This window comes from Butyricimonas sp. BSD2780061689_150309_C8, assembly GCF_015560935.1.
GTDB classification, from domain to species: domain Bacteria; phylum Bacteroidota; class Bacteroidia; order Bacteroidales; family Marinifilaceae; genus Butyricimonas; species Butyricimonas paravirosa.
The window spans coordinates 1-57671 of sequence record NZ_JADMSV010000003.1 but is presented as its reverse complement, the minus strand read 5'-3'; the positions used below and the strand labels follow the sequence as shown (position 1 = coordinate 57671).

Genomic DNA, 57671 nt, shown 5'->3' with positions numbered 1-57671 from the left:
TGAACGGAATCACGGGTAGCATGATAGACGAAATCTTTTGAGGTGACGGGATAGTTCATGCTGCGATTCCATTTCACTCCCGCATAATACAGGTTATACATCACGTTTGCCGGGTATATATCTGTTTTTACCTCGTAGGTGTTATCCCTGTGTTTCTCGAAAGCGACCAGTCCAGAACCAATGATAAAGAAGATGATTCCCCACGTGATCATGTGCTTGCGGAACACGGCAGTACGTCTCACTTTATGGTGTACGGCAATAGAGGCCAGCACGATAACAGGGATATAAAGGACGCAGACAATGATAATGGAGGGCCATATATTTCCCAGCAATTCCCCGGCCTCGGAGGCGTTCGTGGTGGGTAGGTTCAAGAACATATCAACAGCGATGACCGACTCTCCGAAGAGATAGAACAAAACGAGCTGGAAGGCGTGTAAGATCAGTACCGGAATCAGTATCAATTGCATGAGACCCGCCCGTTTGAACAGGGAGAACACGACCATGTAAACACCAAGTGGTAGTAGGATCAAGATCGTTTTGCCCAGTCCGGAGAGAGGTTCCGTGAAAAGCAAACAGAAATTCGGGACTAAATTCAACACGATAAAGAGCCAAAACAGTAATCTTGGCTGTTTCACGAAATTCACGATCCCTTTAGAAAGCTTCGTTAATACCGAAGTAGAATGCGCTGACGCCTTTGCCGAATCCATAATCTAATCTTACGTTTACTCTGTTTTTAAATTCCCAGCGATAACCTATTCCGTAGGTCGGCAGGGTTTGTTTCCACTTGAATTTGTCCATGTCGGGGAACACGTTTCCGGCTCCTGCCCATGCGGTGATTCCGTGGCGGTTGTATATCTTCTGGCGATACTCTACCTGAAATTGTATCAGGTCGTTGTCCCGGTATCTTCCCTCGTAGTACCCTCGCATGGCGTATGATCCTCCCATGAGGGAAACCATGCTCCAGGGAGTGTCTCCGTAATTGAATGTCCCTTGTAACTGGCTGGCGAGTATGGCACCTTTCCACATTTTCTGGTAGTATCGGAAGTCCACGCTTGTGCGTTTGAAACTATCGTCATTTCCCAGCCATCCGGGAAAGAATTGTTGTTCCAGTTGGGCGAAAAAACCTCTTGCCGGGTTCGGGATAAAGTCTCGCGAGTCATAAGATATAACGAGTCCCGGTCCGAAAGTGTTCACGTTTTTCTTGGCCCCGTTGAGGAACGTGATGTCGTCGAAGTTCCTTGCCGTGACGTTGCGGAACATAAGGTTTGCCCCGGCGTACAAATTGGGAGCGAGTTTGTATAGAAGTTCCAGTTTCACCTGTTGTTCCAATCGTTTGTACTCTGTCTTGTGATCCTCGTCTTTCCCCGCATCGTAGCCGATTCCCCAGTATTCACTGGGAAATGAGAAAAAGTACATATTGATGTTTGCCCGGAAACGGTCTTTCGGGAAAATCATGTTGCCCCGGATACCTAGCAGGTAAAAACCCGTGGTCGTGACATCCCCGTAAAGGGAAATGTTTGACGGGGAGATGGTTTTATCTTCACGGTCAATACGGAACAGTCCGGATGCGACCACGCCGAGCCCCAGTTTCGTGTCGCTCGAAAAGTGCGGTCCCCCGATGATGGAGAAGTCGAATTTCTTTTCTTCTTTCACCTTGTTCGATTGCTCGAAATAGCGATAGAAACGGTGAAAGAATCCATTCTTCAACGTGTCAGTTGTATTGTTCAGCGAATCTCTTGTCACGAGTTCCCCCGCCATGATGTCATGGAACGGGATAAACAATAAAAGGCATAACGACAATGCACATGTTATTCGTTGAATCATATAATTAACCTGTAAAAATGTTTATAATCATTCATCTTGGTCTTCTTGTACGCAATATCTATGCCAATTGTTTGCAAGGACGAATAATCATTAACGAGAAATAGGGGAAGTCTTTACGTGTGATGTCGTTGTAAGCAGTCGTGTGTAGCTCGTCTGACGTGCCTACATTTTCGTAATAGTGGTACTCGTGGCAGGGACTTTTTTGCATGAAACAGTGTATTTCTTCCGTGCATTGCGAGAGTTTCATGATCACCACGACATGACCGTTGGAAAGAAGGGCGTCCAGTTCTTCGGCAGTGGTTGTTCCCGGTAGAACGACGAGTTTTTCTTCTTGTTTCACGATGTGAAGGCCCGAGATGGCTCCTGCCGCGATAAAGGCAGGGATACCGGCCACGGTGGTCACGGGAAGGTTCATGGAAGCGAGTTTGTCGAACATGTAATTCACGGAAGAGTAGAAACCGGAATCCCCTTCCGCCGTGATGGCAACGTTTTTACCCGTGGCGACAAGGGATGCTATTTCCGTGCAAAGGGCATCATAGGCTTGATTGGCAAACGTGCGATCCTTGGACATGGGTACGTGGAAAAGTCGTACTCGTTCCATGGCCACGGGCAGGGCTTGCAGGATGTCCCGGGAACGGGATTTGGTCTGTGTGCCGGGACAATAGATAATGTCCGCCCCCTGTAAGGCTTTTAATGCCTTCAACGTGATCAATTCCGGTTCTCCCGGTCCCAACGATACTCCCACGATTTTTCCTTTCATGTCTAAATTAGTTTGTAAAGTTTATAAGGTTCATAAAGTTTATAAGGTTTATGGTCCCTTGTGAGGTGCTTAGTTCACGGCAACGGAAGTTGCCGACAGGCTTCGTCCGAAGGACACCCCGTTACTTTATAAGCTTTATGAACCTTACAAACCTTATGAACTCTTTTTCTTCGTTGCAAAAGTCGCTAAAAAAGGAATAGCCTCAAAATAATATTTATATATTTGCAGGCGTCTTGGTGCTTTCATGTTGGAAGAAAAGGGAATCCGGTGAAATTCCGGGGCTGTCCCCGCAGCTGTAAAGTCATTGCCCGTCCGAGAGGGCGGATCTTTTCGTTAGGCCACTGGTGATACCGGGAAGGGGAAAAGATGACAAGCCAGAAAACCTGCCAGGAGGCGTGATTAATTAATACTTTCGGAGGAAAAGAAATGAATGTAGTGCGTTTTTTTTATCTTTTATGCTTTTGTAGTGTTCTCTTTTGTTGCAAGTCGACTTCACGCAAACAGTCGTCGGGAGAACAGACCGTGAAAGGGAAGGTCGATACGGTTTCCCGGATTCATATCAAGTATGCTAAAGGTTTTTGGTTGGAGGAACGTGAGGGGTACGTGGTACTGAACATCAAGGACCCGCAGGAGAGTAGTCATACTCATTACCAGTACGCTTTGGTTCCGCGTGGATCGACGGTGCAGACCCCGAAAGATTTACCGGTGGTGGCGTTGCCCGTGCGGAGTGCCATTTGCATGACCTCGTTGCAGCTCTCCAATTTCATCAAGCTGGGGGCGATGGATCGGGTGGTGGGAATCACGAGTACTCGTTTCCTGTTTAACAAGGATATGCAACGGCAGGTGGACGAGGGACTAACCCGTCGTATCGGTATCGAGGGAAATTTCGATAACGAGGTGATCATGAGTATTAATCCCGACCTGATGTTGATCTCCCCGTTCAAGCGCGGGGGATATGATGCCGTGAAAGATATTGGAATCCCGCTGGTGCCTCATCTCGGTTACAAGGAGATGACGCCTCTCGGTCAGGCCGAGTGGATCAAGTTTGTCGGTCTGTTACTGGGCATGGAGGATGTGGCAAACCGGGAGTTCGACCGTATCGAACAACGTTATAATTCTTTGAAGGCGATGGTAGGGGAGGTGAAACGGCGTCCGGTGGTATTTAGTGGGGAGTTACGTGGGGGTGTTTGGTATGCTGTGGGAGGAAAGAGCTTTTTGGCGCAATTGTTCCATGATGCGGGGGCGGATTATTTCTTGAAGGATGATCCCCGTTCCGGCGGTGTGACGCTTGATTTCGAGACCGTGTACAATCAGGCAGAGAGTGCCGATTACTGGCGGATAGCGAATAGCTTTGCCGGGGAGTATTGTTACGATGCTCTGAAAGCGCAGGATGAGCGTTACGCGGACTTCAAGGCGTTCAAGGAGAAACACGTGGTCTATTGTAATATGCGGGAAAAACCGTTCTACGAGAGTATGCCTGCCGAGCCCGAAGTCGTGTTGGCGGATATGATACGGGTGTTCCACCCGGAAATTCTTCCCGATCATGAACCGGTGTATTATGATATTTTAAAAAAGTGAGCCGATGAAGAGAGGTAAGTACACGATACTCGTTTTCGCGATCACGATTTCCATTCTCGTGTTCTTGTTGTTAAACTTGTTGCTGGGTTCAGTGTCCATCCCGTTTCGTTCGGTTTGGAATATCTTGACGGGAGGCGAGGGAGATCCGGTGGCATGGCAGAATATTATATTGAAATCCCGTCTTCCCCAAGCGTTGACCGCATTGGTGGCAGGTGCGGGACTTTCGATAAGCGGTTTGCAGATGCAGACGATTTTCCGCAACCCGCTGGCGGGGCCGTCCGTGTTGGGTATCAGCTCGGGGGCAAGTCTCGGCGTGGCCTTCGTGGTGTTGCTTTCCGGTCAACTGGGTGGGGTGGCATTAAGTCGTCTCGGTTTTATCGGGGAGGTAGCCCTGTCGATTGCGGCTATCGTGGGAGCCTTGTCGGTGATGGGGCTGATCGTGCTGGCATCCCGGAAAGTGGCGGGGAGCGTGACGTTGTTGATTATCGGGGTTATGATCGGGTATATCGCTAACGCGGTGATCGGGGTGTTGAAGTTTTTTAGCGTGGAAGAGGATATTAAGGCTTACGTGATCTGGGGATTGGGGAGCTTTGCCCGGGTTTCGGGTAACCAGATGATGTTGTTCGTGACGATCATGGCCGTGATTATCCCGTTATCGTTTTTGCTGATCAAGCCGTTGAATTTGCTGATGTTGGGTGATGGTTATGCCCGTAATCTGGGGTTGAATATCAACCGGGCCCGGGTGTGGGTGATTACTTGTGCCGGGGTGTTGACGGCAATCGTGACGGCGTATTGCGGGCCGATTATTTTCCTTGGGTTGGCGGTACCTCACTTGTGCCGGGCAATTTTCCAGACATCCGATCACCGGGTGCTGATGCCGGCCTCGATGCTTGTCGGGGCATCGCTGGCGTTGCTCTGCAACTTGATTGCCCGCTTGCCGGGATTCGAGGGTGCGTTACCCGTGAATTCGGTGACGGCATTGGTGGGGGCGCCCGTGGTAGCGTCGGTGTTGTTTAGGAAGAGGAAAAGGCGGGATGCGGTGGAGTTTTAGGGATTCAGTGATTTCGTGATTTATGATTTTAGATTTACAACTACCCCCACCAGCTCCCCCTTGCACAGGGGGAGAGACGAATGCGAGAAGTCGCTTTTATGCTTCAATGTAGCGCATTCTCCCCCTGTGTAAGGGGGAGTTAGAGGGGGTAGTTAATACGTTTTCAGTTATAACAAGTATGAAACAGGCAACCATTCAATTAAGGAATCTGGCGATCGGGTACAAGGGAAAGAACGACACGAAGGTAGTGGCGAGCGATATTTGCACGGCGATTAATGGCGGGGAACTAACTTGTTTGTTAGGGGCGAACGGGGTGGGAAAATCCACTTTATTGCGCACGTTATCCGCTTTTCAGCCCAAGTTGGAAGGGGAGATTGACATTATGAATCGGGAAATTGGCTCGTATTCAGACAAAGAGTTGTCCCGTACGATTGGTGTGGTTCTGACGGAAAAATGCGATGTCCGGAACATGACGGCCCGGGAATTAATCGAGATGGGGCGCAGTCCCTACACGGGTTTCTGGGGTACGTTGCACGGGGAGGATCGGGAGATTGTCGAACGATCAATTGCTCTCGTGAAGATCGAAAATCTGGCGGATCGTATGGTTCACACGTTAAGTGATGGCGAACGACAAAAAGTGATGATCGCCAAAGCGTTGGCACAGCAAACGCCCGTGATTTTCCTTGACGAGCCGACGGCATTCCTTGATTTTCCAAGTAAGGTGGAAATCATGCAGTTACTTCACCAGTTGACCCGGGAGACCGGGAAGACAATATTCCTTTCGACCCATGATTTGGAACTGGCCTTGCAGATTGCCGATAAGATCTGGCTCATGGATCGCCAGCATGGTATCACGATCGGTACGCCGGAGGATTTGGCTCTCGAAGGACATTTGAGCGGTTTCTTCGCTCGCAAAGGAATTGTTTTCGACATGGAAACCGGGTTGTTCCGCGTGGAAAACCAGTATTCATCCCAGGTACGCCTGGTGGGACACGGACATAAATACGCCATGGTGCGTAAGGCGTTACAGCGTAACGGTATCTTGGCTAACCGGAACGTGGAATCGAGCGTGTGGGTAGAAACGGGAGATTTAACAACTTCCGGTTTCCGGATCTGCCGGGAAGGGGATAACGTGATTGAAGTGGGGACAATCGAGGAATTACTGGAACAATTGAAAATGGAGAATTGAAAATGAAAAAGACTACCCCCTTGGAAGATAAAAGTTAAAAGATAAAAACTAAAAGATAAAAGCTAAAAGATAAAAGTTGAAGAAACCTGTAACTTGCTAACCTGTAACTTGTCGAAGGCAAAAAAATAAGGCAGATCCTTATTCAGATCCGCCTTATTTCTTTTGCGGTTGTACACTTTCTTGGATTTGTGTACCCGGTTGATGTTCACCGGGTGGAGATGTTCTCGGATCTCCTCGTCCCGCCGGGCTTTTCTCATGGCTTTGAGGTAGTCGGCCCGGGTAATTTTAAACTTGCTTTTCATACTTCAATTGTTTTAACGTGTTTCCAGTCACGTGTTTTCCAAGTACAAAGATAGCATTTTTTCGGGATTATTCCGTGTCGGGAAGTGTGATCGCTTTATCCTCGGAAAAGGCTGTGTTATCTGCGCGTGCAAAGAATGGGTGGATACACACTTCACCGTCGTCATCGCGAAGGGTGATTTCGCATTTCCCGTCTCTACGGGTAGCTCCGGTTTCTTTTTCGAGCGTGAAAGTGTCGCGGTAATCCGCATAGAATATACCTACCATCATCCGGTCTGTCGGGGCTGCGGAGGGGGCATCCCGTGAATCGTCCCACGTGATGGTGACAAGCGTACCGATCCGTGTCGCTCGTAGGTTGAGGGGGAGGGCGAGGGAGCCAAGACTGACTTGAAAACCTTCCATGTCAAGGATTTCACCCTTTTCGTCCAAGTATTTATAGTTAGTTGCGTGTATCAGATTATCATCGGTCATCCCTCGTTGGGCTGCGGCAATTTTCCAGACGGGCAGGTCTCCAAATCTCTCACGAATGAAGGCGAACATATAGCGAGCAAAGGTGAATTTGATGTTATTTTTCCTTTGTTTCGGTGTTCGATCAGGGATAATATTGCCGTTCTCATCTTTTTTCTTCTTTTTCTTGAGTGTTGAGCGCTTGCTGGGGCAGGCCTGCAGTTTGCCAAGCCTGTAATAATAGGTGATGCCTCCCACCCGGAAGCGTTTTTTGGGAGTTAACGAGGTGCCTTCTACTTGCATGATTGTGTTTTTAGTGTTTCCTGGAGAGTCTCTGGATCCTTTAACGATCCTCTTGGTCTCTCCTAGTTCTCCACGAAGATAAAAATAAGCATTTAATTTCATATAAACAATATTTATACTATATAAACAGTATAGGAGCAGTACAAAAGCAGTAGAAGAGCAGTAGATAAAGGAGAGGAGAACGGGAAGAGGGCTAGAGGACGCTTACGGGTGGGGCTATGGTTGATTATGTTCGGGAACCAGTATAATATCCAAGTTTGCATGTGGAAGTAGTGGACGGCAGACGGCGAGACAGCGATCAACAAGTAGGGCGAAAAAGGCCGGGGTGTCGGCAAAAAGTTCCCAAAGTTCACGGGCAAGGGTTATTCCGGAGATGCGGGCAACGCTTTCCGGGGAGCAGTGGCTTTCACGGGCGAGGGCGGCGATGAAGTCCCGGTTCATGATGACGTTGCGGCTATGCGTATCCAGATGTCCCTCGGCGAGCTTGACGGCTTTACCGATCATGATGCCCATCGTGAGGTGGGTGATACCTTCCTCTTCGGCAAGACGGAGGGTGTCTCCGATATAGTTGCCGTAATGTACGAAGGCTTGCGGAGGGAGGTGGGGAAAGCGGGAGCGGAGGTAATTTTCGCTCTTGGCTCCGGAGTTGATAACGAGTTCCGTGCATCCAAGGGCCCGGGCAACTTGTATCTCTTTGCGTATGGAGTTGACAAAAGCCTCGGAGGAGAAGGGACGGACGATGCCGGAAGTACCGATAATAGAGATTCCCCCGGTAATACCGAGTTTGGGATTGAAGGTTTTTTGAGCGAGTTCGCTACCTCCGGGTACGGAGATGCGGACGGACACGCCGGACAACGTACCATGAGTGTGGAGCAACCGTTCGATCTCACCGGTGATCATGCGGCGGGGTGTCGGGTTGATGGCGGGATCGCCAACGGGTATGCCGATGCCGGGAAGGGTGACCGTACCGACACCTTCGCCGGGCAGGAATCGCACTCCGGGAATGTCTGCGAGAGAGACGGTGGAAAAAATGGTGTAGCCGTTCGTGACATCCGGGTCGTCTCCGGCATCCTTGGTAACCCCGCAGGTGCAACTATCTTTGGTGAGAACGCACGAACTGACGGGGAGGGTTACCGTTTCTCCATCGGGAAGAGTAATCGTGGCGGAGTGTTGCGGAATTCGTGAAAGAAGGCCTTCGAGGGCAGCACGGGTGGCTGCCGTGGCGCACGCTCCGGTGGTGAACCCGCTACGGAGAGGGTAAAAACCGGGAAGGAGGCGTTCCACGCGGTAGCGCAAGCCGTGTTCACCGTTCACGACGTAGAAACTGTCGGGGAGCGGCGGACGGCGAATGACGATGACCGGGATGCCCAGTTGCCGGGCTGCGGTGATTTTTTCCTCGTAGTACCCGGATTCACCGCTTTCTTTGGTAAGGATAGCCCCGGGACGTAGCTGGCGGAACAGGGTTAGTTCGTCCTGTCCCTCTTGCCAGAAAAGGAGGTTTTCTGCGGGAAATCCGGCCCGGCGGGCGATCTCCCGGGAGTCGTCCCGGTCGAGTACACGGAAATGGCAGGGATGTTTTTCCCAGTAACGTTGTAATTTGGTTATGGTCTGGACCCCGGAAAGGGCCAACAGATCACGTATTTCGTGAGATTCGAGGTAATCAATGGCGTCATCGAAGGTGTCACACCACACGAGCGATTCGTCTCGTGGCGGGTAACGACGTTCGAGGCGTATGACGGGCAGATCCAGTTGTTCGGAAACGGCAGCCACGGTGGTGTGGAGCAAAGAGGCAAAGGGATGGGCGGCGTCGATGATGAGGCGTATGTCGTGTGTCGAGCAAAATTCCATCATGGCGTCATGATCCATGCCTCCCGCTACCCGGGTCCCATGTTTACATTCGATTTGCTGGGCATTGCCACGGGTGGAGTAGTAGTAGAGACTACCTGCCTCATCGAGTACTTTTACCGCTGTTCTTCCTTCTGTTGTCCCTCCGAAAATGAGAATCATGACGTTTTAATTTTAGATTTTAGATTCCAGCCACACAGGGCCTTGCTAATTTTAGATTTTAAATTTTAGATTCCAACCGGGATTCGCCTTTGGCGAGTTACAGGTTTCTTTTACTTTTATCTTTTAGTTTTTATCTTTTAACTTTTATCTTCCAAGGGGGTAGTTTTTTCATTTTCAATTTTCAATTCTCCATTTTCAATTTCTAAACAGGTGTTTGAACTGGTGTGAATAGAGTTTCGACAGGCCTTGTCGGTTGTCGATGGCGTCACCCACGACGATCATGGTGGTGAGGGTGAGGTTGTTCTCTTTCACGATCTTCGCCAAGTCTTGCAATTCTCCCCGGTATATCCGCTCGTCTTTCCACGTGAGATGGTAGCAGGCGGCGACGGGGGTGGTTGGCGGGTAGTGTTGCATCAGTTCGGATTGCACTTGATCAACGATAGAGGCACTGAGAAAGATGCACATCGTGCTTTGCGAACGGGCCAGCAGGTGGAGTTTCTCTTTTTCCGGCATCGGGGTACGCCCTTCTCCGCGGGTAAGGATGATTGTCTGCACTTTTTCGGGGATGGTGAACTGTGACTGCAAGGCCGCTGCCGCTGCAAGGAAAGAGGATATACCCGGTGTGATGTGGTAATCCATGCCGTATTCGTCAAAGAAAGCCATCTGTTCCTGGATTGCACCGTAGATGCAGGGGTCCCCGGTGTGTAGGCGCACGATGAAGAGGCCCCGGTCATAGAATTCTTTCATGAGAGCGAATTGTTCTTCAAGGGTCATGTCGGCAGAACTGCGCACGGTGGCACCGGGTTTGGCGTAGTACGTGAGTTCCACGGGAACAAGACTACCGGCGTAGAGGATGAGGTCGGCTTGTTCGAGGAAGTGTTTGCCTTTAACGGAGATCAGTTCCGGGTCTCCGGGACCGGCCCCAACGATCTCGATGAATCCCCGGCGTTCGACAGCGCGATTCATGGCAACGGCAAAAGTGAAGTCATTGCCCTCGCTGAGTTTACCTTTCTGTTTTTCAAGGAGCAGACGGGTATTCCCGGTAGATTTCAGGGCGGCGGCCTCGGCAACGCTGGGGGAAGAAGTTACTTCACGTACTTTCTCCGAGGGGTTGGGAACGGTGATGTCCCGGAGTTCGTCGGGCGAGTACGAGTCCATTGAAAGTATTAAACTGTGAGTAAGAAGGTCGACAACAGGTTCATCCTTTTTGATGTCAATCGTCGCGAGGTTTGTGAGACTGGTCGGGGAGATTCCCGCCTCGATGAGACGTGCGGTGATATATTCCCGTACACCCGACGGGTCACAGTTTTCCCGACACCCAAAACCAAGGGAAAGCACGTGTGGGCGATAGTAGAGGGTGGGGATAACGACGGGGTAGATGAAGGGGCTGACGATGATCAAGGCCTCGTAACGCTTCTGGTCTATGTCCTGAAAGGAGTTGTAAATGTCAACGTGAGGCGGTGCGGTACGTTCGAGGTTCCGGGTTCCGCTATCTTGGATGTCTAGGAGTAGGGCCACGGGGCGACGGTTGACGAACTTGTAGATGATTTCATTCATCGGTCCGACGGGTTCCGGGATCCATCCCTCGAATCTTTCGTGAATGGTGTCAAGGGCCCAGAGGTCGTTGTTGTCGCTTTGGGTGGTGATGACGGGGTCGGCGCCGAGTATGGAGGAAAGTCGGCGGGTGAGTTCGTTGGCTCCCCCAACGTGACCGGAGAGGACGGAGATAACATGTTTGCCCGTGGAGTCGATGTTGACGACGGCGGGGTCCGTGTACTTGGAGTGGATGCAGGGGGCGATGGCCCGGACGCAGATGCCGAGAGCGCCGATGAAGACGAGACCTTCATAGCGGGTAAAGTTGGTGGCGACGAAGGCCGGGATGGAGTCGATGGAGGTACAGGGGTTTTCCTGTCCTTCGCCCGCGTAGAATAGTTCTGTTTCGGGAAGTTCCCGGTGTATGGTAAGGGCCTGTGCCAGTCCTTGATGGGAGGCTATGATAATGGCTATTTTTTTCATGGGATTATATTTTTAGTGCTTTCATGATTAATATGGGGTTGAAGCCGTTGATGGCCACGTGTTGGGAATCAACGACGTTGAGACCGTGACGGGTGACGGCGTTAGCGAATAGCTCGCAGCTTTCGGGGGTGACGGAGTTGAAGACGATAACGCCACGGTGAGGAAGTCGCGTGGAGATGCGCTGGACGATGGCGTCCAGTCGGCCGCCGTGACCGCCGATGAATACGGCGTCGGGGGCGGGGAGATCGTCTAGTTCAGCCTGCAGGAAGTCTCCGATGCGGGTGATGATGCCGGGCGTTCCGAAACGGGTGGCGTTGACTTCCATGAGACGTTCGCCTTCAGGGCGTTGCTCGAAAGCCACGACGTGCAGGTGAGGGAACTGGAGTTTTGCCTCGATGGAGACGGAGCCCGTGCAGAACCCGATGTCCCACAGGGTTTGATAACGACGAAGGTCCAGTTGTGCCAGCGTGAGCAGGCGGATCGGAGCTTTCGTGATCATGTTGACACGTCCGTCGAGCAGTTCGAAATCGCTTTCGGGAATGCCGAAATGCCGCTGCCGCTCGTACGTGCGGTAGAGAATGAGGCAGTTCGGGTGGCGGAAGGTGAGGGCCTTGGCATCATCGGGAACGAGGACGCGGACGGTTTCAGTGTCACTGCCGAGGGCCTCGCCGACGTACATGATGTAGTTGTCGTACCCGTAACGGAGCATACGTTCGGCGATGGTGGCCGGCGTGTGTTCCCGGTCGGTAAGCACGCCGATCTTTTCCTGTCCCTCGATGAGTGCCCGGTCGAACTCGTGCCACGGTCTCCCGGTGAGGGAAACGACGTGCATATCGTGGTAGGGAAGCAGGAGGCGGTGAGCCAATGTCTGCAAGGAGTTGAACGTGGGGATCAGGGTGATCTTGGCGTCGGGTAGACGTTTGAGCACGGTGTTGGCGAAACCGAAAAAGAGTGGGTCTCCGGAGGCGAAAACAACGATGTCCGGGTGGTTTTCGTACTGGCGGAACACGTCGTCCAGCGGGATGGTGATGTCGATCCAGAGGTGGGCCTCCGGCAGGTTGTCACGCATGATCTCGTGGTGCCTTTTCCCCCCGGAAAAAACGTGATGGGTGGCGATGGCCGCCCGGGCCTGTTCCGGTAATTCGGGATGATCTTTGTCGTCTATACCGATGATGGTGAAGTTATTCATTTTAGATTTAATGATTTTAGATTTTAGCCGGGATTCGCCTTTGGCGAGTTACAGGTTACAGGTTTCTTTTACTTTTATCTTTTAGTTTTTATCTTTAACCTTTCCAACTACCCCCTCTAACTCCCCCTTACACAGGGGGAGGACATACTACATTGAAACATTGAGGCGCTTTCTTGCGTTCGTTGCTCCCCCTGTGCAAGGGGGAGCCAGAGGGGGTAGTAGTCTTTTTCATTTTCAATTTTCAATTCTCCATTTTCAATTCCTCAAAGGTCTCTTCCCGGTCGTAGCTGTGCGGCGTCATCGAAACAAAGGATGGCGTTGACGAGGGTGGCGGCGAGGTTACTACCTCCCTTGCGCCCCTCTATAACGAGCTTGGGTAGACGGGTGAAAGATTTCAGCATATGTTTGGATTCCCGAACGTTGACAAAACCGACGGGCGCACCGATAACACCGATCGGATGGGCCTTATCCTGGCGCATGAGCTTGCATAGTTCCATGAGAGCCGTGGGGGCATTACCGAAAACGTAGAGTGCTTCGGGATGTTCTTCCACGGCAAGGCGTATGCCGGCTTGTGTGCGGGTGATTTTGAGACGGGATGCCATTTCTACCACACGAGGATCGTCGAGGTTGCATTTGACCTCAATGCCGAGGCGTTCGAGGGCTCCCTTGCGGATTCCGGAGGCTGCCATGGTGACGTCGGTTACTATCATGCGTACCTTGCCATCGTGCAGGGCAGTATGGAGTGTTTCCACGGCGTCATTGTCGGTGTAGAGAATGTTCTCCATATCGAAGTCGGCAGTGGTGTGGATGGCGTGTAACAACGCCCATTTACGGCCGAGGGGGATGTTTTTGTCCCTTAGTTCGGATTCGATGGTGCGGAAACTGCGCATCATGATTTCTTGCCCGATACCAACGTTTTCGGTACATTGTTCCCGGTAGTAACCGCGGGGAGTGATGATTTTGTCATTCCACGTGTAGGACTGAGAATTTCCAATGATTACGATCGTGAACATATCGATCTCTTCCGGGTCGAAATCATGTAGTGTCGTGATCTTAATTTCTTGTTCTTCACGTCCGGCTTGGCGGATGTAGCCGACAGAGGTTTCCGGTTCGCGGTATTTGAGAAATAGTTCTTTCAGGCGATAGAGTTGCCAGTAGCGTCCCTCGCTTTTGGGGTTGTAGACGGCGGTCACGAAATCGGCAGACGCGGCGGCTTCTATGCGACGCTCGATCTTTTCCCACGGGGTCATGAGATCGGAGAGGGAGATGATGCAAAAGTCATGCCCGATAGGGGCTCCCAGTAACGCGGCTCCTTTCTGGAAGGCGCTGATTCCGGGAAGGATTTCTACCTCAACATCACTCGCTTTATCCCGTTTCATTTCAAGAACGAGGGGTGCCATCCCGTATATTCCGGCATCTCCGGAGCTGACAACACAGACGGTGCGTCCCTGTTCGGCATACTCGAAGGCAAGGGCTGCCCGGTCTTTCTCTTTTTTCATCCCGGTATCGATGCACTCCGTTTCAGGGCGGACGATGGATCGGATGAAGTTAAAGTAATATTTGTAACCCACCACAACGTCCGATTGCATGATGGCTGTCCGTACGGCTGGGGTAATGTCTTCCTCGCTACCCGGCCCGATGCCGGCGACATATATTTTTCCGTGTTTCATAAATAAAGACGTTATTTCGAGCAAAGTTACGATTTAGTTTGTAAAGTTTATAAGGTTTGTAAAGTTTATAAAGTGCCGGGCGTCCTTCGGATGGAGTTTTGGGCTGTCCCAAAAGGTACCTGCGGGGAGACACTACTTTATGAACCTTATAAACTTTACGAACTTTATAAACCTGTTTTTGAGGTATTTCACCGAAAGTACGATTCCCGTGAAGGAGACAACAGCACCGCCAAGGAGAAGGGTCCAAATGACCACGGTCCATAGTGCGGGGCGCTCGACGAGAAATTTGATGTCAAGGGTGTGAAGACCACGGTAAAGCCAGCGTTTCCAGCGTCCGTTGGTGTCGTAGTGAACGGGGCGGAAAGATTCAAGGTTATAGTAATAACAATCCTTCGCCTTGTTGTCGAACGTGACCTTGTAGACGGGGAGCGGTAGAGGACGACGACGGGATATATAGTAGTTGTCGTACTCGTTCATCTTGGTGATGGAGTAGGTGGTTGAGTCCCCGGCGAGACGTTTGACGGCAGCAAGTATCATCTCTTCCGTGATGCGGAAAGGACGAATCGTGTCAATGGAGGCGTCCAAAGTCACTTCCTTGCTGACCGTGCGGAGACGATAGAGGGGAATACCTTGGTAGTGGGTCCACTCGATGGTTTTGACAGGATCATCCGACGTGGCTGTGAGTGCGATGGCTTTTCGATAGTCCAAGGCATAGTCGGCAGGTGATGGGGCTTGTCTTTCGGCCGGGCTTTGGCGGAATCCGCGGGAGTCCTGTTTGCCAAAGAGCCACGAGGGAAGCGGGGCCATGGACATATAGCCGCTCAGTATCCACGTGAAGACAAATATACCGAAAAAGAAACCCGTGATGTGGTGCCATTTGAACCACTGTTTCTTGTATGGAGAGCGGAGAAAGCCTTTTCGGCGAGCGAGCCAGTAGGAACGTATGCCGAGAACGAATCCGGTAAAACACATGAACATTCCGAGATAACATGCCCAGTACATGAATTGTGTCCATAAGTTCTGGTTACCTCGGATAACGGTGAAATACACCCAATGGGGAATGGCCCCACACCATGCCCAGAAACGATTGTCGGAATCGGTAAACTGCAGGATATTGGCGGTTCGGGAAGAGACGTAAAGCTGGTACTTTTCCGGACCGTCGAAGTAGAATTTGTAGATGGGAAATTCCCGCTTGTAGTGGGCGAGGGGTATCCACTGGTCGAGGGTGCGTAAGGTATCCACCCGGGTAATCTTTCGATCGGCACACCAGCGAGCAGCCCGGTTTTCACAGAGTGCGTCGTTAATAATGGGAGCCACGACATTAGTGTCTGCGTATAACTCAACGCTTTGGCGTCCCCCTCCTATACTGAATACGGGATCTCCATAAGGGTTGTTCAGAGAGAGGCTGTGGGTTGGCGTTTTGGCAGGGAGACGGAGTAACACGTCTTGGATAGCGGGCAAGCCATTCGTATCAAGAATTTCCGCACGAGTGAACCGATCTTCTTGGCTTACACGAGGAAAGGAGTGGTAGATCATCACGATTCCGGATATGAACCATGAAAAGCACAGGATACAGAGAATTAATCCCAGTATCCGGTGGATATGGATAAACAATTTGGTTAACATGGGCGGGTTAGTCTATATCGTCTGTTTTCTCGTATTTCTTTTTCTTCACGGTGATGTCTTCCCGTTGGTGTTTGGTGGCGAATTTCACGTGTTGGATGAAAAGTTCCTGTATGGCGGGATATTCTCCCAGTCCTTTGAGCAGGACGTTTACTTTATAGCCTTTCTTTTCCAGTTCGTCTTTCCAGTCCCCGGCGATGTCATTTTTGGCATGGTCTCCGGCTACGAACATAAAAGGAACAAGTGTTATTTCTTTTGCCTTATTCGCTTCGAGTTCGCGGATTACATCATCCATCGTGGGGTAACCTTCGATCGTTCCCACGTGGTAGTTCTTGTGTCCTTGGGCTTTCATCACGTAGTCGAGCATCCCGTAGGTTGAGTTTGCCGGGTGGTAGGTCCCGTGGCACACGAAGACGCAATCCCCTTTTTCCTTGTCCTTGATTGATGCGGCAATCGCTTTTACCACGGCTTGGTAATCCTCGGGAGAATGAAGAAGAGCTGTCCCTAAGCGAATGTCTTTGAACTTCGTTTGGTATGATGCAACTTCTTTTTGCAGGGCTTCCATTTCAATTCCTTCGATGATGTTCGTGGGTTGAAGGATCAAGTGGGTATAGCCGTCGGCAATCAGTTTGTTCATGGCTTCCGTCGGGTTGGGTTTGGTTATTCCTTTTTCTTTCAGACGGCGCATGATCATGCGGGAAGTGTAGGCTTCACGTACTTCCACTCCGGGGAATGTTTGTGCCACTTTTTTGTTGATGGCATCGATGGTCAAGGCTCGGGTATCATCGTGAGTTGTACCGAAGTGCACCATGAGAATGGCTACTTTGTCATTAGGACCGAGGGTCTTGAATATATCGGAATGTTTGAAACCACCGCCACCGTGGGCTAATACATTAAGACTGATAAAGAGGGATAGTATGATGATAATTGTTTTCATTATTTTTTAAATCTAATAGTTAAACTTGCAAAGAATGTTCTTCCCGGACTTAATGTTCCGAGATTAGAGCCGTAAGGCAGGTTCTGGGAATAGTCGAACAGGTTCTCGATTCCCGCGTTGATTTCGAAAAGGAACATACCCACGGGAGAGAAAGAGTGGTTCGTCGTCAGATTCCAGATTTGGTACTTGGGGGCGTCAATCTCTTGGGCTTTCACGAATTTTTTGCCTTGAATTCGTCCGTTTAGGTTCACGTTAAGACGATAGTTTGTCCATTCGTGCATGTAATTCGCCTTGACGGTTGCCGAGTGACGGATGCTTTCTTCCAAACGAATTTTGGTTTTCCTATCCCGGGCATCCACGTAGCTATATCCACCACCTAGAGAAAATCCCGCACCGAGGTAGCTGTTAACGGAAATATCAACTCCTTGTGTCCGGGCTTTGTCCAGATTCTCGTAAGTTTCTCGGGAAGTGACCTTGTTGGCTTCGTCTTCCGGTGTTAGGGGTAATTTCTTTGACTCTATAACGTTACGGAGGTCATTGATATACCCGTTTACGGAGATGTTACAGTACTTTCCCGCATATTCCGTGTTGAAAGCGTAGTAATTCGATTTCTCCGGTTTCAGATCGGGGTTCCCGATAACGACGGTTAATTTTCCTTTCTTGGCAGATTCCTTATAATAATAGAGGTCCGTCAACAAGGGAGCCTTGAATCCGGCTGCGTACGAGAGCCTGAAGTTGAAATTTCCTAGGCTGTACATGGCTGAAAGTTTGGGCGTAAACTGATTCTTGAATGCCTCGTGGTAGATGTAACGGAAACCGGGTACTAATTGGAGTTTTTTGAAAAGACGAATTTCGTCTTGTGCATAAAGAGCCAGCGTATAGACATCTTTACTCTCCGCCAGATCGGTGGGATTCTTTAAGTAGTCCTTGATGTACTCGGTTCCAATGGAAATTTTGTTGTACTTACCGATCTTGAATACTCCTTTTAGGTTGGCAGATAAGTAGCGTTGACGTTTGGTCAGGATTTCATCTCCAACGTGGGTGGTAGTGTCGCCCTTGGACTCGATGGCACGGGTGTATACTTTGTAGTACTCGTAGTTGTTGGCGTTGACATCCAAGCTAATATAAGCGGAATTACCAAACAGATATTTTCCCCCCAATCCCACGGCGTAGTTCTCGTATGACATATCATAGTCGAATCCGGAAAGGTCTTTAGCATCCTTGTTCACGGGACGGTCGAGTTCTTTGGTAAAGTAACTTCCTTCCACGTACAAGTTCAGATTTTTTGATGGATCGAAGGCAAAACGTTGGTTCACGATGTCCGAGTGAAATTTATCAGACACTTTGCGACGGGTAGGTACACTATCTTCTGTGATATTACTGAGTTGCCAGCCGTCAGATTGGCGCCTTTGATAAGAGGTTGAGGACGAGAATTTGCCAGCGTTGATGTCCGCGTTGACGTTCTCGATAAAACTGCCCTTGCCTCCTAATCGGGTCGTGGACACGATGTTCAGGGCGTCATGCGGCTGATCTGTGATAATGTTGATCACTCCCGCAATAGCGTCCGATCCGTAGAGGGAGGAGGCTGCACCTTTAAGGACTTCGATTCGTTTTACCCTACCCATGTCGATTCGGGAGAGGTCAACGTAACCGGAAATATCTCCGGTCATTTTCTTCCCGTTCACGAGAACAAGGATATAATCTCCTTTCATTCCGTTAAGGGTCATGTTTGTACCCATAGCTGTTGGTCGGAAACTAAACGAGGGATTTAGCATCACGAGGGCATCCTCGATGGTGGAGATTCCGCCTTTTTTGATGTCCGAGGCTGTCATGACCTCGACGGGGACTGGCGAGTCCTTTAATTTTCGGTGAGTTCCCGTTCCCGAAACAACGACTTGATCGAGGTTGATCAGTGATGTTTTCAGTTGGAACAGAATGTCACTTTTGCTACTACTGACTTTTATGGAACTGACTTCGTAACCGGAGTAACTGGCCCGGAGCGTGTAGGTACCGTCGGGAACTTTTTCGAGGACGAATTCGCCCTTGTTGTTCGTGGCGATTCCGATGCTTGTTCCGACTAATCGTACATTGGCCCCGATAAGTGCTTTCCCGCTTTTTGCATCGATCACTTTCCCTCTCAACGTGATCTGCCCTAGCGAGACGCTTGCCAAAGTCAGCATGAATAATGTAGTCAGTACTACAATTCTTTTCATTCGGGTTAAGTTTTAAAGTTTATAATAGTATTCCTGGCCCCGAGAATACGCTATTACCTGTGTTTGTCTCGGCAGGTCTCCTGACTACGCCTAAGAAAGATACCTTCCCGTCCTTACGAACAGTGGTGTAAGAACCTTTCTTTGAATCTCCTCGTTAGGGAGAAACGGGCATCACAGTAGCGGGCACTGTACCGGATTCTAACCGGTTTCCCTCTTGTATGTTAATTGAGCATTAACACATCACCTAAGACGGCACAAATGTATATATTTTTTGACAAAAGGTTACGGTTGGATGAGAAAAATGATACCGGGAGAAGGTATAGAGATTCGTTAGGGACATTGTTGGAGTTTTTATTATAGGGATTGGTTGTCAGTTTGTTATGATGATTGAATTATGGAAATAAAAAAATCATGTTGAAAAAGTATAATATAAAAAAATATATTACATTCGCGCCATGTTTTGGTGCGAAGCCTTCGGTCATGGAGGTGATGCTTAATAGGGAATCCGGTGTGAATCCGGGACTGTACCCGCAGCTGTAAGTTCCTGTACAAGGGATTTTGTACTTCAAATGTCACTGGTTATAAACTGGGAAGGCAACAAAATCCGGAACAAGTCAGAAGACCTGCCGAACTAGATAAACCATAGCTTTCGGGAAAAAAAGCGAGAGGGAAAAAGATGGATTTTACCTTAAACTCATGTTGCCCAAAAGACTATGTTAATAATGCTTATTCATTATTAATATATAGTTGTATGAAAAAAGTTGTTGTATTAGCATTGTTGCTGTTTGTGTGCGTCGGTTCGCTTTTCGCTCAAGAGAACGATAAGCGAAAGAAAAAGAGTATCACGGACTCTTTATTCCGTATCGATCAGGTGGATGTGATGCAGAAAAAGAAGAGGATTGATTTGTTGGGATTGGATGTGCCTTTACGTTTCGTTCCGATAACGGTGAGCAAGTTGTCTAGCCAGATGCTTGACCGGAAGGGAATTGTTGATCTGATGGATGCCGTTAAGTTTTTGCCGGGAATTGTAGCGAAAGACAAGCAATACGGGCAGTTTCAACAGTTTTCTATTCGCGGACAGGGGAGTGCGGTTGTTATGATTGACGGGATTCGCGATGAGCGGACGTTGAATAATAACGTGCCTTACGGGGATTTGGCTGCCGTGGAGTCTATCGAATTGTTGAAAGGACCCGCCGCTATTTTGGCCGGACATTCGGCTATGGGCGGAGTGTTGAATATCGTGCGCAAGAAAGCGTCTCCCGATTTTTCGGCCAACGCTCGTATCAGTTATGGTAGCTGGGATGAGAGACGGGCTACTCTTGGTTTCGGGGGAAAACTTGTGGGACCTCTCGAATATCGTGCCAATATCAATTATTCAACGGGTGACGGATGGCGTGAGGTGAATGCAAATCGTTTTTCCGTGTATGGTGTTTTGGGAGCTGATTTAGGAAAGTGGGGACGTATTGATGTGACCGGTAGTTATGCCGATGATGATTACACGACCGAGATCGGGGCTGCACCCGTTATGCCCGGTGATATGTTCTACGTGGACGGAGACAAACCGTACGCGCTGAAGGGGGATCGCCACCCGGAGGCGGATTACCGCGAGGTTTATAATGACTTTGCCAATAATTACATGAAACGGAAAGTATGGGATATGTCTGTGTCATACGTTTACCAGATCACGGATTGGATGAAGTTGAAAGAACGTTTTTCCTATTTCCACAGTGATTTGGATTATCATTGTATTGAGGGGCTTTCTTATCGTACCTCTAAGGATCCGATATATAAATGGTATTATTATAAGTCAGAAGACGAGAAGGTGTATGTTGACTTGGATACGGTTCAACGAGGAAATGCTGCCCGTCAGAATCCGTTGAATTTTAACCCGGACCACAAAAACGTGAATAATACGATCGAGTTGACCGGGAAGTTCGAGACAGGTTCCGTGTTACATAACTACACGTTGGGATGGACGTACAATTGTTTTGATTTCGCCCAGTATAACGGTTATGGAGATGACGATTTGTGGGGGCCCGGTTTGGATGCACTTTTGCCTGTGCGGGACCCGCATATCGTGCAAGGATGGTGGGACACGAAAGTTTCAGCCGTTTCTCTGCGCACGGAGAGAACGCATGGAATTTATTTGCATGACGTGATCGAATTCAATGATAAATGGAAGATGATGGCCTCGGGACGTGTGGATTTGTATAGCCGGAAAACATCAAGTGCTACGATTGATGACGGGAAACAGAAATATGAAACGAAGAACAGGAAAGAATGGAAAGAGGTGGAGACCTCGGCATTCACGTATCGGGTGGGTGTCGTGTATTTCCCTATGCCTGAATTGTCATTCTACGGTTCTATTTCTTCTTATTTCAATCCTGTAACCACAACATATAGTCCTACCGTGATGTATTTGGACCGCAAGGGTAACGAGTTCAATCCTGACGAGGATGGGGGCGAAGTGTTCAAGCCGGAAAAAGGGTATTCCACGGAAGTCGGTGTACGTTACACCTTGAACGAGATGGTGGATATTAACGCGAGTGTATTTTATATTCGTAAGTATAATATCGTGAAGAGTCTGGGTGACACGACTGTATTGGTGGATGGTGTTGCTACCGAGAAGAGTATTCGGGGACAAGTCGGAAGAGCCGACTCGCGAGGTTTTGACATTGAGGTGGTTGTTCGTCCGTTACCGACTTTACAAGTTACGGGAGGTCTCGGTTGGTCGGACTATCGTTTGCGGGAAATTGCCGAGAGCGGACGTTTCTCTAAATATAAGGAACAGAATAAAAATGTTCGTGCCACGGGTGTGCCTCGTACGACATTCTACGCTTATGCCGATTACACGATACCACGCGGGGTGCTAAAGAATTTGTCATTCCATTTAAGTGGGAATTTCAAGGATAAGGTGTTCCGGAATATAGATAACCGGTTGTACGATCCGGCCTTGTGGTTGATGGATGCGGGTATTTTCTACACGATCAAGAATCACGTAACACTGGCATTGAACATTAACAACTTGTTTGACAAGGAATATTTCGAGAGAACCACGATCATGGCGAAACCCCGGAATTATCAGGCATCGGTTTCCTATACTTTTTAATTAAAGAAAGGGAATTTGAAAGAAGTCAAGGAGGATGTCAAACTCCCTCCCCCTTTGGGGTATTGAGCCTGTAAGCAGTCTCGAATCGGCTCTCGCTCGACAGACAACGAGTAAACTCTCAGTCTGTTCTCGCTTACTCGCCGATTTCCCTCTATAAACAGAGGGAGAGCTGAAATACTCCCTGTTTTTGGGAAGAATCACCAGCTCCTCCTCTGTTTATAGAGGAGGTGGCCGAAGGTCGGAGGAGTTTATTTTGTAATAGAGAGAACTGTTCAGGCAGTTCTCTTTTTGTTATTGGCTAACGTAAATATATTCAGCTTGTCAGCTTGTTTTGCGGTTCTTTTTATACTTTTGCAGGCAGACAATTAAATCACAATCAATATAAAAGATATGAAGAGAACAGCATTTATTTTATTCGCCCTCGTTTTCGGAGGGTACATGATGGCCTATGCGCAGCAGAATACGACTGTACAGGACACGACAAAGCCTGTAGGCTACCAGTTTACTGATATCAAGAGATTGCCCGCTACGTCCGTGAAGGATCAGTATCGTGCCGGGACTTGTTGGTCATGGTCAACGTCCTCTTTCCTAGAGTCGGAAATGATGCGAATGGGGAAAGATTCAGTGAATTTGTCGGCCATGTATTTCGTGAAACACGCTTATTCGGATAAGGCGGATAAATATGTTCGCTTGCACGGGGTGTTGAATTTTGCGGTGGGAGGAGCCTCTTCGGATGTGACGAATATGGCGAAGAAATATGGGATTGTGCCTCTTGAGGTGTATCAAGGATTGAATTACGGGGAACCGAGTCATGTTTTCGGAGAGATTGATGCTGTTTTGAAAGCTTACGTGCAAGCGGTAGTGGAAAATAACAACAAGCGGTTGAGTACGGCGTGGAAACGGGGATTCGATGCTATTCTGGATACTTATCTCGGACCGGAGCCGGAGAAGTTTGAATATCAAGGAAAAGAATATACACCGCAGACTTTCGCTAAAGAGGTGGTTGGCTTAAACATGGATGACTATGTGAATTTAACCTCTTTCACGCACCATCCTTTCTACACGGAGTTCGCTATTGAGGTTGAGGATAACTGGTCTTGGGATAAGGCTTATAATCTTCCGTTGGAAGAGTTGATGCAAGTGATGGATTATGCTATTGATAACGGTTATACTTTCGTTTGGGGTGCTGACGTGAGCGAGAAAGGATTTGCCACGAAGGATGCAGGGGTTGCCGTGATTCCGGCAACGGACACGAAGGAGATGAGCGGTGCGGAAATTGCTAAATGGGAAAAGTTGCCGAAGGGACAGCAGATGATGGATGCTTTCAAGCAAGGTCCGGCTCCCGAAAAGACGATCACGCAGGAGATGAGACAGGAAGAGTTCGATCGTTACCTGACAACGGACGACCACGGAATGCATATCATTGGTAAAGCAAAAGATCAGAACGGAACTCCTTATTTCATCGTGAAGAATTCTTGGAATAAGTATAACAAATTCGGAGGGTATTTCTACGCATCTTATCCTTATATGGCTTTGAAGACAATGGATATTATGGTTCACAAGAACGCTATCCCGAAGGCGATAAGGAAGAAATTGGGAATCTAAGAATTTTAGATTTAATGATTTTAGATTTAATGATTTTAGATTTTAGATTTTAGATTCCAGCCGCACGAGGCTGACGCTTTTTGAGACACGATCATCAAGAAACTCCTCCGTCACTTCGTGCCACCTCCTCTATAAACAGAGGAGGAGCTGGTGACTTTCCCCGAAGAAAGGAAGTATTTCAACTCTCCCTCTGTTTATAGAGGGAGTACCCCGAAGGGGGGAGGGAGTTTGAGAAATGACTTTTTGAACAGCCTCGGAGGGGTAGTTAAAAAGTCAGCCTTGTGCGGCTGGAATCTAAAATTTAAAATTTAAAATCTAAAATTAGTAAGTTGTTTCGTGCGTGGCATACACGCTATCCAGTAGTTGGCGTCCGAGACAGGGGCGATAATGGGAGCCTTCGTAGTAATTCCGGATGTTATTTGTGTACTTGTTGATGCCGGAAAAGTCATAAACGTTTTCAGCTCCGAATATTTCTTTCAGTTGCTCCACGTCCGCCGGGTTCAGACGTATTTGTTTGTATTCCGGGCTAATGATGATTTTGTACCTCGTGTGGTGATCCTGGAATACTTTTGCGATTTCCGATAACAGTTTGATTTGTGGTTTCATCAGTACCGGAGGGTGAACCCGTTCTTCCCCGGGACGGGGGCGGAATCTCTTTTTATGTTTTTCCCAGTAATGTTCACCGAGTTGTTCTATCTCGTGTTCCCGCGGGTTCCACAAGTCGTTTGTGACAACATTGCGGATGTTTTTGTCGGGATTCACGATTCCTCTCATGTAATTGCGGTAGCGTCGGCATACCCGGTAATCCATGTAGGGAACCAGAAATTTTGGGTTGAAGAATTCTTGTGCGAACTGAGATTGGAACTTGAATTTATTCATCCCGCTGACTTCCGGGGGAAGTAGGTGCATGTAGCCCGTGGATAACTGATATTCTCGCAATAGGGTGGCATCGACGATGAGCAAAACATTTGCAATATGCTCCTCTTCCTTGTCAAGAGTCATCACTTTCCGGTGGATGGCAGCTAGTCGTTCTGCTGTTCCGTATAACCGGATGGCCTTGCTCCCGTTGAGGTATTTCTCCCAGTCGGAGGTTAGAAATGCCATCGTGCAGGAATTCCCTAGGATGAAGGAATCGAAGTGTAAGGAATCCCGGAAATTCTTATATGTCTTCCAACCGATGTAATCTTCGTTCAGGAAGATCGGATCGTTGTCATATTTTTTGTACTCACGCAGGACTTTGAAGGGATCATCGTAAAAGTAGATCCCCGCGAAGACAAAGAAGGGAACAAGAAAAAGCACGCATTTTATTATAAATCCTTTGAAAGTTCTCATGGCTAAAACTGTAAATAAATGAAATCTTCAGATCCGAATTGTCCGAATAGGAACATGAGTAGTACGAGCAGGTAGTAGACCCCCCAGCGTATGATTCTGTGACGCTCGCTCAAGGCTTGTAACAGGTCCCGTTTCGACATAAAGTATTCGTATAGGAACAGTACTACGACGGCAACCCCGGCAACGATACATTCTTGGTCGGTCATCCCTAGTCGCAGTTCTTTAATCGAGGTGTGCAGGTTGAAAGAGAAGTGACTGATCATGTACCCGGCATCGGATAACGAGGGCAGACGGAAAAATAGTAGGGAGAACGCGAAGAGCAGGTAGGTCCGGAGGATAGAGTAAGCCCCGAACACGTGTTTCCCCACGCTTGTTTCCACTTTATTCCGGTAGGCCACGGTCACCATCTCGTAGCTGATGATAAGTCCTTGGATTAACCCGTATATCACATAGTTCCAACCAGCCCCGTGCCATACGCCGAGTAACACGAAGGTGACCACAAGAGCGTAGACGATGCCCCACTGTCCCCAATATCGTTTACTTGCCGCGATGGGTTGGTAAAGGTAATCCCTGACCCAGAAGGAGAGGGACATATGCCAGCGGCGCCAAAAGTCGGTGATTGTCTTTGCCACGAACGGACGATTAAAGTTCGGAGACAGACGATAACCGAATATCATGGCCCCACCGATAGCCATATCCGTGTAACCGGAGAAATCGGCATAAAGCTCGATCGGATACAGTAACCCGGCCAGTAATAGCTGTGCCCCGGAAGCATCTTGTACGGAGGCAAATATATTATCCAGATGCGGAGCCAGCCGGTCGGCGATCAGGACTTTTTTCATCAAACCGATCAGCATGAGTTTCAGACCGTAGGTAACCGTGTCGTAGTCGAAACGTTTCTCGATTTTCAACTGCGGGAGCATATCGAAGGCCCGTTCGATCGGTCCGGAAAGGAATTTCATGAAAAATAGCATATAGAGCATGAAGTCCGGTAGTGAGCGTTCGGGTTCTTCCTCTTCCCAGTAGACATCAATAAGATAGCCGAGTGCTTGGAAGGTATAGAACGAGATTCCCAACGGGAAGAAAACAGAGGTGATGGCTCCTTTCCAGTCCACGCCGAACCAACCGAGTAGTACGGCAATGTTTTCCCCGATGAAATTGAGGTACTTGAATGCCACGAGGAACAGGACGAGAAAGACTATTCCCCCGACGAAGACTCTCCGGCGTTTGTTTTCCTGTTCCTGCATCCCGATCCAGCGCCCCCAGTAGAAGGTTATTGCCGCAATGAGTGCGGCTATCAGTAGGTATGCGATGTTGAAATAACCGACAAAGATGCAACTGGTTAGTAACAGGACCGGTTTCTGGTAGCTGCCTTTTACCGTGTAATATAGGATCAGGCAACAAGTAAACAGAATGACAAACGGTAGAGAGAGAAACATCATAGGCTACTTCTTTTTAGCTTGGATGGATGCGCACAGGTCACCCACGTGTTTGAATTTCAGTATTTCACGCAGGCCGAAACGAATGTTGTAATGTTTTTCGATGGCCGTGATGAGGCGCATATTCGTCAGAGAATCCCAGCCGTCCACGTCTTTTGCTGTGGTCTCGGGAGTTAACGTGATGTTTTCGTTTTTTAGAATGTCACGAAAAATCGTGTCCAGTTCGTGTAAGATTTCTTCGGTTTCCATAGTTTTTTATATTAATGTCGTTAATGCTTTCCGGTCAATTTTTCCACTGGTGTTTAACGGGAATTCTTCTAAAAAGTGAACTTCGGTCGGTAACATATAGACGGGTAAGTGTTCCTTCAGGTAATGGAGCAAAGCGTCCCGTTCGTGGGGAGTTGTCCCGACGAACAAGTGCAATTGACATCCCCCGTCATCCTCTTTCTTGGGAACGACGACGGCATTGGTCTCGTTCGGGAAGAATTTCTTTGTCCGGTATTCGATCTCGCTGAGTTCAACCCGGAAACCCTGCACTTTAACTTGGTAGTCCTTACGTCCGCGATAGATGATGTCCCCGTCCGGATCGACAGAACAGAGGTCGCCTGTTTTATAGTACACTTTCCCGTTGAAACGGGCGAATGCCTGTCGGGATTTATCCTCATCCTGCCAATAGCCTCGCATGACTTGTTCTCCGCTTACCCATAATTCTCCTTGTTCTCCGGTCTGCACGGGTATTTCCTTCTCGTCCATAATCAGGGTGTCGATTCCGGTGAAGGGGTGGCCGATGGCGATCATCCCGTTGTGTTGCTTGCAACCTTCGGGAGGAATCCGGTAAGCCGTACAATAAATTGTGGCTTCCGTGGGACCGTACAGGTTTACGAACTCCGCATTGGGGGCGCAGGCCCTGAAACGTTGGAGAAGATCGGCATTTGCTGCTTCTGCCGTCACGATAAGGTATTTGAGTTTTGGAACGTGAATCTCGTCAAAGTAAGGGGACAGGAATTGTAACAGGGAGGGAGGCATGGCCACGAAAGTCAGTTCCTCATCTTCCATCAATTCGTATACTCTCATGTATTTCAACTTGCTTGTTCCCACCGTGTAAACGCTGGCTCCGAGGGTTAACGGGTAGAGGGTGGACACGACCGAAACGTCGAATGTCAGTTCAAACATTTGCAACATCCGGTCTGTCGGCCCAAGTTGCCAGCCCAGTTGATGGTAGGCAGCATAGAATGCGTTCAAGTTTTTCCGGCTGATCGGGACTCCTTTGGGAATCCCGGTACTTCCGGAGGTGAAAATGATGTAGGCATTCTTGTTTGTATCTTGCGTTTGCTCTCCTGTTAGATGGTCTGTATTTTCATCCCGTAGCTCTAATGTTGAAATACATTTGATCTCGTTGGAGAGGCCTTGCCGCGTACCGGATTCGTGACCGTATAATACCTGTTTCATTCCGGTGGATTCCACAATGGTCCTGTTCCGACTGTCCGGGTAATTGGGATGGAGGATTACGTAAGTTTTTTCGGCCAATAAAACAGCTAGAATAGAGGCATACGTTTCAATGCAATCTTCCGCAATGATTCCGATAATGTCTTCCGGGCAATCCTGCACGAAGGGTATAATTCCTTGCACTCGGGCAAATACCTCCTGATAGGTGTAAGAGGTATCATCAATAACAAAAGCCACATGATCCGGGTAATTTCTGTAAGCCCGGACGATGTCTTTAATCATGTCCATTTCCTTCATAAATCATTCCTTTATACCTGAGGCCCGCTCCCGGCGTCCATTCCGAGAGTTTACCAATGTTGCAACCGCCTCAAATATCGTAACGCTACAAAAATAGGCTTTTATTAGAAACATCCAATGTTATTATACTTTTATTATTTAGAGAAGTTTTATCTTTGTGTGTAAATACTGAAAGAAATGAAACAGAAACCATTCATCATGATCGGGGCGGCAGGTTCCGGTAGCGGGAAGACGACATTCACGTTAGGTCTGTTACGATTGCTACGGAATCGGGGAATGAAGGTACAACCTTTTAAGTGCGGGCCGGATTATATAGACACGAAACATCATGCCATGGCTGCAGGAGAGGAATCCGTGAATCTGGATACTTATATGGCATCGGCGGTGCATGTGCGGGAACTGTACGCCCGCTATGGAGCAGCGAGTGATGTCTGCGTGACGGAAGGGGTGATGGGGTTGTTTGATGGGTACGATGGGATGAAGGGAAGTAGTGCGGAGATTGCCGAGTTAATCGGTATTCCCGTCGTGTTGGTACTTAATGCGAAATCCACGGCCTATACGGTGGCTCCGGTGTTGTATGGTTTTAAACACTTCTATCCGGGAATCCGGGTTGTCGGGGTCGTGTTTAACTTCGTGGCATCGGTAGCGCATTATGCTTATTTGCAACAGGCTTGTGCGGATGCCGGAGTGGAGGCATTGGGGTATATCCCAAAGGATGAAAGTATTGTTATCCCGTCCCGTCATTTGGGGTTGTCGATTGATGAGACGTTTTGTTTTGATACATTTGCGGATCGGGTGGCAGAGGTGATTGACAAAACCGTGAATGTCGATCGTTTACTGGAACTCTGTACGGTGGAATTTTCCGGTGAACAGACGGAAGATGTCGTTTGTTCCGGGAACAGGAAGATCGCTATTGCCCGGGATGAGGCTTTTAATTTCATGTACCGGGAGAACGTGGAGGCATTGAAACGAGCCGGGGAGGTGGTGTTTTTTAGTCCTCTGCGTGATAAAAGTCTTCCGGAGGCCGATATGGTCTATTTCCCCGGAGGGTACCCGGAACTACATTTGGCGGAGTTGGCGGCTAACGAGGGAATGAGACAGTCTGTCCGGAAGTATTGCGAAACCGGAGGGCGGGTGTTGGCAGAATGTGGTGGGATGATGTATTTGTGTGACACGATTACAGGTGACGACGGGAAGGTTTACCCCATGGTAGGCGTGTTGAAACAAGGGGCGACGATGGAACAGATGAAATTGAAATTGGGCTACCGGGAAGTTCGTGTAAACGGTCAACGTATTCGGGGGCATGAGTTTCACTATTCCCGAATATTGCCTACGAATGAGAAAATACCTGTGATTGGTACGATATATAATGCCAAGGATATGGTGGTTGATACTCCGGTATATACCTATAAAAATGTGTTGGCAAGTTATATTCATTTTTACTGGGGAGAGTGTGGAATGGATCATTTTTTAATGTTAATGAGTCAAAAATGACAAAATGTCTTAAGCTATATTTTTAATGACATAATTTTGGAATGGCATATAATTTGTTCGTTCTTCAAACGATTTGGAAGAATGAATATCAAATTTTAAATAAACAATTATGTTGAGCGAAAATTTAGTAAAGGCGTTTAATGCTCAGATTAATGCTGAGATGTGGTCATCCAATTTGTATTTGTCAATGTCCGTGTATTTTGCACAGAATGGTTACGACGGAATGGCATCATGGATGAGAGCGCAATCAAAAGAGGAATTGGATCATGCTTATGAAATGATTGATTTCGTGATCAAACGGAACGGAAATGTAGAAATCGGTCAGATCAACGTGGTACCGACAGCATGGGGTTCTGTTTTGGAAGTATTCGAGCATGTTTATCAACACGAGTGTCATGTTTCTAAATTGATTGATGATTTATTGGATGTAGCTATCAAGGAAAATGATAAAGCTGCCCAGAATTTTATCAATGAGTTCGTAGATGAGCAAGTGGAAGAAGAGTCTACTGCACAGACTATTGTTGATAGAATCAAGATGATGAACGGTCATAACTTGATTTATCTGGATGATAAATTAGGAGAACGGAAATAAATTAGTTCGAAAAAGAACGGGGCTGTCTAAAAAGTCATTTTTCAAACTCCCTCCCCCCTTCGGGGTACTCCCTCTATAAACAGAGGGAGAGTTGAAATACTCCCTGTTTTTGGGAAGAGTCACCAGCTCCTCCTCTGTTTATAGAGGAGGTGGCACGAAGTGACGGAGGAGTTTTTTGAAATAAAATAACTTTTTGAACACCCCCGTCCTTTTTATATCAATGGTATGAAAGCAAGGCAAATAAGGATTATCGTAATCAGGCATACCGATTGATTGATGCGGGCGGCACGTTTGTAATCCCTAATCGATAATTCCCTGTCGTTCGTTCCGATGTAAGGCTTTTCCACGAGTATTCCGTGATAAATGTTCGGTCCCCCGAAGCGGCAATCGAGTATTCCGGCCATAGCGGATTCCGGGTAGCCGGAATTGGGGCTGGCATGTTGGCGGGCGTATTTTCGGATGAAAGAAAAGATTCCTTTCCGGTAGCCGGACAAGGCGATTAGAAGTGCCGTTAGCCGGGCTGGAATATAATTCAGTACATCATCCAGGTGAGCTGAACAGCACCCGAAATCTTTGTAACGTGCATCCTTGTACCCGATCATGGAATCGAGCGTGTTTACCATTTTATAAGCCATCATGGCAGGAAATCCTCCCAGTGCATAGAAAAACAGGGGAGCGACCACTCCATCGCTCAAATTCTCTGCCATGGTTTCCAATACGGCGGTATATATCTTTTTGGGGGAGAGTTGACTGGTGTCTCTACCGACAATCCACGACAGGCGTTTTCGTCCGGCGTCCAATCCTTGTTCTTCAAGAGTTCGAATAACCTCTCCACCTTCTTGTATAAGACTGTGGTTCGCCAATCCGTAGAAAACGAACACGGAGGCGACGCAGTAATACGCGAAGGGATGGAGCATCCAGCTTCCCCAGGCGAGAAGTCCCCCTAAGAAAAGGGTGGAAAGTGGCAGGATAATGGCAACCAGGCACCCGTTTCGTTTCTTGTGTTCCCCTTTGTTAAAGTGACGTTCACACCACCCGATGATGTTTCCAAAGGCTACGATCGGGTGAGGTAATTTCCGGGGATCTCCAAAAATGAGATCGAGAAGATACCCGATGATGAGAGGAACGATGACGATTGAAAATGAGAGCATAACAACCAATTATAAATCATTGATGGATAATAACCTCAACGCTCGGAGTAGCATCTGGTTTTTTTCATCCGAGAGCGTGTTTACCCGGAAGTAATGTTCGTCCAGACCTCTGAAGTTCGAGGCGTCCCGTATCAGAATCCCGAATTGTTTCAATAGTTCCTGTTTTAACACGTGGGATTTATGAATCGTGTGAATGAGGAAAAACGAGGTTTCCGAGGGGACGGGAGAGTAACCGGGAAGTTCATCGAAAGCGCGGACAAAATTTTCCTTACGTTTGAGCAACCTGTCCGTGTCGGGTAGGAGGTACTTCCCGTTTTGCAGTAGGAATTTTCCGATCTCGATGGCTAGTGCATTCACGTTCCACGGGTGGGTGAAGCGTTTGATCCGGTCTATCAGTTTTTCGCTGCCCAACATATAGCCTAAGCGTAATCCGGGGATGGCATAACTTTTCGTCATGGAATGAATGACCAGTAGATTAGGGTAACTGGCTAATAACGGTTCGGATGGCTGTGCCGTGGGGGCAAAGTCAATGAACGATTCGTCCACGACAAGCGTCATTTGAGGGTATTGCTGTAAAATATTTTCGATCTCTTCCAGTTTCCACACGTGTCCATTGGGATTGTTGGGATTACAGATAAACATCAAGTCTGCGGGGCCTGCCTGAAAGTCTTTTATGGGTACGAATATCTGTTGGTGCCTGTAAAGAGTACAAGCATCTTCGTATTCTGAAAAAGAGGGAATGGGAAGGATGGTTTTACTCCCTTCGAAAGCGTGTGCGATCAAGTAAAACAGTTCAGTGGCACCGTTTCCGGCAATCACGTTTTGCGGTTGCAGGTTGTGGAACCGGGCAACTTCCCGCACGAATGATTCGGCGGCAGGCTCCGGGTAATGGAATATTTTGTCGATTTGGGTGATCAGCATGGAACGGAGAATATCCGTGTCCGCGTCATACCATACGTTGGTGGAGAAATTAGCTTTTATTTCCGTGTTTGATTTGTATATGTCATCTCCGTGTCCGTTCAGCATATTACTTGGTTTTAAGGGTGGAATAAATGTATGGCAGATCAACGTGTGCGCGTACGTGATCGGCCAGTTTGTTATATTGTTGATCTTTGAAATCGGTATAATTGAAAGTAGTGGGGGTTGCTTGGGTCAGTCCTTCTGCCAGTTCGTTGAGGACGATGTCATTGTCTAAAATTCCGTGGAGGTAACTACCCCAGCATCTTTCGTTTAAGATATAGCCGTCCGTCCGTCCGTCGTGTAAACGGTTCAAGGGAGATTCCGAAGCCCCGTCCAACAAGGTTGTTCGGCCCATGTGAATCTCGTACCCCTTGCAGGTTTCCGGGTGATTCCGGAAGGTGAATTGGTCTTGGCGGGTGACTTTTTCAGGTTCCATGATCGTGACAAGAGGAAGGATGCCCAGGCCGGGAATGGCGGTCATGTCCCCCTCTATCTGATCCGGGTCCTCGATCCGGGCACCCATCATCTGGTATCCCCCGCAAATACCGATCACTTTTTTACCTTCCTTGTGAGCCCGGATGACTGCCTCCGCGATACCGTTTGCCCGGATGTTTCGCAGATCGGAGATTGTGTTTTTCGTTCCCGGTAGAATGATGATGTCGGCTTTACCAATTTCTTCCACGTTATTCGTGTAGTAAGCATGGAATCGTTCGTCTCGTTCCAGCACGCTGAAGTCCGTGAAATTGGAAAGGCGTTTCAGAAGTACGATGGCCACGTTAATCTTGCCGCTCCCGGCTTTGGTGTTTTTGGTTTCCAGTGAGACGGAGTCTTCTTCTTCAATATAAATGTCCTTGAAATAGGGAATCACGCCGACAACAGGTATACCCGTGAGGTCGTGGATGATCTTTCTTCCCTCGTCGAAAAGGGATATGTCCCCTCTGAATTTGTTGATGATAATTCCTTTAATCAATTTTCTTTCTTCCTCTGAAAGCAAGGCGATGGAACCGTAGACGGAGGCAAACACTCCCCCCCGGTCGATGTCCGCCACCAGATACGTGGCGGCATTTGTGCGCAATGCCATCCGCATATTCGTAATGTCTCTTTCCCGCAAGTTGATTTCCGAGATGCTCCCGGCTCCTTCCAGCACGATGGGAGAGTAGCGGGCTTGCAGACGTTCATAGGCAGCGTATGCTTGGTTGAATAATTCGGCCTTGTTGTTGGACATGAAGTATTCTCTGGCAGACATATTCCCGACCGGTTTTCCGTTGAGTACGACCTGCGAGCATTGTTCGTTCGTGGGTTTTAGCAGGACAGGATTCATGTCGCTTTCCGGGGCAATGCCACATGCCTCGGCCTGTACCGCTTGCGCCCGTCCGATTTCCAGCCCGTTGGGAGTGGAATATGAATTTAGCGACATATTTTGCGCCTTGAAGGGGGCCGGGTGGTAACCATCTTGTTTGAAAATTCGGCAAAACGCCGTGTTGATGATGCTTTTACCCGCATCCGAGCAGGTCCCGACAAACATGATTGAACGAAGAAAAGACATTTATATTTTAGATTTAATGATTTTAGATTTTAGATTCCAGCCGCACAAGGCGAACGCTATTCATTGATTCTTTTTTTTGTAAAGGAACGCTTTCCATCTCTCTTCTTCTGCACCTTGCTGGTCCATTTCCCAGCGGGCCATGGTAAACAGTAGGTCCGAGAGGCGATTCACGAATCGCAGGATAAGCGGGGGTACCTCGTCTGTCTTGTTTAGGGTACACAATCTTCTTTCTGCCCGGCGGGCGATCGTGCGGGCCACGTGGCATTGGGCTGAAATCAGCGTTCCGCCCGGCAGGATAAAATGGGTGGACGGGTGTTGCATCTCGCTGTTCATGCGGTCGATTTGTTGTTCGCAATACCGGTCTATATCTTCCGGTAGGATGTTCTGGTTTTGTTCCCGGATGTTTGAGGGAGTTGCCACTTGTGACATGACTATCATTAACGTTCGCTGTATGTATGCCAGAATTTCTTGCCGTTCATCCTTCTCGTCCAGTAAGGCTCGAATGACACCTAGTGTGGCATTCAGCTCGTCAAGGGTCCCGTTTGTTTCAATACGAATATCATCTTTATCCACCCGGCTCCCGCCGAATATTCCTGTTGTTCCTTTGTCCCCGCCTTTCGTGTATATTCTCATGTTAGTTGAAAATTGGGTTATACTGTTTGGTTGTCGTCCACTAACGTAAAACGTAGGCAACTTGTGTTTTCCATGATAGGAAGGTCGATCATGTCAATAGCCTTTTTCCCGTTGAGGTATGCGATAATTGCCCGGTTGAATGCTCCGTGTCCAATGGCCACTACCCGTTGGCCGGAGAAATTCTTTTTTAAATAGGCAATGAAATCAATAGCTCTTTGGAAGAGAGCATCTAGGGATTCCACGCTGGGAGGCAGGTTGGTCCAGTCCACGTCATCCAAGCGCTTACCCGTGTATATGCCCCAGTCCATTTCCCGCAGGAGGGGAGTTTGGTGAGGAGTCAGCCCATGTTTCCGGGCGACGGCGACCGCCGTGTTATAACTTCGGGCCAGATCACTGGAAACAATGTTGTCAATCGTTTCCTCTTGGAGCATCTCCGCCAGTCTCTCGGCTTGGGCTATCCCCAATGGAGATAAGGTCCCGGGAAGTTGGCCCTGGAGTATATGTTGTTGATTTTCTAATGTTTCCCCGTGTCGGGATAATATGAGTTCCATCATCACTTCTTTTTAGACTTCTAACTCACAAAGTTAGTAAACAATTTTGAATCTTTAGAGTATTTGTCGGGGTGCTTGATTGTTTTTGCGTGTGGCGTGGTATTATGGGAGATTCTTCCTAAATTTGTTGTCAAAAGGTATGATAGGGATGAAGAATAAACGGTTGAAATATTTGTTGTTAACCCTTTTCGTGGTTATACTGGGATTACTTTCCCGGAAAATGAGTGCTTGCACGCTTGATTTTGTAAAATTATACCTAGGGGATGTCTTGTGGGCCATGATGGTGTATTTCGGATGTCGTTTCTTGTTCGTGAATGCTAAGAAAAGGGTGGCTTGCGTGTTGGCATTGGCCTTTTCCTACTTGATCGAGATCAGCCAATTGTATCATGCTCCTTGGATTGACGCCATCCGGGAGACCACGTTAGGAGCTTTGGTCTTGGGATTCGGTTTTTTGTGGAGTGATATTCTGTGTTATACCGTGGGTGTTTTGCTGGGAATCATCGTGGATGGCTTGCTGGGATGGAGCCGGAAATAAAGTTGTAGATTTTTCGGGCGATTACTTTGTATTTCTTGAAAAAACAGAGAAATTTGTCGTCATGATGAAAAGAAAAATAATTTTAGTTACGGGAGGACAAAGATCCGGGAAAAGTCGTTATGCCCAAGAGCTTGCGCTAAAGTTGGCAGAGAATCCCGTTTATCTGGCTACTTCGAGGGTGTGGGATGATGAATTCCGGGAACGGGTGAGACGTCATCAACAGGACCGGGGACCGCAATGGACCAATTTGGAAGAAGAAAAAGCGATTAGTCGATGTGCCGTGTCGGGGCGGGTCGTGGTCATTGATTGCGTGACCTTGTGGAGTACCAATTTCTTTTTTGACAATGATTCCGACGTGGATAAATCTTTGCGGGAGATAAAAGAAGAGTTCGACCGGTTCACCGGGCAGGAGGCAACCTTTATTTTCGTCACGAACGAGATCGGTATGGGAGGAGTTTCTGTTGACCCTGTTCAGCGGCGGTTCACGGATTTGCAAGGATGGGTGAATCAATATATAGGAGATCGGGCGGACGAAGTTGTCCTGATGGTTTCCGGTATTGCCATGCGAGTAAAATAAAATGATAATATAATCTGAATTGAAACCTGAAAGTGTATATCTTATTTTCAATTTTCAATTTTTAATTTTCAATTGTATGAGAAGTTTTACAATAAAAGAGACCGACAAGGCTTTGTCGGAGGCTTTGATAGATAAGATTAATAATTTGACCAAGCCCAAGGGATCTTTGGGATTACTTGAAAAAACAGCACACCAGATCGGGTTGATACAGCAAACGCTTTCCCCGGAGTTACGGAACCCCCAGAATATTATTTTTGCTGCCGATCACGGGATCGTGAAAGAGGGGGTTAGCTTTTCGGCTCCGGAAGTGACCGCCCAGATGATTTTTAATTTCATCAAAGGGGGTGCCGGGGTGAATATGTTTTCCCGTCAGCATCATTTCGGGATTAAATTGGTGGATTGTGGGGTAAATGCGGATTTCGAACCTATGGAAGGGCTGATTGATCGTAAAATCCGTAAGGGAACTTCAAATTATTTGTACGAGGCCGCCATGACTCCGGAAGAATTTGACCGGGCAATCGAGATCGGAGTGGAGATCGTGGATATGGTTCATGATGAGGGTTCGAACGTGGTGAGTTTCGGGGAAATGGGTATTGCCAACACCTCTTCTTCTTCCCTGTGGATGACTTCCCTGACAGGTATTCCTTTGAGCGATTGTGTCGGAGCGGGTAGTGGGTTGTCTAGGGAAGGCGTTGAACACAAGTATAATGTGTTGAAACGGTGTATGGAAAATTACAAGGGGGATGGAACTCCGAAAGACATTATCCGTTATTTTGGCGGCTTTGAAATGGTGGCTGCCGTGGGAGGTATGCTGCGTGCTGCCGAATTGGGTATGGTTATTATCGTGGATGGTTTTATCATGACGAATTGTGTTCTTGCCGGAAAAATGTTGTACCCCGCATTAACGGATTATTGCATCTATGGTCACCAAGGTGACGAGTGTGGGCATAAATTAGTTTTGGACTTCCTACACGCCCAACCTTTATTAAATCTCGGTTTGCGCCTAGGTGAAGGGACGGGAGCCATTTGCGCTTACCCCTTACTTGTTTCAGCTGTGAACATGATCAACGAAATGGCCTCTTTCAAGGCGGCAGCAGTAACGAAATACTTTAAGTAATTGAAAATTGGAAGTGGAAAATTGAAAATGAACTCCCTCCCCCCTTCGGGGTACTCCCTCTATAAACAGAGGGAGAGCTAAAATACTCTCTATATTCGGGAAGAGTCACCAGTTCCTCCTCTGTTTATAGAGGAGGTGGCACGAAGTGACGGAGGAGTTTGAGTATGAAAACAAGCATTACTTTAATGGACTGTAAAGTAATATATAATTACCAAATTTAAAATCATAAATCATTAAATCTAAAATTAGTATGCGTTCTCTTTTGGCAGCAATCATGATGTTTACTCGACTACCTTTGTGGCGGATTGTCAACGTGGACAAGCGTTATTTCACGGATGTTATTAAATACTGGCCTTTGGTCGGTTTTTTGACGGGGACCGTGACGGGGGGTGTTTTATGGCTGGCGGCACAGATTGTGCCTTTGGAGGTGGCGTGTATTTTGGCGATTATTGCCCGAATCCTGTTGACTGGGGCATTGCACGAGGACGGGTTGGCGGACTTTTTTGACGGGTTTGGTGGAGGAACTTCTAAAGAGAAGATTCTAGCCATCATGAAAGATTCGCATATCGGGTGTTACGGGACCATCGGTTTGGTACTCTACTTTATTCTTTATTATTCCTTATTGTCCAGTTTCGACCCGGCCATGATTTTCCCGATCGTGATTGCGGCAGATTGTTTTTCGAAACTCTGTGCGGCCGTGATGGTAAATACGTTACCTTATGTCCGGAAAGAGGAAGAGAGTAAAATAAAACTTGTTTACAGCAAGGTACGCACGTTCATATTCGTGATCGTGGGATTGATCACCTTGATTCCCTTTTTCTTCCTGAAAGATGCAAGTTTCTGTTTCGCAATGATCCCCGCCATATTGACTGCCATCGGGTTGCGTTTCTTCTTGAAAATCAAGATCGGGGGTTACACGGGAGATTGTTGCGGTGCATCCGTGTTAATCATCGAACAGGTCTTTTATCTGAGTGTGTTAGTGATTTGGTGTCGCCATCAATTTTTGTTTTAATACTTTGTATTCTTCGGGATCACTCCGTTAACGTTGTCAAGAAGATCGAGAAAGTTACTTGTGAAATGTGTAGCAAAGAGAAACTACTCATTTTCATGGGAAAGGTATATTATGAGGATTTGATTTTAGTGTAATAGATCCTACATCGTGTTGAAGTGGTAAATACATTTCGCGGTCTTACGAGTAGATATAATACTAACGAAACAATTTAATATTTGTTTGTGTATCTTAAAACCTTCGTTTTATGACACAAAGGTAATATCATTATCGCAAAAATCAAAACTTTATGTAATAATCTGATATACAAAACAAGTAACAATTATAAAATATTATTTTTTATTCTATTTCCCAAATATCTTTAAACGAACGTTTAAAGATATTTTTTTATATAGAGTTATTGATTTGGACAATAACCATTTACAGGTGTGAGGGCGTGTAAATGAAATGAAGGCGTAATAGCAAATTTAAATATAAGGAAGATGAATCTAAGATTTTATGTAGTCTTGTTTTCATGTTTGTTTCTCGGCGTGGGAGCAAGAAGCCAAGAGGTTGCCATAAAAAGTAATTTATTGTATGATGCAACGGCAACGGTAAACCTTGGACTAGAGTTTCGGCTCGCTCCAAAGTGGACATTGGATGTTTCCGGTAATTATAACGGGTGGACTTTCTCAGGGAATCGTAAGTGGAAACATTGGCTCGTGCAGCCGGAAGCCCGTTATTGGTTTTGTGACCGTTTTTCCGGGCATTTTTTGGGAGGACATCTTTTAGGTGGGAAATACAATGTCGGAAAGTTAAAAAACAATATTTCTTTTCTGGGGTCAGACTTTTCTCGTTTGAAGGATCGTCGTTACCAAGGATGGTTTCTTGGAATCGGGGCTGTTTATGGTTACTCGTGGATACTTTCTAAACATTGGAATTTCGAAGCGGAAATAGGTTTCGGGTATGTCTATACGCGGTATGATGTTTACCCTTGTACTTCATGTGGTACCAGTATGGCGAAAGATCGGACACATCACTATGTGGGGCCTACGAAGGCAGCTTTGAATTTTGTTTACTTGTTTTAAAAGAACGATTATGAGAAAGATATGGTGTTTAAGCTTGTTGCTATTATCATGCGTGGCAAGTATATATGGACAAAAATTTGCTGATGGTCGGGGAGAGGTAAGGAATATTGATGTGGTACGTGGGGAGAATTCCTTGTTTGTTTCGATGACCGTGGATGTGTCTGCTTTGGATGTTGCCAGTAATCGAGAATTGCTCCTTATTCCGGTGTTAAGAGGGGGGCAAGATAGTATTCAACTTCCGTTTATGATTATTGCAGGGAGAAACCGGTATTATTATCATTTGCGTAACACTCCTGTTACGGACGGTATTATTTTAGAGCGTGCGGGTAAGACGGAGACGATTAATTACCGTGCAGTGATTCCTTTTGAAAACTGGATGTCGACGTCAGCGCTTGTGATGGACGAAAGTTCGTGCGGGTGTCGAGGTGAAGAGATGGGAGATGATCACCGTGTGACACTATTCCGGTTTGAACCGAAAGTTTACACGCCCGTGTTTGTTTATTTGCCTCCTGATGTTGAACCCGTGAAGGTGCGTGAGGTGAAAGGATCTGCTTACATTGATTTTCCTGTGAATCGTACGGAAATTCACGAAGATTACCGGAATAACCCGGTGGAATTACGAAAGATCAGGCAGACGATAGACGTGGTGCGGAATGATCCGGATGTTCGTATAACCTCGTTAAGTATCAAGGGGTACGCTTCTCCAGAGGGTACTTACGCTAACAATACCCGTCTTGCTAAGGGGAGAACGGCAACGTTGAAAACGTATGTGCGGGAGTTGTACCATTTCCCGGATAGCGTAATTCTGACCTCCTACGAGCCGGAAGATTGGTCCGGGTTGGAAGCGTACGTGGATAGTACAAATTTGAAAAACCGGGATGCGATACTGGCACTTATCCGTTCGGACATGGAACCGGATGCCAAAGAAAAGGCTATAAAATCGACTTACCCGGAAGATTACTGTTTCCTTTTGCAAAACGTGTACCCCGGTCTCAGGCATTCGGATTATGTGGTGCAGTACGTGGTGCGTACTTACACGGATGTTGCAGAAATCAGAAGAATCATGAAAACACAGCCGCAGAAACTCAGCTTACGCGAGTTGTATATCGCGGTGCAGGAGCTGGAACCGGGTAGCGACGAGTACAATGAAGCTTTCGAAATTGCGGTACGAATGTTTCCGGGAGACGAGGTTGCTAACCTGAATGCTGCTAATGCTGCCATGGTAAAGGGTGACTTGAAGGGAGCTGCTCGTTACTTGGATAAGGCAGGCGATTGCGGAGAAGCGGTTTATGCTAGAGGGGTTTATGCTGCTCTTTCGGGGGATTACGATATGGCGAGGGCTTTGTTTATCGAGGCTGGCAAAAACGGAATCTCCGAGGCGGAGGGCGCCCTTCGTCAAATTAATGAACTTGGGAAATAATCTTTAAATTTAAATTTATACAAGATGAAAAGTTTGAGTAAATTTTTTATTGGCATTCTTGCGATATGGTCGCTTACGGGATGCGATAAGGATAATTTGGACAGCGATGATTCTGGTAATAACGGATTGAAAGATGCTGTCTATATGAACGTAAATGTTTTATTACCTTCGGCGGCCGGGTTAGGGCGTAGTTCGACTGAGGAAGGGGGTGGCTCTTCGGATGGCACAGAGGTTGGAAAAGATTATGAGAATAATGTGAGTAACATTCTGTTGGTATTGGCAAGTTCTGATGATGAGTATATCGCTCATGATTTTGTGGGGGGACTTTTGACGACGAATAAAACATCTAAGCCGACCGTGTCTGCGACGGCATCCATCAGTAAGACTAGTCTGGCTTCATATTATCAAGGTCAAACGTTGTCAGAACAACAACAGAAAATTCATGTTTACGTGTTCTGTAATCCCACGCAGGAATTGATTCAGAAATTGGAAAGTGCTTCCTTGGGGGATAAGACATGGATGGATGAAATCTGTGAAGTGATAGATAAAAAGGGAGGAAGTGGTGTACGAAACACCAGTATTTGGTCCTCCAATTCGTTCTTGATGTCAAATGCTTCTGTGGCAGAGAAAAAAATCCCTTCGACGATTGAAGCATGGGATAGTTTCGATAAAGCATCGAATCCATTCGATTTGAGTGGTTCTAACAATGGTGGAATTGATAATGTCGGAAGTATTCGTGTAGAGCGTTCTGTGGCCCGGTTTGATTTCAAAGATGGAAGTAACGGGGAAAAGGCGAATACTTACGATATTTTAACAACGGTTTACGATCCAGAGACAGATCAGATCTCTCAAGAAGCAAGCGGTTTACAGGTTCAGCTAATCCGTATGGGACTAGTCAATATGAGCAAGCAATTTTATTATTTGCGTCGGGTCTCCAATGATGGCTTTGCAAAAAATGATAATAATGATTTTGCGTATTGTGGCAGTGAAACTCCTACCAATTACGTGGTAGATACTGATGCGGACTTTAAAAAAGGATCGTTGAATGCTGAAGAATTGAGTACGTATTTTAATTTCCCGTTGTTTAATAGTGAGGGACGTATTAATGATGCGACTCGTGAACAGTGGGATGATTATTTGCTTGAGGATATTCTTGGTCATGAAGAGGATAATGATGAGGGATGGATGCCTGAAAATAAGCGTCGGAAAGATTACCACATTTGGCGTTATGTTACGGAGAATACTATTCCATCAGATGAGGAAAACCAGAGAAGTGGAATTTCTACGGGAGTTGTTTTTAAGGGCAAGTTGCTGGCAACCGATGAATTGACTCAAAAGCATAAACAACTTGATATTGCTATTGCCGGAAATTACGAATTGCCGGAGGGAGTAGACGGGTATACTTATGAAGTGAACGGGAAGGTCTATCCGATACTTTATATGTTTCAAGAAAGAATTTATGTCGGTTGGAATGATGAAATTGTAAAGTTTGCAAAAGAATACGGGACGGGATCTCCGCTTTATATGGCGGCAGGGATTGATGATGATACGGATAATAGTCCGAATAAATTGTATCAAGATTTAGTTAAGGCAAAAGGCACGAATACGGAAGAGGCTGCGCTTGCTGCGTTTCGTAAGGCTGCTACCGAGGCCGGCTTTACCTTATATCAAGCAAGTGAAGATAAAACAAGTGGTGGTGGGTATTATTTCTATTACTATTATTGGAACCGTCATAATGATAATGGACGCTATGGTACGATGGGACCGATGGAGTTTGGTGTGGTTCGTAACAATGTTTACAAACTTGCGGTTACTGAAATTAATAAACTTGGACATCCGCGAATTTCGGATAATGATCCGGATCCGGTTGAGCCCGAGAACCCCGATGAGGACGGAGATGTTTATCTCAGGGTGTCCGTAGAAGTGCTGCCTTGGGTGGTACGTGTAAATGATATTGTGTTCAACTAAAAAACAATGAGAGGGAGTATACGAAATACGATATTGAAGTTCATCGGGGTGATTGCTGGCGTCATGCTGATGAATGTAGTCCTGGTCTCGTGTGAGAACATATATGAAGACCTTGCCCCGTGTCCGCACGGGGTATCGCTTCGTTTCGTCTATAATTATAATATGGAGTATGCCGATGCATTCCATAAGAAAGTCGATTGTCTTACGCTTCTCGTGTATGACGGTAATGGTAAATATGTTGATGCCCGGGTGGTTACGGGTGCAGAGTTACAGGATGAGAAGTTTCGAATGGAATTGGATCTTAATGAGGGAAATTATCATTTCGTGGCTTATGGAGGGCTGGCTTGTGATGAACGTTCTTTTTCGGCAGTCCAAATTCCTGAACTCGGGACCGGATTTACTGATTTAAGGGTGAAGATGGAGGCAAGTTGTCTGGAAGTTCCCGAACGGAAAAAATTGCACGATATGTATTGGGGGCAACTTGCTCTTTCTACGGCAGACCTTTATCAAGAAGGGGTGGTAGAGATGATGAAGAATACAAATAATATTCGGATTGTGTTGCAACAAATGAACGGGGAATCGGTTGATGACAAAGATTTTGATTTCGAAATTATCGACGATAATACGCTGTTTTCTCACGATAATGATTTGGTACCTAATGGAGTGATAACTTACACTCCTTGGGTTCAAGGCCAGGCCGGGGCGGGATTGACAGGTGACAATCAGGAAATAGTCGTGGCGTATGCGGAGTTTTCCACGTCACGCCTGATGACTAAAAATCGTCCGAAACTCTTGATTCGGCGTAAGTCTGACGGTAAGGAGGTGGTGAATATCCCGTTGAACAATTACCTCCTTCTGCTCAGGAGTGACCTGTATGCGGAGATGGATGCTCAGGAATTTCTCGACCGGGAAAGCGAATGGTCGATGATCTTTTTCCTCGATTCAGATCAGACATGGCTTAGAACATATATCAAGATTAATGATTGGACAGTTAGAATTAATGATATGGAAATGTGGTAATGAAAAAATTCGAATGTATTATCATATTGTGGGTTATGGTGTTCCTGCTGGTCGGTTGTAGTCGGAACGGAAATGAAGAAGAGAATGACGGGAAAGAGATTTTGGTCAATCTCGACATTCGTGTTGCCCTGTCCGATGTGTCTCAACCTACCCGGTCCGAAGATGCGGATGCGGAGAGCGATGATGAGAAAATACAAACATTACGTATTGTAGTGGTTCGCCCGGATGGGATTGTAGAGGGGAATCGTTTCGTCCCGCTTGTTGTGGCTGCTGAATTTTATGGGTACGAGAGATTTAGGGTCGTAGGTAATGAAGAGAAACGAATTTATCTTTTTGTCAACGAGCGGGCACGGGTTCAGTTTGAAGATGGTCGAACAGACCTTAACCTAACGGATTATCTTTCCGGGATTGTTCCGGGACAGGTATTCCCGAAAGATGAGATTGCCAGTTTGATGATTCGGTTAGACGGAGTTTCAGAGCAACTTGTCGGGCCTTTGCCAATGAGCGAGTGTCATAAAGTAACAGTTCCGGAAACAGACGATAATTGTAATCTTTTCGTTACTAGGGCGGCAGTTAAGTTTTCTTTCCGGATCACGAACAAGAGTTCGAAATCCGTGAATCTAACGGGACTTATGATGAATAAAATGGCACGTAGAGAGTATTATTTGCCACGCGGTGTAAAATACGGGGAAGAGGTAATTGATGGTAAGCCGTATAAGGTGATAACGGATTACGAGGTTCCTTCTTTTGGTAATAATGATTACTATATCTACGAGGCGGTGATAAATGTTCCTAAAGTGCTCCCGGTTAATCAACAGGTTATGTTAGATCCGATTTACCTGTTGGAAGGGAAATATACAGATAGTGTTAGTGATGGGAAAAATTATTCAATGAGTATCGAAATTGACGGAGTACAACTGGGCAATTATTTCCCCAAGCTATCGCAACTGCCACGAAATACTCATGTCGTGGTAAATATTACCATTGAAGATACGGAGTGTATATGGGAAGTGGATGTGTTACCTTATTGTGCGAAAGAGCTTGAGCCGCTCTTCGGGTTATAATAAAGAAACATTCAGGAAGATGAAACGCAAGATTTTATATACTTTTTTATATGTTCTGGTCCTTGTGGCCGGTGCTTGCAGGGATGATTTACTTGGTAGTGAGGATGATTTCATTCCTGATGGGGAAAGTCGCCTGACAGCTATGGTGAAATTTAAACCGTTGATTCCGGCTTTAAACGGAAAGAGTAGAACGGCAGGAGATGCGATAAAAGCTATTGAAAATCTTTGTGTGTTGTTGTATGATCAGGAGGGGAATTTGGTTAAAAAATATTCGGATTTTCAATACGAAGAGAATGATATAAAGGAACGTTTCGATGCGGATGCCGAGAATGGAGTGACGGCTGAGTCCTCTACTCCGCACGTGAAATTCAAGTTGAGAGTTCCTTATGGACGTTATTACATATATGCGGTGGCCAATATGGGGGATTTGCGAGACCATGAGGAGACGATAAAAACGGTTGAAGGACTGAAGTCTATTTCGTTAAAATGGGAAAGCAGTCCCGTTAGTAGGAATAACCAGATGTTCGGATATTTTACAGAGAAAGAAGAATCTAGCCCCCAAGATCCTTTGTTGGTAATTAATAAAAAAGATGTGAGCCTACATGCGTGGATACGTCGTGTCGTGTCGAAAGTAACAATTGCTTATGATGCTTCCGGTTTGAAAGAGGGAGTGTTTATTTATCTCAAATCTGTTCAGATTAAAGATATTCCGGCGACTTGCTTTCTGGGAAATGAGAATACGGTTGAGGTGGAGGGCAATCTTATTAGAGAGGGGGAAATCATTCGTTATTACGAGGGAGAGGACGTGCCGGCATTCGATGAAAAATATCCCGTGCGTTTAGCTACCGGTAAACCGAGCCATGGGGAACATGAAGAGGCTTCCGATGCGTTGTTTTTTTATGAAAATATGCAAGGAGCAGGAGAGAGTATGCCTAGTAAACTTCAAGATGCGGACAATGATGGAAAACTTGATTATCCCGGTTTTCCCGGTGATGAAACCTATAGACTTAAAGATGCCGTACCTTGTGGAACGTACATAGAAGTAGATGCCTATTACATATCCGTCAATGCGGAAAAGGTTGGTAGTGGTCCTATTAAATATCGTTTTATGCTCGGTAAGGACGTTGATAGAGACTATAATGCCGAACGGAATTATCATTATAAGCTCACTTTGAAATTTAACGGTTTTGCAAACGATGCGGACTGGCATATCGAGTACAAAGAGGTGAAACCCGGTATCGAAGTGCCTAATCCTTATTATATTTCTTATTTATATAACCATTCCATGATGTTCCCGTTGAAAATCAATGCGGGAGATCAGGAGGTGGAGAGTGTGAAGGCTGAAATTATAGATAATCGCTGGGCACCTGATAAGCCCAACCCTGATTTTATCTATTGGAAAGATATGGATTTGGAGGGAGAAAATGAATGGAATGGTTTTCTTTCACTGCACAAGACAACGAAGACCGTTATAACACACGGTGGCCCTTGGACACCGGAGGTCAATAAAGAATATTATGAAACACCACCTAAAAGAGGAGAGCGTTCTTATGAAATTATGGAGGATGGTGAACATACGACAACTGGTGCGGAGGCTGACGATTTGTATACGGTGAAACGCGAAAGTTCTGATGACGGTAACATTTATCATGTTTCTTTACCCATATATACGAGAGCCAAGCAGTTGATAAAACAAACGGCTTACACGGGTAATAACCCATACGTTGCTTATCAACGTAAAGCCGTGGTTCGTATAACGGCAAAATTAAAGAATGGGAATATTCTTGAGAAGGATGCTACGATCTATCAAGTACGTCGAATCGTCAATCCCAAAGGTGTTTGGCGAAAATGGGATAATGATAAGTCATTTCATGTGGTATTGAAACGATTGCCGCGGGAAAATGCACTCCAGTTTGAGACCTTTCCTTCTGAAGGACCGTGGAAAGCTTATGTGGTGCGAGGTGCGGACAATTTCATTACTCTTTCAGGGGGAAACAATGTCGAAAGCAATGAGGTTTATGGTTTAACGGGTTCAAAAGTTGATTTTACGATTAACTTTAATGGGAAATGTACGGATGAGAACGAGTCTCGTTATGCTATCATACGGGTTGAGTATCATAATTATACTTGTTATCATTTAATATTTGTTCGCCAAGGTTACGCTCCGGATGATTTGATCGCCGGAGGGACGAAATGGCACACGCGTAACATGAAAACGGGTACCGAGGAGACGGATTCTCCCGTGGAAGAAGGCTCGTTGTTTAAGTTCGGGAACTGGACGCAGCCTATTGATGCGCTGAGTAATAAAAACCCTAAAGATAATTGGGTAGACATTGTTCCTGAAAGTTTTCAAAATGATGTGAACAAAGATTTTACGATTGCCGGGACAAACAAATCGTCCAAGTGGACTGGGATAACTTTTAAGGAAACAAATGGTTCTAATTCTTTTTCAAAACCTACCGGGAAAAGTTGGAAAGTTGCTTCTTATAAGGATTACAAGGAATTGTACAGCCATGAGGAGATTGAGCAAGGGTTTGGAATTTTGTATGGTGATGATGCGACAACCACGGCGGATAATATTAACGATGCTTACGGTTATGACTATAATAATCGGGGAGGAAGAGGGATGCGCGGTTGTTTTGTCTATAACAAGGAAACGGGGAAAAATCTTTTTTTCCCGATCGGTGCTTCCGGTTATGGTCATAGAAAAGATGAAGAGAAGAATGGTTGGAATGCCGTTTTAAGATATGCCAGTGGCAGACATGAATATTTTCCTTCGGGAAGGCTAAGTGATAATTATCCCCATGGAGTTGGGGATGCCCCGCTTTTTTATGATCTGTTCATGCGACCGGGAGCTGTGTATTGGTTGGATAAAAGAGTGGATGGTGTTAATGTAAAAGCCGATACAGAGTTATATATAGAAGGTGCTGAAACTAATGCGGTGGGTTGGGATTTTAATTATTTTACATTTGATTTCTTCCCGATATCCTCTTCCTCTGTTCAAAATGGTAAAAATGCTTGTTTCGTGCGTTGTGTAGAAGAATAATGTTTAAATTTGATTTTGTGTTTATTTACATTAAACCCCTCTGTTGGTAAAGTCTGAGGGGTTTAAATGTAACGTTTTGATTCCTTCCTTAGGCTTGTGGTCAGGCTAGTCCGTAATTAATTTCCTTTGTAGACAGAGGGAAAATCGTTTTTTTGGCTAAAATAGTAATCATGCCATCTCTTTAGATTTAGCAATATAGTCTGTTTTTGGTTAATTCTAAAAATAGAAAAAGTATTGAAAAATGAAAAAGTATTTATATATTTGCAGGTATGATACGAATAGGTGGGAGAGCCTGCCTTTTAAAATATTGTGAGTTTGTGCTAATCTTTATCTGAAAATCGCCAATTTGAAGTAGTAAGATTAGACGGTGAGTTCACGCTGGTTAGGCGTGGATCGTTGTCTATTTACTACAAGGCGTTTGGCGATGCCTCAGATAAGATAGAACTGTTGACGGTCCTCGCTTTTTTTATTGTATCATTTTTTGTCGGTGGGGATCGGCACTATAAAAGAAATTTTCGATTGATAAAGGATATTAAGGTTGCAACTTAATTAAAATAAACGGAATGAATAAATACCCAAAATTTATAAGGCATGAAAAATTAGAGAGATTTTTCTTATTAGAAGGATGAAAAAAAGAGGGTGAATCCTAAACTTTGCACGTTGAATATCACCCCCTTGCATCATTAGTTTTATAAACCAATTAATTATCAAAGTTATGAAAAAAACTTATGACAGGAAATTTTTTCGGCAAAAATTGCTATCGGAAAAAAAGACCGTCACCGCGATTTCCCGCTTGCTTATCATCTTATTGCTGGGCTTTCCCTTGTTGACAAGAGCCGGGACGAGTGGTTCAAGCCGGGGAGAGATCGATCCTTTATCGGGAACTTCCACACGGCAAGATTCGGTTGTTGCGACAGGGAAACCGGGAAATCAGAAACTAGGATTTTACGAGGGAGAAGTCATGGACACGGAGGGCAATCCGTTACCCGGAGTGACCGTTTTGTTGAAAGGGACCCAAACGGGTACTTCCACGGACACGCACGGAGCATTCCGTTTCCCGGCAACAAAGGCGGGGAAAACCATGCTGGTCTTCTCGTTTATCGGGATGAAACCGGTGGAAAAGGACGTGACTCCGGGAAAGAAAGTGATCGTCACGATGGAAGAGGAAGTGGAAGGCCTTGAGGAAGTGGTGATCACGGGTATCTACTCTCGGGATAAGAATAGTTACACGGGGTCGGCATCCACCTATTCGGCCAAGGAGTTGAAAATGGTTGGTGCTCAGAATATCATCCAGAGTTTGAAAACGCTGGACCCGGCCATGATGGTCTTGGAGAACAAACAATGGGGATCAGACCCGAATCGTATGCCCAAAATTGAAATCCGGGGGAAGACGAGTGTGGTCGGATTGCAGACAGAGTTTGAGAACGACCCCAATCAGCCCTTATTTATCTTGGATGGTGTGGAGACCACGCTGGAAACCATCATTAACTTAAATATGGATCGGGTGGCAAGCGTGACGATCTTGAAAGATGCGGCGTCCACGGCTATCTACGGGTCGAAGGCGGCTAATGGGGTGATTGTCGTGGAAACGAAATCACCGGAGTCAGGCCAGTTACGGCTGTCATACAGTGGGAATTACGGGATCTCGTTTGCCGATTTGTCGGATTACAATTTAATGAACGCTTCCGAAAAACTGGAATACGAGTTATTAGCCGGGCGTTATTCTCCCATGGAAGGATATGACGGTTTTGTTGATAAACTTCAGAAAATGCAGGATTATTATTCCCGGTTAAAAGAAGTGCTGAGAGGGGTGGACACTTATTGGTTAAGCGAACCGTTACGAACCGTCTTCAATCATTCTCATAACCTGTACATTGACGGAGGTGACCAAGCTATGCGTTACGGTTTGGGTATCAGCTATAACAATCGTGATGGCGTGATGAAAAAGTCTGACCGTGACGGTATGGGAGTGAACATTGACTTGATTTACCGTAAAAAAGGTTTACTCTTCTCGAACAAGGCGAGCATGGATCTCTCTAATTCTGACCGGGAGCCGGTGGCTTTCTCCGAGTTTTCAAGAGCAAACCCGTATTACCGGAAAAGACAGGAAAACGGTACAATTCCCATGTATTTGGAGAGAAAGACAGGGTTGTACGGGGAGGATATGCTGAATCCCTTGTACGTGTGGAACATTGAAAACACGAATACAACCAAGGATCTCGCGTTGAGGGACAATTTCACGATGGAATGGACTACCTTCGATGCCCTGAGACTCCGGGCTCGGTTGGGAATATCCAAGAGCATCTCGAAAACAGAAGCATTCAAGTCCCCGAATCACACGGATTTTTTGGAGACGGAGAAATTGAAGAAGGGTTCTTTCTCGTCTAATCAGCATGAAAGCTTCTCGTACAATGGTGATTTGAACATTATCTTTGGTAAAATATTTAAGAATGTTCATCAAGTAAACTTTGTTGGAGGATGGTCTTTCAGTGAATCTCGCTCGGAAGCATCCGGTTACAGCGTGGTCGGGTTTAACGATGACTTCCACAAGAATCCTGCCTATTCCACGGGTTTCAGGGAAAATCAAAAGCCTACTTACTCGAAAGATCGTCGGCGTTCCACCAGTTTTTTCATGAACTTGAACTACTCGTATGACAATCGTTATCTGATGGACTTCAACCTGCGAGCTGACGGGACTTCCGTTTTCGGCAGTAACAAACTTTTCTCCACGACGTGGGCTGTCGGTTTGGCATGGAATGTTCATAACGAGGAATTTATAAAAAAATTGGGGTGGATCAACAATTTGAAAATCCGGGGATCAATCGGTAATCCGGGAAACGAAAACTTCGATGCCTACATATCACAAAAGACCTACGTGTATAATGTCGAGTTGCAAAATATGTTCGGGGCGAGTGCGTTGATTCAGAAGTACGGGAATAAAAACTTGGAATGGCAGCGAACTGTGGATAAAAACATCGGTGTCGATCTGTCTGTTCTGAACAACAGGATTCGTGTGACTTTTGACTATTATTTCAAAGATACGGACCCTTTGCTGGTTTCCATCGGGATGCCTCCTTCTGCTGCGGCAACGAGCTTGTACACGAACATGGGAAGGCAAATTTCCAGGGGATGGACGGGAACATTGAATTATGTTTTTCTGCGGAAAAAGGATTTGTCTTGCAGCATAAACATGAACGCACGGGCGAACCATTCGGAATATCGTGACATCGGGGATAAATTGGATTACTTGAACAAGGTGGGGAGTTCTACTGCCTTAAATCGTTATTACGAGGGTGGTAGCCCGGACGATTTGTGGGCTGTTCCTTCTTTGGGAATTGATCCGGCTACCGGGCGTGAAGTCTTCTTGAAAAAGGATGGAACGCAAACTTTCTTGTATTCCGCATCTGACGAGGTGATCGTGGGATCATCCGTTCCGGATGTAGAGGGAATTGTTGGAATGTCATTCTATTACAAGAAATTGTCTGCCTCTTTCAGTTTCCGTTATAGCTTGGGCAAAGAGACCATGGCCTCGGCATTGTATGATAAAGTGGAGAATATCACCCAAGACAATATCGGTAGAAATCAAGACAAACGAGCTTTGTACGACCGTTGGAAGAAACCGGGAGATAAGGCAAAATTCAAGGCGATAGATGATTATTCTTCCACGCCGATGTCTTCCCGTTTCGTGGTGACGGAGAACACTTTTTCCGGTGAATCCATTTCAATCGGTTACGATATGGATGCTGCATGGTTGCGGGTAGCGGGAATTCAGGGAATGAATTTCCGGGTTTACATGAATGATATTTTCCGGATCTCTTCTTTTAAAGAGGAGCGGGGGCTGGATTATCCTTTTGCCCGTTCGGTAAGTTTTTCCTTAGGTGTAAGATTTTAAAACAAGTGTGGATATGATACGAAAATTGAAATTATTAGTGTGTGTGGTGCTTGGCACCCTCACGTTGTCTTGCTCCGATTGGTTGAAAGTCAGTTCGGAGGACCGGATCATGGAGAACGATCTTTTCCGTACTCCCCGGGGATTCATGACGGCGTTGAATGGTATTTATATAGACTTGTTGAATTCAAGTATGTACGGGAAAACTCTGACGTGGGGAATGACTGATATTTTGGCACAATACTATACCTGCCGGGAGAAGGATCATAGTTATAAATCTTTGGCAGATTTTGATAACGTGACCCGGAATAATGCCGTGAGTGGTTGTTGGAGCCGGTCGTACGCCCTTTTGAATAACGTCAACACGATACTGGAGCATTGCGAATCCGACCGGAATGTGCTGGATGATACCTATTATCACATGATCAAGGGAGAGGCTCTGGCTCTACGTGCTTTGTTACATTTCGAACTGTTCCGTATATTCGGTCCCAGTTATAGCAAGGACAAGGAAAAAGAGTGTATCCCTTACGCTTTGACTTCCGAGACAAAGGTGAATCCTTTACTACCGGCAAAGGAAATCGCCCGGCTGATTATGGAAGATTTGAAAAATGCGGAGGAGTCGTTGACCGGGTATGATCCCGTGATTGAAACAGGGGCCGTGTGGGGTGATGATCCGGAAGGGGGCGTGAATGACATGCGTTATCGCTCCATGCGTCTGAATTACTATGCCGTCCAGGCTTTAATGGCCCGTGTGGCTCTCTACTGCGGGGAAAAGGAGGTCGCTTGGGAGTACGCGGAGAAAATGATTCGCGGGATACACGAGGAACATAAATGGTTCCCCTTCGTGACCCGGGAAGAAGTGGTGACGACAGATAGAGAAGATCGTATTTTCCAAAGTGAAATCTTGTTTGGCCTGTATAACCTGAAAAGAAAGGAAAGCGTTTACGAGGTCGGTTTCGGGGCTAACTTGAAACAAGGTAGCGTGTTACGTATTGATAAGGATATTATGCAGAATATATACGACGGGGATGACAATGATTTCCGGCTTGCATACTGGTTTGCGGAAATGGTTGATCCGGATAATAACTCGTATCTCCACGTGATCAAGTACAAGGATGTGGATGATATTGACACGAAAACGAAAATTAGCAAGGGCTATCGTTATATCATGCCTGTACTCCGGGTGTCCGAAGTGTATCTTATCGCGGCCGAGTGCTGTCCGGACCCGAAAGAGGGACGGAATTATCTGAATGCGGTGAGAACGGCACGTAATGTGAAAAACATTCAGGATGATGCCGATCTGACTGCGAGTATCGAGCAAGAGTACAAGCGGGAGTTTGTGGGTGAAGGACAGTTATTCTGGCTTTATAAACGCAAGGGGAAAACCGAGATTGCATCCGGCGAGAAACAGGGAAATGTTGTTTCGATGGAAGAACGCTTTTACTTGTTTGATCTGCCGCAGTCGGAACAAGATTATAGAAAAGAAAACGATCTTGGTAAATAATTAAAATGTCTTCGTATGAAAAAATATATATTTCTATTAGTTGTCGTTTTGTCATTTCTTGGGTGTGAGAAAGAAATGATGGATTACGAGGGGAAAGACGGGGTTTATTTCTCGGTACAGGAAGTTCCACCCAGCCTGTACGGTAACCCGGAAATTTGGGCTCATATGGACACGACATTGATTCCCTTTTCCCTGTTATTGGAGAATGATAGCACGGTGAGATTGAAAGTCCGGGTGATGGGGGATGTCGTGAATTATGACCGCTATTTTATCGTGTCGGTCGTCGATTCGTTGACCACCGCGCTAGTGAACGAGGATTACGCTCCCTTGGAGGAACGCTACATGATTGCTGCCGGGGAACGTGACGGATTCGTGGAATTCACGGGATTCCGTCAGGCAAAAATGCTGGATTCCACGTACTACGTGACCTTGCAGTTGATGGAAAACGAGTATTTCTCGTTACCGATGGATGTGTGGAGACCCTTGGAAGACAAGGATTACACGAAAGAGATACAGAACGTGGTCCGTCACGTGGTGGGACTTTCAGACGAGGTTTTCATGCCGAAGGCGTGGACGGTGAATTATTTTGGCCCCTACTCTAAAAAGAAAGTCAAATTACTGTGCGAGATGTTCGGTTTGAAGATGGCTGATTTTGATAACGTGATCGAAATGGATATGGAAAGACAGCGCACGTATGCCCAAGGGTTGGATAAATACTTGAAGGAGATGGAGGCGAAGGGGCAGACCGTTTACGAGGACGAGAAAGACAAAGATGGTAATCCGGTGAAAATGGCCGTGGGACCTTTAATTTAGTAATGTTGAATAATGAAAGTTATGAAAAAGAAACTAAGTTTACTCGTGCTATTCGCGATAGCTTTATGCATGGGATGTTATGATGATAAAGGGAATTACGATTACCATGAATTTAATGAAATCACTATCGGTGATCGTGGTTTTGACACGGCTTATATCCTCACGTCGTTCGTGGACACGCTTCGGATTTCACCCGAAATTGATTTCAAGCTGGCGGAAAACACGCATCTGAAGTTCGAATGGGTGGCCCGGTCTAATGGAGTCGATTTTACAGAATACCCTCTTGGGAATGAGCGTGATTTGGTCTTTCCCGTAAGTCTGCCAACGGAGACCTACACGTTGTATTTTAAGGTGACGGATACGCTGAATACAATGGAATATTGGAATGCGACAGCGATGCAGGTTCAAGATTTACTTACCAGCGGTTGGATTATTCTCGGGGAGAATAGTAACGGGGAGGCCCAACTGGACATGATTACTTATTCCGTGGACACGATGGTGTTGAAAGATATGTTGCACGATAGCGGGCTGCCCGTGTTGAGAGGTCCGGTGAAGGTATGGGTGGTTGATAATTACAGGGATAACATGATTCATATTTCGACGGAAGACGGTACGTACCGTTTGGATCGGGATAATTTCAAGGGAGGTGACCACACGCACCTGAAGTATAATTTTTATGACCCGGAGGCATTGGATCATTTCGTTCTTCAGGAGGTTGCTCAACTTCGTAGCTATAACAGGGCAGCAATTATTGATAATAAGTTGTTTCATAACGGTTTCTTGATCTCCAGTTCCGTATTCCAAAATCCGGCGAATCATTATCAGGGAACTTACGATCTTTTCTCTATCGGGGACAAGATTGCTTATAATCCGAAGGCTATGGCGTATTATTATATGTTGTACAATAATGATGCGAAACGTTTTGTTTATACCGGGGGAAGATCTTACGGGTCACCTGTGGGATATTGTGACACGCTGAAAGATACACGGGATGACGTGGAAATTTTCTCTTGGAAAACGGGGCTGGATTACGTGACAAGTATAAGTAGTCGTTTGTTGGACGGGTATTCGTTTACCGTGTTGACTGATAGCAAGGGGAGTTACTACTTGTATTGCTATGCGTTGAAGTACCAGTGGGGCTGGGAAAGTATCGAGAAGAAGAAAAAATACTCTTTGGATAAAGCCACGGATATTGACAAGGCGAAATTCTTCGGGGTTAGTGCGCAAAGAACCTATTTGATTTACGCTACCGGTTCGAAACTGTACGCGTATGATTACGTGGCGGAAAAAGTGCAATTACTTAGGGATTTCGGTGGTCAGGAAATAACGTTGCTACACTACGACATTTTGATTGACGTGGGAGCCGGTGATGATTTCTTCTACGTGGGTACTTACGATCCCTCGTTACCAAAGGAGACGGGAGGAACGCTGACAATGTACAAGGTGATGAATGATCCGAATAATATTATCGTGGAGGAGGTTCCCGGCTTTAGCTGGTCCGGGTTGTGCAAGATCAAAAGTATTGATTTCAAAAGATATTAGTATAGCTGTTTGAATTTTGAGAAAGGCACCATTCAAACGTGGAATACACGGGAGAATGGTGCTTTTTATGTCCGAGATGATGCATGATTAGTGCCGACGTTAGTTCCGATTACATTTTTATTAGTTGATGAATACCGGATGATTACCGTCATGAACCTTATAGATACCTTATAGAAACCTTATATGAACCTTATATAGAATAAGGTTCATAAAGTATATTAACAAGTTATTGAAAATATTGTATTAGGTAGTGATCAGGTATTGATCATCTATCGTAAACAAATTCAGAATTGACGTTGGCATGAATAAGTACAAAAGGCAACATGAAGATTTGTATTGATGTTGATTTATTGGGATAAAATTACTTAATGGCACTGATTTTCAGTGTAAAAGCTCGCTAAATATCAGTTTCTTTTGTTATTTTTGTAACTCTTGATGGCATATAACTACGAGACATTTTAGAATGAGATGACCGAGATAAATATAAAATGCTTGCAGAAATATAGCGAATACTAGGTGTTAATAAAATTCTAAGTAACAGAGAATAAGGAAATGGATAATTGTAACATAGATAGAAAATTAGATGAAAGAGCAGAGGCTCTATTCGCTAGAATTTCTTTATTAATAGAGACTGCACGTAAAAATATTGCATCTACGGTAAATATCACAATGGTATATGCTAATTTTGAAACAGGTAAGTATATTGTTGAGGATGAACAACAGGGGGCGCATCGGGCTGAATATGGGAAATCTGTTCTGAAACAGTTATCTCAAAAACTAATAGAAAAATACGGAAGGGGATGGTCTGTTGAGAATTTGACACTCTATCGAAAATTTTATTTGGTTTATGCAGATTCGGTAAACATGATTGATCCGATTCAGAAAAAGTCACTTGGAAAGGATTTCGTAAACACTGTTTACGAAATTGGTAAGTTTGAAGCGTTCTCGCAAATTTCTCAAAAGAGTTTTACGCTAAGTTGGTCACACTATCTGATATTGATGCGTATAGAAAATCCTTCTGAACGTAGTTTTTATGAGATAGAATGTGCACAGCAACAATGGAGTGTCCGGCAGTTACAGCGTCAAGTGAATTCCAGTCTGTATGAACGTTTGGCATTAAGTCGCAACAAACATGAGGTCGTTCGTTTGTCAAAGGAGGGCCAAACAGTAGAAAAATCATTGGATCTTATAAAGAACCCCTTGACGTTAGAATTTTTAGGATTGAAGTCAGAGACGGCATATTCAGAAAGTAAATTGGAAACAGCAATCATAGATAAGCTACAAGATTTTTTACTTGAATTGGGCAAGGGTTTCCTATTTGAAGCAAGACAAAAGCGTTTCACGTTTAATGAAGAACATTTTTTTGTTGATTTAGTATTTTACAATCGCTTGTTACAGTGTTATTGTTTGATTGACTTGAAGATAGATAAACTGACACATCAAGACTTGGGGCAGATGCAAATGTATGTCAATTATTATGACAGATATGTGAAGCAGTCTTTTGAGAAACCTACTATTGGCATCTTACTTTGTAAAGAACAAAATGAGGCTTTGGTGAAACTGACACTACCGGACGATGCTAATATTTACGCTACGCAATATGCACTCTATCTGCCTAATAAACAATTATTGCAAGCAAAATTGAACCAGTGGGCAGAAGAGTTTAAAGCGAACCATGATGAACTTGAGCACCCCTAGGTGTGGAGGGAATTGATTCGTTTATAAATCGGTTAAAAGCAACGTATTTACAGATATTTGTGATAACTTTTGCAAGAAAAGATAACTCGCTTAGAATAAATCGGTTGGTCGGATTGTTTGAAAATTGGGTAACGAGATAG

Annotated in this window: 43 protein-coding genes and 3 riboswitches (1 of these 46 running past the window's edge); of the genes, 22 read left to right on the top strand and 21 right to left on the bottom strand. The window is 46.2% G+C overall.

Features of this window, described 5'->3' with window-relative positions; translation table 11 throughout:
- The 3 genes in view from I2I33_RS04700 to cobI are tightly spaced (at most 58 nt apart) and all read right to left on the bottom strand, a layout consistent with a single transcriptional unit that may run on beyond the window.
- On the bottom strand, positions 1 to 707 hold the 5' end (the start) of the coding sequence (locus I2I33_RS04700; protein WP_087419644.1) for a lipid A phosphoethanolamine transferase. The gene continues 1054 nt to the left of window position 1, outside the view; only the first 707 of its 1761 coding nucleotides appear in the window; the start codon lies at positions 705 to 707; the stop codon falls past the left edge of the window.
- A complete protein-coding gene (locus I2I33_RS04695; RefSeq protein WP_087419645.1) occupies positions 652 to 1824 on the bottom strand; it encodes a BamA/TamA family outer membrane protein in 1173 nt (390 codons plus the stop codon). The genes I2I33_RS04700 and I2I33_RS04695 overlap by 56 nt, the downstream gene beginning before the upstream one ends.
- A 58-nt stretch (positions 1825 to 1882) precedes the next feature.
- The gene (gene cobI / locus I2I33_RS04690; protein WP_087419646.1) at positions 1883 to 2584 is read right to left on the bottom strand and encodes a precorrin-2 C(20)-methyltransferase; all 702 of its coding nucleotides are present in this window, start codon (positions 2582 to 2584) and stop codon (positions 1883 to 1885) included.
- Positions 2585 to 2801: 217 nt separating this feature from the next.
- A riboswitch (cobalamin riboswitch) is annotated at positions 2802 to 2990 on the top strand.
- Positions 2991 to 3010: 20 nt separating this feature from the next.
- Between cobI and I2I33_RS04685 the strand changes: the two genes are divergently transcribed.
- From I2I33_RS04685 to I2I33_RS04675, 3 genes are all read left to right on the top strand, one after another.
- Positions 3011 to 4162 carry an ABC transporter substrate-binding protein gene (locus tag I2I33_RS04685; protein ID WP_087419647.1) on the top strand — a complete coding sequence of 384 codons (1152 nt, stop codon included), beginning with the start codon at positions 3011 to 3013 and terminating at the stop codon, positions 4160 to 4162.
- A gap of 4 nt (positions 4163 to 4166) precedes the next feature.
- Positions 4167 to 5213 carry an iron ABC transporter permease gene (locus I2I33_RS04680; RefSeq protein WP_087419648.1) on the top strand — a complete coding sequence of 349 codons (1047 nt, stop codon included), beginning with the start codon at positions 4167 to 4169 and terminating at the stop codon, positions 5211 to 5213.
- 178 nt (positions 5214 to 5391) lie between these two features.
- The gene (locus I2I33_RS04675; RefSeq protein ID WP_087419649.1) at positions 5392 to 6402 is read left to right on the top strand and encodes an ABC transporter ATP-binding protein; all 1011 of its coding nucleotides are present in this window, start codon (positions 5392 to 5394) and stop codon (positions 6400 to 6402) included.
- Positions 6403 to 6464: 62 nt separating this feature from the next.
- Here I2I33_RS04675 and I2I33_RS04670 read toward each other — a convergent pair whose 3' ends face one another.
- The 9 genes from I2I33_RS04670 to I2I33_RS04630 all read right to left on the bottom strand — a co-directional run bounded on the left by I2I33_RS04670 (position 6465) and on the right by I2I33_RS04630 (position 19107).
- Positions 6465 to 6704: a hypothetical protein gene (locus tag I2I33_RS04670; RefSeq protein WP_087419650.1), complete on the bottom strand. Its 240-nt coding sequence runs from the start codon at positions 6702 to 6704 to the stop codon at positions 6465 to 6467.
- A gap of 67 nt (positions 6705 to 6771) precedes the next feature.
- Complete coding sequence (locus tag I2I33_RS04665; protein ID WP_087419651.1) at positions 6772 to 7554, bottom strand: hypothetical protein; 783 nt, start codon at positions 7552 to 7554, stop codon at positions 6772 to 6774.
- Positions 7555 to 7668: 114 nt separating this feature from the next.
- Entirely contained in the window at positions 7669 to 9459 is a 1791-nt protein-coding gene (cbiD, locus tag I2I33_RS04660) for a cobalt-precorrin-5B (C(1))-methyltransferase CbiD (protein WP_087419652.1), read from the bottom strand.
- A 195-nt stretch (positions 9460 to 9654) separates the two neighbouring features.
- Positions 9655 to 11475: a precorrin-4 C(11)-methyltransferase gene (gene cobM / locus I2I33_RS04655; RefSeq protein WP_087419653.1), complete on the bottom strand. Its 1821-nt coding sequence runs from the start codon at positions 11473 to 11475 to the stop codon at positions 9655 to 9657.
- Between the two features lie 4 nt (positions 11476 to 11479).
- Positions 11480 to 12664: a precorrin-6y C5,15-methyltransferase (decarboxylating) subunit CbiE gene (gene cbiE / locus I2I33_RS04650; RefSeq protein WP_087419654.1), complete on the bottom strand. Its 1185-nt coding sequence runs from the start codon at positions 12662 to 12664 to the stop codon at positions 11480 to 11482.
- A gap of 263 nt (positions 12665 to 12927) precedes the next feature.
- The gene (gene cobJ, locus I2I33_RS04645) at positions 12928 to 14334 is read right to left on the bottom strand and encodes a precorrin-3B C(17)-methyltransferase (protein WP_087419655.1); all 1407 of its coding nucleotides are present in this window, start codon (positions 14332 to 14334) and stop codon (positions 12928 to 12930) included.
- 132 nt (positions 14335 to 14466) lie between these two features.
- On the bottom strand, positions 14467 to 15960 hold the full coding sequence (locus I2I33_RS04640; RefSeq protein ID WP_087419656.1) for a PepSY domain-containing protein: 1494 nt from the start codon (positions 15958 to 15960) through the stop codon (positions 14467 to 14469).
- Between the two features lie 7 nt (positions 15961 to 15967).
- A complete protein-coding gene (locus tag I2I33_RS04635) occupies positions 15968 to 16894 on the bottom strand; it encodes a sirohydrochlorin cobaltochelatase (protein WP_087419657.1) in 927 nt (308 codons plus the stop codon).
- Complete coding sequence (locus tag I2I33_RS04630) at positions 16894 to 19107, bottom strand: TonB-dependent receptor (protein WP_087419658.1); 2214 nt, start codon at positions 19105 to 19107, stop codon at positions 16894 to 16896. The genes I2I33_RS04635 and I2I33_RS04630 overlap by 1 nt, the downstream gene beginning before the upstream one ends.
- 52 nt (positions 19108 to 19159) lie before the next feature.
- Positions 19160 to 19370: riboswitch (cobalamin riboswitch) on the bottom strand.
- 181 nt (positions 19371 to 19551) lie between these two features.
- Positions 19552 to 19753: riboswitch (cobalamin riboswitch) on the top strand.
- Between the two features lie 105 nt (positions 19754 to 19858).
- Here I2I33_RS04630 and I2I33_RS04625 point away from each other — a divergent pair.
- Positions 19859 to 22216 (top strand): TonB-dependent receptor, encoded by a 2358-nt coding sequence (locus I2I33_RS04625; RefSeq protein ID WP_087419793.1) that lies wholly within the window; start codon positions 19859 to 19861, stop codon positions 22214 to 22216.
- A gap of 390 nt (positions 22217 to 22606) precedes the next feature.
- Positions 22607 to 23821 carry an aminopeptidase C gene (locus tag I2I33_RS04620; protein ID WP_087419659.1) on the top strand — a complete coding sequence of 405 codons (1215 nt, stop codon included), beginning with the start codon at positions 22607 to 22609 and terminating at the stop codon, positions 23819 to 23821.
- Positions 23822 to 24142: 321 nt separating this feature from the next.
- Here I2I33_RS04620 and I2I33_RS04615 read toward each other — a convergent pair whose 3' ends face one another.
- From I2I33_RS04615 to I2I33_RS04600, 4 genes are read right to left on the bottom strand one after another with little or no spacing between them, the layout of a single operon-like run.
- Positions 24143 to 25153 (bottom strand): histidine kinase, encoded by a 1011-nt coding sequence (locus I2I33_RS04615; RefSeq protein ID WP_195666741.1) that lies wholly within the window; start codon positions 25151 to 25153, stop codon positions 24143 to 24145.
- Positions 25154 to 25155: 2 nt separating this feature from the next.
- On the bottom strand, positions 25156 to 26595 hold the full coding sequence (locus I2I33_RS04610; RefSeq protein WP_087419661.1) for an MBOAT family O-acyltransferase: 1440 nt from the start codon (positions 26593 to 26595) through the stop codon (positions 25156 to 25158).
- 3 nt (positions 26596 to 26598) lie between these two features.
- Positions 26599 to 26841 carry an acyl carrier protein gene (locus I2I33_RS04605; RefSeq protein ID WP_087419662.1) on the bottom strand — a complete coding sequence of 81 codons (243 nt, stop codon included), beginning with the start codon at positions 26839 to 26841 and terminating at the stop codon, positions 26599 to 26601.
- A 6-nt stretch (positions 26842 to 26847) separates the two neighbouring features.
- Positions 26848 to 28335, bottom strand: coding sequence for an amino acid adenylation domain-containing protein (locus I2I33_RS04600; protein WP_087419663.1), 1488 nt, complete (start codon positions 28333 to 28335; stop codon positions 26848 to 26850).
- Positions 28336 to 28512: 177 nt separating this feature from the next.
- Here I2I33_RS04600 and I2I33_RS04595 point away from each other — a divergent pair, with 177 nt between their 5' ends.
- Together I2I33_RS04595 and I2I33_RS04590 are read left to right on the top strand one after the other, a co-directional pair.
- On the top strand, positions 28513 to 29829 hold the full coding sequence (locus tag I2I33_RS04595; RefSeq protein WP_087419664.1) for a cobyrinate a,c-diamide synthase: 1317 nt from the start codon (positions 28513 to 28515) through the stop codon (positions 29827 to 29829).
- Between the two features lie 109 nt (positions 29830 to 29938).
- Positions 29939 to 30421, top strand: coding sequence for a ferritin (locus I2I33_RS04590; RefSeq protein WP_087419665.1), 483 nt, complete (start codon positions 29939 to 29941; stop codon positions 30419 to 30421).
- 212 nt (positions 30422 to 30633) lie between these two features.
- Here I2I33_RS04590 and cbiB read toward each other — a convergent pair whose 3' ends face one another.
- From cbiB to I2I33_RS04565, 5 genes are read right to left on the bottom strand one after another with little or no spacing between them, the layout of a single operon-like run.
- Positions 30634 to 31572: an adenosylcobinamide-phosphate synthase CbiB gene (gene cbiB, locus I2I33_RS04585; RefSeq protein WP_087419666.1), complete on the bottom strand. Its 939-nt coding sequence runs from the start codon at positions 31570 to 31572 to the stop codon at positions 30634 to 30636.
- A 9-nt stretch (positions 31573 to 31581) separates the two neighbouring features.
- Positions 31582 to 32598 carry a pyridoxal phosphate-dependent aminotransferase gene (locus I2I33_RS04580; RefSeq protein WP_087419667.1) on the bottom strand — a complete coding sequence of 339 codons (1017 nt, stop codon included), beginning with the start codon at positions 32596 to 32598 and terminating at the stop codon, positions 31582 to 31584.
- Between the two features lies 1 nt (position 32599).
- The gene (locus tag I2I33_RS04575; RefSeq protein WP_087419668.1) at positions 32600 to 34078 is read right to left on the bottom strand and encodes a cobyric acid synthase; all 1479 of its coding nucleotides are present in this window, start codon (positions 34076 to 34078) and stop codon (positions 32600 to 32602) included.
- Positions 34079 to 34138: 60 nt separating this feature from the next.
- On the bottom strand, positions 34139 to 34711 hold the full coding sequence (locus tag I2I33_RS04570) for a cob(I)yrinic acid a,c-diamide adenosyltransferase (RefSeq protein WP_087419669.1): 573 nt from the start codon (positions 34709 to 34711) through the stop codon (positions 34139 to 34141).
- A gap of 17 nt (positions 34712 to 34728) precedes the next feature.
- Complete coding sequence (locus I2I33_RS04565) at positions 34729 to 35265, bottom strand: histidine phosphatase family protein (RefSeq protein WP_087419670.1); 537 nt, start codon at positions 35263 to 35265, stop codon at positions 34729 to 34731.
- A gap of 145 nt (positions 35266 to 35410) precedes the next feature.
- Here I2I33_RS04565 and I2I33_RS04560 point away from each other — a divergent pair, with 145 nt between their 5' ends.
- The 15 genes from I2I33_RS04560 to I2I33_RS04490 all read left to right on the top strand — a co-directional run bounded on the left by I2I33_RS04560 (position 35411) and on the right by I2I33_RS04490 (position 57531).
- Positions 35411 to 35797 (top strand): DUF2809 domain-containing protein, encoded by a 387-nt coding sequence (locus I2I33_RS04560; protein WP_087419794.1) that lies wholly within the window; start codon positions 35411 to 35413, stop codon positions 35795 to 35797.
- A gap of 64 nt (positions 35798 to 35861) precedes the next feature.
- Positions 35862 to 36374, top strand: a complete 513-nt coding sequence (locus I2I33_RS04555) for a bifunctional adenosylcobinamide kinase/adenosylcobinamide-phosphate guanylyltransferase (protein ID WP_195666740.1) — start codon at positions 35862 to 35864, stop codon at positions 36372 to 36374.
- Between the two features lie 76 nt (positions 36375 to 36450).
- Positions 36451 to 37491, top strand: coding sequence for a nicotinate-nucleotide--dimethylbenzimidazole phosphoribosyltransferase (gene cobT / locus I2I33_RS04550; RefSeq protein ID WP_087419671.1), 1041 nt, complete (start codon positions 36451 to 36453; stop codon positions 37489 to 37491).
- A 250-nt stretch (positions 37492 to 37741) separates the two neighbouring features.
- Positions 37742 to 38503, top strand: coding sequence for an adenosylcobinamide-GDP ribazoletransferase (cobS, locus tag I2I33_RS04545; RefSeq protein ID WP_087419672.1), 762 nt, complete (start codon positions 37742 to 37744; stop codon positions 38501 to 38503).
- Between the two features lie 479 nt (positions 38504 to 38982).
- On the top strand, positions 38983 to 39567 hold the full coding sequence (locus tag I2I33_RS04540) for a DUF3575 domain-containing protein (protein ID WP_087419673.1): 585 nt from the start codon (positions 38983 to 38985) through the stop codon (positions 39565 to 39567).
- A 10-nt stretch (positions 39568 to 39577) separates the two neighbouring features.
- Positions 39578 to 40987, top strand: coding sequence for a DUF3868 domain-containing protein (locus tag I2I33_RS04535; protein WP_162613697.1), 1410 nt, complete (start codon positions 39578 to 39580; stop codon positions 40985 to 40987).
- Positions 40988 to 41011: 24 nt separating this feature from the next.
- Positions 41012 to 42955, top strand: a complete 1944-nt coding sequence (locus tag I2I33_RS04530; RefSeq protein ID WP_087419675.1) for an Mfa1 family fimbria major subunit — start codon at positions 41012 to 41014, stop codon at positions 42953 to 42955.
- 6 nt (positions 42956 to 42961) lie between these two features.
- Complete coding sequence (locus I2I33_RS04525; RefSeq protein WP_087419676.1) at positions 42962 to 43975, top strand: FimB/Mfa2 family fimbrial subunit; 1014 nt, start codon at positions 42962 to 42964, stop codon at positions 43973 to 43975.
- Entirely contained in the window at positions 43969 to 45039 is a 1071-nt protein-coding gene (locus I2I33_RS04520) for a hypothetical protein (protein WP_229128194.1), read from the top strand. Before I2I33_RS04525 ends, I2I33_RS04520 begins: the two co-directional genes overlap by 7 nt.
- A 19-nt stretch (positions 45040 to 45058) precedes the next feature.
- On the top strand, positions 45059 to 48085 hold the full coding sequence (locus I2I33_RS04515) for a DUF4906 domain-containing protein (RefSeq protein WP_087419678.1): 3027 nt from the start codon (positions 45059 to 45061) through the stop codon (positions 48083 to 48085).
- Between the two features lie 715 nt (positions 48086 to 48800).
- Positions 48801 to 51977, top strand: coding sequence for a SusC/RagA family TonB-linked outer membrane protein (locus I2I33_RS04510; protein ID WP_229128193.1), 3177 nt, complete (start codon positions 48801 to 48803; stop codon positions 51975 to 51977).
- Between the two features lie 13 nt (positions 51978 to 51990).
- Positions 51991 to 53478, top strand: coding sequence for a RagB/SusD family nutrient uptake outer membrane protein (locus I2I33_RS04505; protein WP_087419679.1), 1488 nt, complete (start codon positions 51991 to 51993; stop codon positions 53476 to 53478).
- Between the two features lie 15 nt (positions 53479 to 53493).
- On the top strand, positions 53494 to 54291 hold the full coding sequence (locus I2I33_RS04500; RefSeq protein WP_087419680.1) for a DUF4843 domain-containing protein: 798 nt from the start codon (positions 53494 to 53496) through the stop codon (positions 54289 to 54291).
- Between the two features lie 21 nt (positions 54292 to 54312).
- The gene (locus I2I33_RS04495) at positions 54313 to 55833 is read left to right on the top strand and encodes a PKD-like family lipoprotein (RefSeq protein ID WP_162613698.1); all 1521 of its coding nucleotides are present in this window, start codon (positions 54313 to 54315) and stop codon (positions 55831 to 55833) included.
- 552 nt (positions 55834 to 56385) lie between these two features.
- A complete protein-coding gene (locus I2I33_RS04490; protein ID WP_087419682.1) occupies positions 56386 to 57531 on the top strand; it encodes a YhcG family protein in 1146 nt (381 codons plus the stop codon).
- Positions 57532 to 57671 lie beyond the last annotated feature (140 nt).

Excerpts from the sequence above, each read along its gene's own strand:
- I2I33_RS04695 (WP_087419645.1), bottom strand. The coding sequence starts at position 1,824 with ATGATTCAACGAATAACATGTGCATTGTCGTTATGCCTTTTATTGTTT.
- cobI (WP_087419646.1), bottom strand. The coding sequence starts at position 2,584 with ATGAAAGGAAAAATCGTGGGAGTATCGTTGGGACCGGGAGAACCGGAA.
- I2I33_RS04685 (WP_087419647.1), top strand. The coding sequence starts at position 3,011 with ATGAATGTAGTGCGTTTTTTTTATCTTTTATGCTTTTGTAGTGTTCTC.
- I2I33_RS04680 (WP_087419648.1), top strand. The coding sequence starts at position 4,167 with ATGAAGAGAGGTAAGTACACGATACTCGTTTTCGCGATCACGATTTCC.
- I2I33_RS04675 (WP_087419649.1), top strand. The coding sequence starts at position 5,392 with ATGAAACAGGCAACCATTCAATTAAGGAATCTGGCGATCGGGTACAAG.
- I2I33_RS04670 (WP_087419650.1), bottom strand. The coding sequence starts at position 6,704 with ATGAAAAGCAAGTTTAAAATTACCCGGGCCGACTACCTCAAAGCCATG.
- I2I33_RS04665 (WP_087419651.1), bottom strand. The coding sequence starts at position 7,554 with ATGAAATTAAATGCTTATTTTTATCTTCGTGGAGAACTAGGAGAGACC.
- cbiD (WP_087419652.1), bottom strand. The coding sequence starts at position 9,459 with ATGATTCTCATTTTCGGAGGGACAACAGAAGGAAGAACAGCGGTAAAA.
- cobM (WP_087419653.1), bottom strand. The coding sequence starts at position 11,475 with ATGAAAAAAATAGCCATTATCATAGCCTCCCATCAAGGACTGGCACAG.
- cbiE (WP_087419654.1), bottom strand. The coding sequence starts at position 12,664 with ATGAATAACTTCACCATCATCGGTATAGACGACAAAGATCATCCCGAA.
- cobJ (WP_087419655.1), bottom strand. The coding sequence starts at position 14,334 with ATGAAACACGGAAAAATATATGTCGCCGGCATCGGGCCGGGTAGCGAG.
- I2I33_RS04640 (WP_087419656.1), bottom strand. The coding sequence starts at position 15,960 with ATGTTAACCAAATTGTTTATCCATATCCACCGGATACTGGGATTAATT.
- I2I33_RS04635 (WP_087419657.1), bottom strand. The coding sequence starts at position 16,894 with ATGAAAACAATTATCATCATACTATCCCTCTTTATCAGTCTTAATGTA.
- I2I33_RS04630 (WP_087419658.1), bottom strand. The coding sequence starts at position 19,107 with ATGAAAAGAATTGTAGTACTGACTACATTATTCATGCTGACTTTGGCA.
- I2I33_RS04625 (WP_087419793.1), top strand. The coding sequence starts at position 19,859 with ATGAAAAAAGTTGTTGTATTAGCATTGTTGCTGTTTGTGTGCGTCGGT.
- I2I33_RS04620 (WP_087419659.1), top strand. The coding sequence starts at position 22,607 with ATGAAGAGAACAGCATTTATTTTATTCGCCCTCGTTTTCGGAGGGTAC.
- I2I33_RS04615 (WP_195666741.1), bottom strand. The coding sequence starts at position 25,153 with ATGAGAACTTTCAAAGGATTTATAATAAAATGCGTGCTTTTTCTTGTT.
- I2I33_RS04610 (WP_087419661.1), bottom strand. The coding sequence starts at position 26,595 with ATGATGTTTCTCTCTCTACCGTTTGTCATTCTGTTTACTTGTTGCCTG.
- I2I33_RS04605 (WP_087419662.1), bottom strand. The coding sequence starts at position 26,841 with ATGGAAACCGAAGAAATCTTACACGAACTGGACACGATTTTTCGTGAC.
- I2I33_RS04600 (WP_087419663.1), bottom strand. The coding sequence starts at position 28,335 with ATGAAGGAAATGGACATGATTAAAGACATCGTCCGGGCTTACAGAAAT.
- I2I33_RS04595 (WP_087419664.1), top strand. The coding sequence starts at position 28,513 with ATGAAACAGAAACCATTCATCATGATCGGGGCGGCAGGTTCCGGTAGC.
- I2I33_RS04590 (WP_087419665.1), top strand. The coding sequence starts at position 29,939 with ATGTTGAGCGAAAATTTAGTAAAGGCGTTTAATGCTCAGATTAATGCT.
- cbiB (WP_087419666.1), bottom strand. The coding sequence starts at position 31,572 with ATGCTCTCATTTTCAATCGTCATCGTTCCTCTCATCATCGGGTATCTT.
- I2I33_RS04580 (WP_087419667.1), bottom strand. The coding sequence starts at position 32,598 with ATGCTGAACGGACACGGAGATGACATATACAAATCAAACACGGAAATA.
- I2I33_RS04575 (WP_087419668.1), bottom strand. The coding sequence starts at position 34,078 with ATGTCTTTTCTTCGTTCAATCATGTTTGTCGGGACCTGCTCGGATGCG.
- I2I33_RS04570 (WP_087419669.1), bottom strand. The coding sequence starts at position 34,711 with ATGAGAATATACACGAAAGGCGGGGACAAAGGAACAACAGGAATATTC.
- I2I33_RS04565 (WP_087419670.1), bottom strand. The coding sequence starts at position 35,265 with ATGATGGAACTCATATTATCCCGACACGGGGAAACATTAGAAAATCAA.
- I2I33_RS04560 (WP_087419794.1), top strand. The coding sequence starts at position 35,411 with ATGAAGAATAAACGGTTGAAATATTTGTTGTTAACCCTTTTCGTGGTT.
- I2I33_RS04555 (WP_195666740.1), top strand. The coding sequence starts at position 35,862 with ATGAAAAGAAAAATAATTTTAGTTACGGGAGGACAAAGATCCGGGAAA.
- cobT (WP_087419671.1), top strand. The coding sequence starts at position 36,451 with ATGAGAAGTTTTACAATAAAAGAGACCGACAAGGCTTTGTCGGAGGCT.
- cobS (WP_087419672.1), top strand. The coding sequence starts at position 37,742 with ATGCGTTCTCTTTTGGCAGCAATCATGATGTTTACTCGACTACCTTTG.
- I2I33_RS04540 (WP_087419673.1), top strand. The coding sequence starts at position 38,983 with ATGAATCTAAGATTTTATGTAGTCTTGTTTTCATGTTTGTTTCTCGGC.
- I2I33_RS04535 (WP_162613697.1), top strand. The coding sequence starts at position 39,578 with ATGAGAAAGATATGGTGTTTAAGCTTGTTGCTATTATCATGCGTGGCA.
- I2I33_RS04530 (WP_087419675.1), top strand. The coding sequence starts at position 41,012 with ATGAAAAGTTTGAGTAAATTTTTTATTGGCATTCTTGCGATATGGTCG.
- I2I33_RS04525 (WP_087419676.1), top strand. The coding sequence starts at position 42,962 with ATGAGAGGGAGTATACGAAATACGATATTGAAGTTCATCGGGGTGATT.
- I2I33_RS04515 (WP_087419678.1), top strand. The coding sequence starts at position 45,059 with ATGAAACGCAAGATTTTATATACTTTTTTATATGTTCTGGTCCTTGTG.
- I2I33_RS04510 (WP_229128193.1), top strand. The coding sequence starts at position 48,801 with ATGAAAAAAACTTATGACAGGAAATTTTTTCGGCAAAAATTGCTATCG.
- I2I33_RS04505 (WP_087419679.1), top strand. The coding sequence starts at position 51,991 with ATGATACGAAAATTGAAATTATTAGTGTGTGTGGTGCTTGGCACCCTC.
- I2I33_RS04500 (WP_087419680.1), top strand. The coding sequence starts at position 53,494 with ATGAAAAAATATATATTTCTATTAGTTGTCGTTTTGTCATTTCTTGGG.
- I2I33_RS04495 (WP_162613698.1), top strand. The coding sequence starts at position 54,313 with ATGAAAAAGAAACTAAGTTTACTCGTGCTATTCGCGATAGCTTTATGC.
- I2I33_RS04490 (WP_087419682.1), top strand. The coding sequence starts at position 56,386 with ATGGATAATTGTAACATAGATAGAAAATTAGATGAAAGAGCAGAGGCT.